Source organism: Foliimonas ilicis (genome assembly GCF_039939195.1).
In the GTDB taxonomy this organism is placed as follows: domain Bacteria; phylum Pseudomonadota; class Alphaproteobacteria; order Rhizobiales; family Rhizobiaceae; genus Foliimonas; species Foliimonas ilicis.
Genome location: NZ_JBDUUH010000006.1, coordinates 280,842 through 338,512, shown reverse-complemented (window position 1 = coordinate 338,512; position 57,671 = coordinate 280,842). Strand labels below are relative to the sequence as shown.

Genomic DNA, 57,671 nt, shown 5'->3' with positions numbered 1-57,671 from the left:
ACCAAGCAGGCCCTCATCAAGGCGGTTATCGAACGGCGCGTTCAGGAGGATTTGGACCGCATTGAGGCTGAGATAGAGCGCTTGGGACCGGTGGCGGATGCGCGCGTTCGAGGGCGCATTGCTGCCGCCGGAGCCGAGATTTCCGAAGAAACCAATGCGGTTGCGGTCAGTCTTTGCTCGGCTCTGGCGCAGGACGCAGAAATGCGCGCGCTTCTTCAACGATCGACAAGGGAAGAGCTTGAGGCAATCGAAAGCGCCTCGAGCGATCCGCGCCGGGCAATTGTTGCCTTTCTTGCTGTCGAAGGGCTGAGAAGTTTTGAATTTCTCGGCATTCATACCTGGCCGGAACCTAAGCGCACCCAAATTTTAAGCGACATTGAACGATTGCTCGATGTCGCATTCACCGATCCCCAGTCCACGTAAACCAGCAAGCTCACTCTACTCCCTGCCAATCAGAGCGTTCTCCCAAGCGCTGAACTGTCGGAAAAAAAACCATGAAGTCCCTGACCGTGCCATTCAAAATCGCCACGGCGATTGCTCTATTTTCGATGCTTGCTGCCTGCAGCGAATCCCAAAGCAGTAACGCGGAGGCACCTGCGATGCCACCTTCCGCAGTCAGTGTAATTGAAGCCAGCCCGGAACAGCTTCCCATAACGAATGAACTTCCCGGACGGATTGCGCCAACACGCACTGCCGAAGTGCGTCCGCGTGTTTCAGGTATTGTGATAGAGCGGGTATTCGAGCAGGGTACGGTCGTGGAAGAAGGCGACGTGCTCTATCGGATCGATCCGTCCGTTTTCGCCGTACAGGTTGCAAGCGCAGAAGCCACGGTGCAACGCGCAAAAGCATCGCAACTGCAGGCGAAGCAGGATGCGGATCGCCAGAGCCAACTTCGTGAACGCAACATTTCGAGCGTCCAACAACAGGACAATGCCGTTGCGGCGCTCGCTCAGGCCAATGCGGATGTTGCCGTTGCCGAAGCAGGCCTCGCCGCTGCCAGGCTCAATCTTGAATTTAGTGAAGTCAAAGCGCCTATCGCGGGCCGGATAGGCCGTGCGATGATCACGGAAGGCGCATTGGTTTCAAGCACGGAGAACCTGGCCCGCATACAGCAGCTCGACCCGGTCTATGTCGATTTTACCCAGCCATCAGCAGAACTTCTTCGCTTGCGCCGGGCACTCGAGGCCAACGAACTCGATAGCCCCGGGCCTGAGCAGGCAAGAGTGCGCATCCGCCTGGATGACGGAAGCGACTATGCTCACCCTGGACGACTTCTCTTTGCTGAATCGTCGGTCGATGAAACGACGGGGCAGGTTACGATGCGGGCCGAAATTCCCAATCCGAACGGCGATCTCCTGCCCGGCATGTATGCTAGAGTGCTGATCGAGCAGGCGATCGAGCGTGCAGCAATCGCAGTGCCGCAGCAGGCCATCCAGCGCAATTCCGGTGGTCAATCGCAAATCTATATTGTCAACGAAAAGGGCGAAGCCGAATTGCGCGTCGTGCGCGTCGGCCGTGTCGTTGCAGATCGTGTCGTCATCGAGGACGGTTTGAGCGATGGCGAGCAGGTCATTGTCGAAGGTTTCCAGAAAATTCAGACCGGAGCACCGGTAGACGCGCAGGCATGGAAGCCGGACGACAAGACCGGCGACCAGCAAGCCGCCAATCGCTGAGGACAACTAAATGGCTCAGTTTTTTATTGGTCGGCCCATTTTCGCTTGGGTAGTCGCCATTTTCATCATGCTGGCAGGGCTGATCGCCCTTCCTATGCTGCCCGTCGCACAATACCCGAACGTAGCGCCGCCGCAGATTTCCGTTAGCGCAACCTATATCGGGGCATCGCCCGAAGAGATCTATCAAAGCGTCACGCGGCCGATCGAGGAGGAGATGAACAGCGTCGATGGACTGATTTATTTCGAGTCGACCTCTGATTCTTCCGGCACGGTAACAATCAACGCTACTTTCGAGCCCGGCACTGATTCCGCACAGGCATCGGTCGATACGCAAAATGCCGTGCGTCGCGTTGAAGCGCGTTTGCCGCAATCGGTCGTGCAACGAGGCGTGCAGGTTGAGGAGGCCGGCAGCGGCTTCCTTATGCTGGTAGCGTTGGTTTCATCCGATGGAAATACAGATGCTGTCGGGCTGGGAGACTATGTGAACCGCAACGTCGTCGGCGAATTGCGGCGCATTGACGGGGTCGGCCGTGCCCAGGTTTTCGCTTCCGAACGCGCAATGCGTATCTGGATCGACCCGGACAAAATGGTCGGGCTCAATCTCACATCGGATGATATTGCGCAGGCAATACGTTCCCAAAATGCGCAAGTCGCGGCAGGCCGCATTGGGGCGCTGCCCAATCCTATCACTCAGCAGACATCGGCATCCGTGCTGGTGACGGGGCAGTTGTCGAGCCCGGAAGAATTCGGCCAGATTATCCTGCGCGCAAACCCTGATGGCTCGTCGGTCAGGCTTTCGGATGTGGCCAACATCGAAATCGGCGCGGATAACTATAATTTCGGTACGCTCATCAACGGCAATCCAGGCGCTGGCATTGGCATTCAGCTCTCGCCGACTGCAAATGCAATGCAGACATCGGATGACGTGCGCGCAAAGATGGCCGAACTGGAACAGTTTTTTCCGGCGGGCATCGAATACGCCATTCCCTATGACACCTCCCCCTTCGTGAAAGTCTCGATCGAAAAAGTCATCCATACGCTTATCGAAGCGATCATTCTTGTCTTCGTCGTGATGTTCCTGTTCCTGCAGAATTTTCGTTACACGGTTATTCCGACATTAATCGTCCCGGTCGCGCTTCTGGGAACATGTGCGATCATGTATCTGGGCGGCTTCTCGATCAACGTTCTGACAATGTTCGCCATGGTTCTGGCAATCGGTATCCTGGTGGATGACGCCATCGTGGTTGTCGAAAATGTCGAACGCATCATGGCCGAGGAAGGACTGTCACCTCGTGAGGCGACCCGCAAGGCGATGAAGCAGATCACGGGCGCGATCATCGGCATCACGATGGTGTTGTCGGCCGTCTTCATTCCAATGGCGTTTTTCCCGGGCGCGGTCGGTGTCATCTATCAGCAATTCAGCCTGACGATGGCGGTCTCTATCCTGTTCTCGGGGTTCCTTGCCCTGTCATTGACGCCAGCGCTTTGCGCGACATTCCTGAAGCCGATCAAGGCTGGTCACCATCACGAAAAGCGGGGCTTCTTTGGATGGTTCAACAGAGGGTTCGACAAGACTACGCGGGGGTATACGTCGAGTGTCGGCTGGATCGTCAAGCGAGCAGGCCGCGTCATGGTCATCTATTTGGCACTGCTGGCGGGCCTGGGCTGGGCATTCATGCAATTGCCGACTTCATTCCTTCCGAATGAAGATCAGGGTTTTGTGATCGTCGATATGCAAGCTCCGCCAGAAGCCAGTGCAAATCGCACCAATGATATCATCCAGGAAGTAAAAGGCATCTTCGGAAATGAAGATGCGGTAGACCAGACTGCTTTCATCCGCGGCTTCAGTTTCTCCGGCGCGGGCGACAATGCGGGCCTTGCTTTCGTCACTCTTAAAGACTGGGGCGAACGTGATGCCGGTAATTCAGCGCAGGCGATCTCAAACCGTGTGAACGGTTCATTGTTTGGCATAAAGGATGCGATTGCATTCGCCTTGTCGCCGCCGCCAATCCAGGGTTTGGGGACATCGAGCGGCTTTACCTTCCGTCTGCAGGACCGTGCTGGGCAGGGCCAGGCGGCGCTCGCTGCTGCTGGCGCCCAGTTGATGGCGGCTGCAAGCGACAGCAGCATCGTAACGGGATTGCGCATTGAGGGCATGCCAGATACAGCGCAGGTCCATCTGGTCGTGGATCGCGAGAAGGCAAATACGTTTGGCGTGTCCTTCGATGCGATCAATTCCACAATCTCTGCCAATCTCGGCTCGACCTATTTGAACGACTTTCCCAATGCCGGACGCATGCAACGCGTCACCGTTCAGGCCAATCAGGATCGGCGTATGCAGACCGAGGATTTGTTGAAGCTCAATGTCCGCAATACGCATGGCGGGATGGTGCCGTTGTCCGCATTTACGTCTGTCGAATGGCAAAAAGGTCCTGCACAAGTTGTCGGCTACAATGGCTATCCGGCAATTCGTATTGGCGGCGAGGCATCTCCCGGTTTCTCATCGGGGGCGGCGATTGCCGAAATGGAACGTCTGGCGAGTGAATTGCCCGTTGGCTTCGGTTATGAATGGACTGGGCAATCGTTGCAGGAGATCCAGTCTGGTTCTCAGGCGCCGTTCCTCATCGCGCTCGTCATTATTTTCGTGTTCCTGCTGCTGGCGGCGCTCTACGAAAGCTGGTCGATCCCGATTTCGGTAATACTTGTCGTCCCGCTTGGCGTTATCGGCGCCGTGCTTGCGGTGATGATCCGGGACATGCCCAACGACGTCTACTTCAAGGTCGGATTGATCACGATCATCGGACTGTCGGCAAAGAACGCGATCCTGATCATCGAGTTTGCCAAGGATTTGCGGGCGCAAGGCAAGCCATTGCTGGAAGCCACGATTGAAGCGGCGCAGCTCCGCTTCAGGCCAATCCTCATGACCTCGCTGGCCTTCACGCTCGGCGTCTTGCCGTTGGCAATCGCCAGCGGTGCCAGTGCCGCCAGCCAGAATGCCATCGGTACGGGCGTCATGGGTGGCATGATCTCGGCGACCGTTCTGGCGATCTTCTTCGTTCCCGTTTTCTATGTCTTCGTGATGAAGTTGTTCGGACACGGGAAGGAAAAGGCTCAAGCATCCGATCCCGCATCCGTGCCTGCAGAGTAAGCGGATGCCGGGCCATTCGAAGCAGCGGCTGACCGTCAAGGCGATGAAAAATCCAAAGCAGGATGATCATCGCCTTGCACTACAACGGCGTCTTTTGTCGGCGACAATGGAAGTCGCGCTTGAAAACGGTTTCGGCAACGTGACGATGGAGGCGGTTGCGGCAAAAGCAGATGTCAGCAAAGGCGGCCTGCTTTATCACTTCGCAACGAAGGACGACCTTATCCGCGCGCTGCTGGAATGTTCCATAAAATGTGCAAATTCTGCAGAGCAATCGGGGTCGATCGATCCCTTTGCCGTCGCGCTACTGATTGCCGCAGCCGAAAACCCGCGTTTGCTCGAGCCGGTCGCGACTTGTCTCGGTGTCGCTGACGGGGCCGAGGCTACTGAACTAATGATGCGTGTTGTATCGCGGATGCGAACTTTTACAGTCTAGGCTTAGACTGAATCGCCGGGGCCGGCCGTTGTTAGAACTGCTCGCTGAACCTAACGCGGATGGCGCGTGCTGGCGTTCACATGGCAGCGCGGGTAGAAGCACCTGATGACCTTCCGATTCATACATTCGAGTGACCTGCATCTCGGGAAACGCTTCGGGCAGTTCTCGGGCGACCTGCCCGCCAAGCTGCGCGAGGCGCGGCACGCAACTATCGGCAGGCTTGGCGAACTTGCCCGGACGCAGGGTGCATCGACGATCCTGCTTGCGGGCGACACATTCGATACCGAGACACCTGCGCCGGAGGTGCGGCGGCAGGCGCTTGCAGAGATGCGTCATCATGCGCCCATCCGCTGGGTGATCCTGCCGGGCAATCACGACTCTCTGCAGGCCGCACAGCTCTGGTCGACGCTGCACGTGGAAGCACCTGAGAACGTAACGTTAGCCGTCGAGGCATCGCCGCTCAACCTTGCGCCCGGCGTCATGCTGTTACCAGCGCCCTGCACGACGCGGCGGCCGGGTCGGGATCTCTCCGAATGGATGGACGGCGCGGTCACGGGCGAAGGGACGATTCGTATTGGACTCGCCCATGGCGCGGTTCAGAGCTTTTCGGAAGAAGGCAACGGTCTGGATATCATTGCCCCGGATCGCGCTCGCCACGCTGGTCTCTCCTATCTCGCGCTCGGCGACTGGCACGGCGGCGTCGAGATCGATCCGCACACGCGCTACAGCGGCACTCCGGAACCCGACCGCTTCAAGCATGATCGGCCGGGCGAGGCATTGCTGGTGTCAATCGAAGGCGCGTCGGCGCTTCCGGAAGTAACCCCGCAGGAGACCGGCAGCTTCTTCTGGCGCACCGTGGCGTTCGACCTCCTCGACAGCGACGATGCCGTTGCGCGCATGGAAGCGCTTTTTCCTGAAGCACGGGTAAGGCGGCGGGCATTGGTTAAGCTTGTTGTCGGCGGACGAGCGCGGCTCGAAGTGCGCACGGCGCTCGGCGCCGCATTCCAGAGTGCGCGTCCTGACTTCGCCTATCTCGACTTCGATGACCAGGCACTGGCCACCGAATGCGAGGCTGGAGACCTCGACGCCATCGACCGGGCGGGCGCGCTGCGCGAAGCAGCTGACGCCCTTTTCGCCGAGGCTGGCGATGCGGCCCTCTCGGCTGAGGAGCGTGAGATCGCACGGGCAGCACTCGCTCGGCTCTACACCTATGCGCAGACTGTCGCCCCATGAAGATATCGGCCCTGCGTTTGTTCAACGTGAAGCGCTTCGCCGGACGCGGTGTCGCCATCGAAGGCATCGGCGACGGTGTCAATGTGCTGTGCGCCGCCAACGAATTCGGCAAGTCGACCAGTTTCGAGGCCCTGCACGCGCTCTTTTTCCAGCCGCATTCGAGTACCGCAGGCGATGTCAGGAATCTGCGACCCTACAGTGGCGGAAATCCATTGGTCGAAACTGACCTTTCCACGAAGGAGGGCACGTTCCGCATTACCAAGCAGTTCTACGGCAGAGGCTCCGCACGCGTCGTCGATCTCGCGAATGGTAGACTGGTGGCGCAGGCCGACGAGGCCGAGAACTTCATCTCGGGGCTTGTGCGGGGAGGAATTGCCGGGCCTGCGGGCCTGCTCTGGGTGCGCCAGGGCGTGACCGGCATCGAGAAGCGCAACAGGTCCGAGGAAGAAGGCGAGACGAAGGTTCGTACCAGTCTGCTCCAATCTGTGCAGGGAGAGGTCGAGGCCATTACTGGTGGGCGCCGAATGTCCGAGATCATGGCTGCGGTTGACGAACAGATCGAGAATTTGGTCACGAGGCGGGGCGCCAGGGCGGGTGGCCGATATGCCCTTGCCGTCGACGAGCGCGATCGCCTGCAGACTGATGAGAGCAGGCTCGGCGCCGAGGTAGGATTGCTGCGCGCAGCGCTCGATAAACGCGCGGCGGCAACCAGGCGGCTCGCCGAACTCAATCTTGCCAAGGACCGCGATGCGCGCAGAAAAGACATCGAAGCGGCGCAGGCGGCATTCGATGCAGCGAAAAGCCGGGCCGAGACGCTCCGTACGGCAGAAGCGGAGCTTGGCCTACTGCGGGAACAGCGGGACAATGCGCATAGCGAGCTTAGAGATTTCCGGAATGCTTTCGAAAGGGCGGCGGGTCTCAAGATCAAGCTCGGCGAGGCCGGGCACCGACGCGTGAAAGCGCTTACGAACCGCGACGCGGTTGCTGCTGCGGCAGCGAAGGCGCATACCGACATCGAGGTGGCGGAAACCGAGGAACAGGAAGCGCGCGCTCTTCTGGCTCACGTGAATGCCGCGCTGAATGCGCGTGAAGCCGCAGAGCGGCTGGCCGAACTGGAGCAGAAGCTGGACGCGGTCGAGACCGTCCGCAAAGAGATCGAGGAGGAAGAGGCAGCGCTGACACTGTTGAGACTGCCTGAAAAACCAGTGATCGAACTTGAGGCGCTCGAGATCGAGATCGCCAAGCTCAGGGCCGTCGCCGAGGCCGATCGCCCTTCTATTGCGATCGCCTACGAGCCGTTGGCGCCCGTCGTCAGTCTGAATGGCGCACCGCTTAAGGGAAGCGAGCCGCACAGCTATTACGGGCAAGCAGAACTGGCGATCCCGGGTGTCGGTCTCGTCACGCTGCGATCCAGCCGACCGGCTGGCGATGGTGAGCAGTTGCGGCGGTCGGAGGAGCGCCGCAACGTGCTCCTTGCCTCTATGGGCGTCGACGATTTGGCCGCCGCTCGCAAGAAGCAGCTTGAAGCGCAACGCAAAGAGGGCGACCTGCGCGAGAAGAGGACGCGTTTGTCACTGCTTACGCCGGACGGGCTGCCGAAGCTCCGGGAGGATGTGGCGGCGCATCGGGCTGCGGTCGGCGACGTGCTCGAACTGAAGGAGGATCCGGCCCAGGTTCGAACCGCGTATGAGGCGGCCGAGGCAAGGCGTCTGGCTGCGATGCAGGCCTGGCGCGAGGCCGGGCCGATGCAGGCGGGCGCCACTGACGCGTTCGTTGCGGCGCAGGCCGCCTTTGCCGCGCTGGACGCCGAGTGGGCACAGGTGGAGGCGATGCTGGGATCGCAGGCAACGCGTGTTGAACGCGAAGAGCAGATGGCCGCGCGGCTGACTGGCCTCAACACCCGGCTAGCGGAGCAGCAGGTGGTCGTTGAGCGATTGCAGAAAGAAGCTATCGATTTCGCCGCGGCGGAAGCGACACTGCGTCGTCTCCGCTCCGTCGCTGAGGCAGTCGAGAAGGAGATCGGCAAATTGCGGGAGGAGATCGCCGGGCTCACCGCTGAAATACGAGCCCGCTCGGAGGATGCAATCGAAGAGAAATGGCGCGAGAGCGTTGACGCCCTCGCCGCGGCGCAGATACGCGTCGCGGGCTACGAGAAGGAGGTCGCGGTTCTGCAACGGCTTCGTGGCGCGCTCGAAACGGCACGCGGCCATGCCCGAGAGACCTACCTTCTGCCCGTCATGAATGAACTGAGGCCTCTGCTCGGTCTGCTCTTCGACGATGTTTCGATCACCTTCGATGAGAAAACTCTCTTACCACACAAGATACTGCGCAATGGCCAGGAGGAAGACGTCGAACGCCTCAGCGGCGGCATGCGCGAGCAGCTCTCGGTGCTGACGCGACTAGCCTTCGCCCGCCTGCTGGCCAAGGACGGACGCCCGGCGCCGGTGATTCTTGATGACGCTCTCGTCTATTCTGATGACGACCGCATCGAGAAGATGTTCGATGCGCTGCACCGCCAGGCAGGCGAGCAACAGATCATTGTCTTCTCATGTCGGCAACGCGCGTTCCAGAGACTTGGTGGGAATGTCTTGCAGATGTCAGACTGGACGCCGGACGAATAAGCTTGGCGAACCGCTAAATTTTCTGATTAAGGAAAAGCGGCTCTGGCAGTCGTCACTTTCTCGCATCATAGCACCTCAATGTCCGCTATTATTCCCAATTGCCGCCGGTCTTGCACGCGCCCCCATTTCAGTCGCTCAAAACTTACCTGAGAACTCCCAAAAGCGGACGCACTATTATACAGGTATCTCAGTAATTAGGAAAAGTTCGAATCCTGTCGGGTGCGCCGGAGAGGATGAAGCTGGGCACTCGTATGTGATTGTTTGTGCGATATAAATTTTCCCGCTTCGGCGAACGGTGGCGAACCGTACATTTTACTTGGCCAGCGTCGCGCGCTCCTTCTTGTCCCGTGTCTTGTTGGGATCTTCGATCGACTCAACCGACTGGACGTATTCGGCAAGATACTCCGGCGACAGGCCGTGTTCCGCGCATCCTGCAAGGACAAAGTCCTTATACCAGTCATAGGGTTTGAGGCTGTCGTTTATGTAGTCAGGGGTCGCAAGATAGGTAAGAACCTTCCGCCTGCGTCCTTTGTCGTTGATGACAGTGACCGTCGCGTGCACGTAGCCTCTGCCGACTCCTTCGGCCTTATCTAGCTTGGCACGCTCGGTGGGATCGAAGCTGAATAGAACGCCGATCACGCTGTTCTCGTCGCCAGTGGCAAATGCATTGCACTTCCCTGACTTGTCCACGCTACGCTTATGAAATCGAAGCGCATGACCCGGCAAGGTAGCGATGCCGATTGGCTTGCAGCTCGGCATGCGAGCCCGCAGGCGGGCGGTCGACATATTGGACCCATAGGCAAAATATACGTCGAGCTCTGGAGGCCCGGTCTCTGTGTTCTTCAGAGGCTCAATCGAGGGATCTCCCGGCTTTAGGATCGTTCGTAGCGGTACTGTCATGATGCTGCACTCGTCGGTTTCTTCGCCTTCGCGTGTGATGATGGACTGTCCATCCTCAAGGTCGAGGATTGGAACGGGCTTGCCTGTCCATCCGCAGTCCAAGCACTGCGGTCGTTCCCAGAGTACACCGGGTGCCTCAGTATGCTCGCCATGTCCGGGTTCGAGATGCGGTGAGCCGCAGTTGGGGCATTCCCAAGGCACCCCGCGCAACTCGCGAATGATCAAGGTTGTCGCCATACCGATGGCGTGTTGGATCAACGAGTGCGCCATCTCGGCATCAATCCAGGTGGCCGACTTTGAATGCGTCAGCCAGTTGGAGAACGTCCATGCGGACTCAAGGGCATTCTTGAGCGCCCCGCGACGCTCCTTGTTGGTGTCGCCCGAAAGAAGATCGTTGCAAATGATCTCGGTCCACGCCCGGAAGTTAGCACGCTGTGGTGGTGTGTCTGTCCACATTGCCGCATCCTGCGCGACTCCGATCAATTCGAGTAGCGCTTCGCGGCAGCGAACACCTACAGCCTGATAGTCCGATAGATTATGCGCCTGTGTCACGGCGGTTCTAGCTTCTTCCATCTTCTCGAAGACCGGCCCAAACGGAAGGATGCGTAGATCGTTTTCCTGTTGTTTTTCCGTACGCGGGATGCGGAGCATCAGGCCAATATGGAAGGTCAGAGCAAGGTCCATATTTGGGAATTGTTCCTGAGAGTAGAGGTTTGTGCCGCCCGTTATGACCCACCAGCGATCCTTGTTGGTGTGGATGTCCCACACGTCGTGGCGGGTGTTCAGGACCGCCTCCGAGTAGACCTTCTGCATGAAGGTCACTTCGAGGTCGGGCGCCTGCCATTCAAAGTATTCTCGGACTTCCTCGATCTCCTCTTCCGTAGCTTTCAACATGATCGGCTCCCGCGACGGCGCGTCGCACCGCGCTCCAAAGTGTTGGCGAAAACCTGAACAATAGACGATCTCGCTGAGCTAAGCCTCCAAAATCCAGCACGGCACCGCAGGATATCCACTTTGTGCCAATAGCTACCCAAGTGCCCAACTTTGTTTTGGAGTGGCAGAGATTCGCTACAGGTGCTTAGCAAGCGTCCGCTCGTTCGTTTTCCGTTGCTGCCGTTCACCTCCCTTGGTTCTAGGACCACGCGCCAGTGGGTGCCTGAAGTAGTGCTCATTGAGTGTTTTTCGTATTGCTGCATTGGCGGCCCCGTCGGTGTACTTCTTCAATGCCTCTCCGTCCTTCCAGCCCACATTGAAACCAGCCCGCGCGGGCTGCACCAAAAGCCATTTGAGCGCATCATGCGCGAACGGCCCGTTTGTCCACATCTCGAAGGTCAAATGCTTATCATGGAGACGACTGTCGGTTTGGAGAATGCTTTGCAGGAGAGGAACCCTGTCGTCATGCCATTTTTGGACTTCCTCCAAGCTGACTCTTCCTCCCGGAATTTTGGATTTACATTCGATTATCAGGACGCCTTTGTCCTCCGGGCGATCAAGCAGAACGTCTATCTCTGCGGCCCGCCCGGACTGGAAATTGGTCCACTTTTCACCTGCCCGAAGGTAACCACCTTCAACATCTTTCACCAATGAACCGACAACGATCTCGAACAAAGCACCTCGAAGGTTATTTGCCGCTCCTTCGATTTTTGTCAGATTGGACAAGACCCTCTCAATATGTTCAGGATTTACCGAAGCTGTCCGACCTGTGTCCGTCAGCAAGCTGATCAGGTCCCGAAGAGCCTTTGCAACGTCCTCTCCGAAAAGCTGTCCCGTTGTGGTCGCCAGGACACCTTTTGTCTTTGCCAGACTAAAACCCGACGCCGTGAAGCCATCAGCCACCAAGAACGGCATGATTGGCGCGACCTTAATAGGCGCTGATGCCTGATCGTGCTTGCGCACAAACAGGGCAATATCGTCGTCAGTCAATGCGCCTCGCAGATTGACATCGCAAACTACGAAGCCGGGCTTCATACCTGCTGCGGTCGCTTTTACCAGAGGCCGCGCATAACAAGGGGCGGACAGATCCCAGGCAACGGACGAAACCACCGGAGCGTCTTCATCATCACGAACGCGTACCCGATCAAAGCTTCCAAACCCGGTACGGCGACACCATTCTTTCATCCCGTGAAGAACCACGTTCTCCGCAACCAAGCGTGCCCTCACCGTATCAACCCCGTCGCTGCGGTAATGGCGGGGCTTGAACTTCACGAATGGCTCGCCTGTCGCCTCGTCCGTGAATTCCTCCAGCAGATTAATAGCGGAAAGCCGCTCCAGAATGCGCTCAGGTGACAGCTGGCGAAGGCGAGCCGCCGGACTTCCACAAACAGCGGCAAAGTATCTTTTTGGAAAGCAGCCGCCCCGGGCCTTCAGCCCCGTCACCGCGCTCCAATATGCTTTTCCATGTTCCCGGAAAACGCGCTCAAGCGCTTTCCAGTAGGTATCGTCTCCAAACTGGTCAGGCAGATAAAGGAAACGGGCGTTGTGAGGGAAGCGCAAGCCGGCAAGACGGACAACATCTGATCCGGCACGAGCGATACGCTGCCGTGCGGACGTATTGGAAACCCCGTGCTTCGCCATTTCTGCGATCAGCTCGGTCGATAGCGAAGGGCCAATCCGTCCCAACAATGCAGTAATTGATTCCACGGAAATTCCCCGTTTGTCACACTGCGCTATTTATAACAGTTTCTCTTTACGCGGGTCGAGTTTTTCGACTCTGCGACGATGCGATATTTTCTCGTTTATAAACAACTGGTTAACGGGGATCGAATTGCCTCCGAAAATAAGGCCTGTCACAGCGACTTTGTCACAACCGCCTCCTGGCGTCCTACCGGGACCTCGTGAATTTCCCATCCTTAGAAAATAGATGGCCCGTGTTCTGGCGCACTGTTGAGCGGGATTCCTGCAGCGAACTTAAAGAATGGTACAGTCACGTCCTTCGTTGACCTAGGCAAAAAGGAACCTTTGGGCTGATCATGCTCAATCGTCACTGTTCACCTCGTCTGGCATCTTATCTCGGGTGACCGGGTTGACGGCACGCAGTTCCCGAAGGCCTTTTCGCGCGTAGTTCTCAAGCAGGATCAATAGCTCACGGCATCCCTGAGCGGCCTTGATCTCAGCAGGTACTATAACACCGCCCTCTTCCATCTTTGTGAAATCAAAGGGAACGCGGAATCCTAAATATGGGGAGAAGGAATGGAGCGCGTGTCCGGCAAACAGGTACCTGTCCAGAACAGATTCGTATGCCGCCCTCTCTTCATCGGTTGCCAGCTTTGCCCATCCAGGCGGACCGAGGGGCTCGTAATAGGTGTTAAAATTGCTGATTGAGTTCTCGACTGCCCAAATCCTGCTCTTGAACCATTTATCGAAGTAACGCTCCTGAAACTCGGCGAACGTCAGAAGCTCGATATTCGTTGCTTGCGCGGCTTCATAGGCGCCCTTCTGGAATCCTGCGCGAGAAACGATGTAACCCCTGTTCGCCCCCGTCTCCTGCATAACCGTCCGGAACGCATGGACGATTTCTTTTGGGATGTTTGCTTTCCAGTATTTGCATTCGCAAATGATGCGGTGGACGATACCATCGACAGTCTCCTCGGCGAAAACGTCAACATCGACGCTGCCGCGGGGAAGGTTGATTGTCACCTGGCGTGTGGCCTGCATTCCGCATTCGCCAAGAATAGCGGCGACCAGATCCTCAAGCTGCTCCCAGGTCTCCGGGACGTGAGCGGTGATGAGCGGCATGAGCTAGCTTTCACCGAGAACAGTTTGAAGCTGACCGACCAAACGCGCGCGCGCCGTCTCGCTCAACCGATCAAGATTGATCTGCTTCCACTTAACAGCGGGAAGGTCGGCTGCGCCCTCGACACCCAGCAGGCCCCAGTCTGGCGCGCCGCGCTTGAATCCGAGAAGAAACGCCTTGTGCTCATCCGGCATGCCGCCCGCAATGGCCGCTATCAGTGCCTCGCGAGCTGCCAGCAATTCATCCAGTTCCACCGGCTCGGCGGTCATACCGTCAAAGCCCTGGGCGAATTCCTGGCTGATATCCTTACGGCGCGGCACGAGCACTTCCGATATCGGCCTGTCGTGGCTGATCAAATAGACAATGAAGGCTCGCCGCAGATCGTCGCTAATGCCTTCTGTAGCCAGCAGATCACGGACATCGAAAAGGTCGCGCGGATGCTGGCGATCGAGCGCGGCCATTATCTTTCCCGCATACAAATCGGGGAAAGAGACGACCTGGATTTCCGCGAATCCAAAGGCGTCTTCTACGCCTGGCGATACCGAACGTATCTCTGGCTCGAAAACACAGCCGCGCAGGACGGGAGTCACCTCAATCTTGATCTGAGCGTCGGGCCTTTGAACGGTCAGCTTGGTGACAATCTGCTCGCGTACATTCAGAACCTCGGTAACGCGCAGGCCGGGCATTCCCGCCCGAATGGCTGCCCCCATTCGCCTCATGGCAGCGTCGATCGCGGCCAACGATTCCGGTCGCGGTGCCACGGGCAAATAGGTGAGGTCAATATCGACTGATAAGCGCGGCATGTCCCGGACAAACAGGTTGATGGCGGTTCCACCCTTGAGGGCAAAATCCTTCTCCGCAGCGACGAACGGCATCACTTCGACAAGTAGCGCCACTTGGCACCGATAACTATCAGACAGGGGCACTGAGGTCCTCCGGAATGGTTATGAGGTATGCCGGGTCCAACTTGCCACCTTTGACGAGCATGCGTTTACCGGTGCCGAGACTGACGACCGCGCGGTCTATCTGTTTCAGCCATGGCGGCTGGTGGCGATCTGCAAACCAAAAGAAAAGCCGTTTAACCTTGACGCTCTGGCAATCGGCCAGAAGTGTCTGAAGTCGCCGCGGACTTAAGGTCCGCAATCCTTCGACCAGCATATCGACCTGATGAAAGCTCTCACGGCTTGGCAGCTCGTCGAGCATTTCAAGCAGAGCACGCTCAGGCGTCGAAGCGAAGAGCGGCCAGTCTGACGGTCCCGGCAGCTCCCGCAATGTGCCGCCCTTAAGGCCGTCTGCTGCCACGGTAAGAGTTTTGAACAGGACCTGCGATCTGTGGAATCGGAACTTTTCTTTCAGGGGAAGCTTTGCAAGCCAGCCGGGAGGCGGCTCAGTCCCGTATAGGTGGATCGTCGAAGGGCCTGAGGCCGACAGGTAGTGGCTGAAACCCTGCAGATCGAGAGCGGTGCGTCCGCCCACTACAAGATCGCGCCCCATGAGCTTCTGAAGCGAAACGACCGTCTTCTGCCAATCCAGTTCGCCAAGCGGACGCTTGTATGTGCCGCGCACCGGCTGGACCAGCCAACCGGCTGAAACGTACTGGCTGCGCAGGCTCGTTGAGTAGCCGTGCCGCTCCATCCACGCCGCGTCAGCCAGCAGGCCTTCTGGCAGTGTTCGTTCGAGTTGGTTTAGCTTTCCGCTGTTCCGCTCAGTCATACTTAGTAAAATAGCATAAATTCAAACTGCGATCAAGGTTTGACCAGGGGGCTGTTTACGTAGTTAGACTTAGTAATAAGTCCCTTCTTCAAACCGCCTAGAACTTCTCCAGTCACGCAGGCGCATAGAATTTGACATTGTCAGTATTTATAACATACATTTCTGACATGGAGAATCGCCATGAGTGACGGACCTCATAAAAGTTTGCCGATGCGGCGGCACTGGAGAGACCTCGCGGAGCGGGCAGCAAAAGCCGCTTATTCTGCGCATGAGGTCTGCGAGGCCCTGCCGCACGCCCTGCAAAAAGACTTGCGTGAGGCCCCGCTCACCGCAATTCGTGACATCCTCAGCGGCGGCCAAGGCTCCCTTTTTACCCATGATGAGGTCGAACGTCTGGAAGCAGTGCGGCAAGCGAGTACGCGCTCGGCGGCAAGCAACGTCGTCATCGACTGTGCCATCCAGGCCGTCAGCGACGGGCTGACCGGCGACGCCGCTTATCGTGCCGCGCTGGAGAGCGCCTGTGAAGAGCGCGTCCGAAGCGGCTTCCGAAGTGTCGAGGAACATTATCACCGCGAGGCCAACGTGCACAGCGCCCGATACGTGCGAGATCGGCTGGATGCCGCGTGCAAGCAATGCGACTTCAAGACTATCGCTTCTGGGTTCATGTCTGCCGGAAAGCCGCCGCACGGTGCTGTTCGCCTGCCCCGCCATACCGGCCTTGATGATGGGCCGAACCTATGAGCACTGAACCCTATTTCATGCCGATGCCTGCGAAGGACATCGACGTCGTCGAGCCGGGTCGCCACGCCCGAGACGGCCACGTCGCCTTTGACCTCGGCAGCGATGTCAGCTTCTCGACGGCGGCGCTCGAATCCTTCGCGTTCGCGCGGTGGGAAGCCGTGACCCACGACGCACTGGTGGTCGCTGCGGCGGTTGAGTATGCCGACAAGATCGTCAAACGGCCCCCGCACGGATGGGCACGTCGCCTGACGCTGCACATTCCCGTGCATGATCCGGCGCGCTGGAACGCGCCGGACGTTGCGGGTGCATTGCATGATGCCCTGGGATTCCTGACCGGTGATATATGGGCAGTCAGCTTTGTGAAGCGTATCCAGCCCGAACCTGCCTTGTCGCTGGGCATGCTCCCCCTGCCGGTACCGGCGCAGGCTATTCTTGCGTTTAGCGACGGCATGGACTCTCGTGCCGTCGCTGGCCTTGTCGGCGCAAAGCTGGGCGACAAGCTTGTGCGGGTTCGTGTCGGTACAAAGACTTCCGACCGACCGCGTGTGAAGGGCAAACCCGAACCTTTCGCGGCCGTACCTTATGATGTCCTATCCAATATGTCTAACCGGGAAACCAGCGCCCGCACGCGTGGATTCAAGTTCGCCATCATCAGCGGAATCGCTGCCTATCTGACCGATGCCACCGAAATCGTCATTCCGGAGAGCGGCCAGGGCGCTATCGGCCCCGCTCTGCTGACGGTGGGACACGCCTATCCCGACTTCCGGAACCATCCGCGCTTCACGCAGCGCATGGAGCGTTTCCTGAAAGCCCTGCTCGGCAAAGATGTCAGCTACGTCTTCCCCCGTATCTGGAACACCAAGGGCGAGACTCTGCGTGATTATGTGGCGATTGACAGCACTGATACCTGGCGCAACACGAAGTCCTGCTGGCGCAACAACCAGTGGAGTTCGGTCAACGGGAAGCAGCGGCAATGCGGCATCTGCGCCGCCTGCATGCTGCGGCGCGTCAGCGTCCATGCCGCCGGCTTGACCGAATCGCCGGATACTTACATCTGCACGGACATGACCGCGCCCACGCTAGAGGCTGCGGTCGAAGCAGGCTTCACGAAAACGAAAGGCGCGTTCCGTGAATACGCGGTAGCCGGAATCCTTCACATGGATCACCTCGCCGATATGGCGGCGGAGGGGCAGAACTCACAGGTGAAGCGACACGCCACTTCACTGGGACTGGCCCTCGGGCTAAGCCCGCAGGAAGCGAGCGACCGTCTCGCCGCCTTACTCAACAAGCATGCAGAAGAATGGACTAACTATATGGATTCCCTAGGAGCGCACTCATTCGTAAAGCAATGGGCGCGAACTGAACAATGACCGACAATGCTGAAAAACTATCTGATGTGGAGATCGGTGAGCGATTGCGGGTTGCCCGTGAGAACGTGAAATTCACGCAGTCGGCGGCTGCAGATGCCATTGCCGTTGCGCGCACGACCATCGTTGCTATCGAAAAAGGCCAGCGGCGCGTGCGGATGGATGAACTCCAGAAGCTAGCGACGATCTATGGCACGTCCGCGAATGCCATCCTGCGCCGGGAAGCCGTGCATCTCGACATGGTGCCGCGCTTTCGGAAGTTGCCGCAGAGCGGCGGCGATGCAATCGAGAATGCGGCCCGCCTTCTCAACGATCTTGTCCGCGCTGAGGTAGAACTTGAAAATGCCCTCGGCGTAAAGCGCACCCGTAACTACCCGCCGGAGCGGCCTATTCTGCCCGGCGATGTGCGGGCGCAAGCCGAACAGGATGCGCAGGAGTTGCGCGACTGGCTGGGCCTTGGTCCCGGCCCGGTCCTTGATATCGTGTCCATCCTCGATCAACTGGGCATTCGCGTCTATGTGCGACGGCTCGACGGGAAGGTTGCGGGGTTGTTTGCCTATGACGATGCGGTCGGTGCCTGCATTCTCCTAAATGCGAGCCATCCGCCTGAGCGTTTCCGGCAAACCGGTATTCACGAATTGGCTCACTTCATCTCGGCGCGCCGCCAGCCGGAGGTTTTGACTGAGAATGAGAAATTTTCGTCCCGCGAGGAACGATACGCCGGGTTCTTTGCCCCTTCATTTCTAGCGCCTGCGCGGGCTGTGCGGCAGCGTTTTGCAGAAATCACGGCGGGACAATCGCACCTCACGCGCCGCCACATCATTCTTCTCGCGCATGATTTTGGACTGGCACGAGAGGCTATAGTGCGCCGGTTAGAGGACTTGTCGCTCGCCAAGAGCGGGACGTGGGACTGGTTTCAGAAGAACGGCGGTATCACGAACGAGCAGGCACGACAGGTGCTTGGCGAACTGCCGGATCGCGGCCTGAACACTGCTGAGGCGCAGGGCGTTGTGCCGCCGCGCCTCGCCCTGCTAGCGCGCGAGGCTTGGAAACGCAGCTTCTACAGCGAAGGCCAGTTGGCTCGACTGCTGCAGCTTGATCGGCATGACATGAGAGAGGTTCTTGACGGCGCAGAGATGGAGGAAAGCGAAGCGAATGATTTCGTCAAACTTCCTCGCTGATCCCCGTACAGTTCTTGTGGCCGATGCCAGCGTCGTGATCAATCTCAACGCGACAGGATGCGCACGCGAAATCATCGCGGCCCTTCCGAACCGCTGGGCCGTAACAACGAACGCGCTGGCGGAGTTGGTCGGGGGGACGCGCAACGGACATGACGACGCCCGAGTCCTTCAGGCTTTGATCGACGACGGACTTATTGAACTTGTCCGCCTCGGAGACACGGGGAGCAGCGTTTACGAGACGCTTGTGGACGGCTCCGCCCTGCGCACCCTGGATGACGGCGAGGCAGCGACTATAGGCCATGCGCATGAGATCGGCGGGATAGCGTTGATTGATGAGCGCAAGGCCACGAATCTGTGCGCGGAGAAGTTCCCCGAACTACTCGTAGTTTCAACGGTTCAACTGCTCCTGCATAAGGCAGTTGTTGACGCCCTTGGTCAGCAAGGCCACGTGGATGCCGTTATCGGCGCTCTTCAGAAGGCGCGGATGCGTGTACCCCCTGGTCAGATCAGCAGGGTCGTGGCGGTCATCGGCGAGAAAAGCGCCTCATCGTGCATGAGTCTACCCAAGGCGGCGAGAGCCGCCTTGTAAGGCCACAGGTACAACAACGCCCACCGATGGCCGTCTTACCCGTCAAAATGCGACCTCCGCAAGCGAGGTCACAACATCATAGTCCACCCCCAACGTGTCAAAATGCTTCCGACCGCAGGCGATCTTCTGGTTTTCCTTCGTGCGACGCTCCTCATTGTCGAGGGTGCTCTTGGTCTCGCGCACGAAATAGAGCTTCTCATCGCGCTCCGTCACAAAAGCCCAGTCGGGATTGTAGGTGCCGATCGGCGTATCGATCTTGAACCATGATGGCAGCTTAACGAACAGCTTGACGTTCTCATTGTTGTCGAGATCGCGAGCGAACTGCTTCTCAACCTCGGATTCGTATTCAATCGCGTCGAACAGCGCCTTCGCGCGATGTTTCACCTCATAGAGATTGGTGAGATACCGTCCTCAGCATCCTGCTCAAGCCGGCTTTGCTCCCATTGCTGACCGGCTACCTTTTCGTATTTGATGCCCTCTAACATAAGGTCGTGCAGAGCACGGGATATCTCCTTCGCCACAGCCGCCATGAAGGCCTGCGGATTGATCTTGAACTCAGCGAGCCGTCCGGATCGTTTGAGGATTTCCGCCAACGTATGCCTAGTCAGCTCCGTCTCCTTCTGGAGGAAGGCAAGGATGTCAGGCAGAATAGTGACCTGCTCCATGTCGCGTACGCGCGTCGCGATCTGTTTATCGGCCGCGACTCCTGCGTCAGTGATTTCAACCTCGACGACTGTCGTCGAAACACGTGGGGCCTTGATCGTCTCGATCAGCTTGATGCGCGCCAAAGCCCGATCGACGAGATCGACCGTTTCAAACGTGACCCGGTAGCGGGTGCGGTGCTTGATTTTGTCCCACAAGGCTTGGAATTCGGGGCTCAATTGAACCTCTTTGCGGAATTTAAGCTCGCGCCTGTCTCGCGCGTTCACAATCCGGCTCTTGAACAGCTTGCGGTTAATCTCGTCGGTAATCTCCGGCCTCAGGTCCATGAAACCATCCGAAACCTTCAGTTCGAAATGAGGGTTTTTCGGATCGAACTTCTCCAGGATGTCGCCGGCAGCATTGAGATAGCCGTTCGTCACGAGGTCGGCCCAAAGCCGGACGGATTCATCCTGGCCGATAGCAGTATCCGTGCCGTCGGCTGCGCGGAGTAGAAGCTTCGCGAAAGCGATCTTTTCAACCCGCCCAAACTGGATACCGAAGTCCTCCTCGAACTCCGATTGCAGCGTGCGCGCGAATTCCTCGTATGACTCGTTAGCGATAACGGTCAGCCGGTTGACGGTTTCATCGTGAACCCGTTACGCGGTCTGTTCCCTTGTGGCGTTCGACCCAAGCGTTATAGATGGCCTTGGACTGGGGATCAGCGTTGGAGCCATTGAACAAGACGAGCTTGTCAGCGTAGCCATTATCTGACAGCAGCCGGACGAGATATTCCTGCGTGCGGAGGGACTCGGTGAAGATGATGGCCTTTTCGGCGCTTCCCAGCTCCCGCGCCTTGGCAAATCCTGCGCGAAGCGCACTGAGCAGGGCGAGACCTTTCGCATTTTCAGAGATCGAGACAGCGAGATCACGGAACGCCCGAAGGTCAGCGATTTCCTGACCGATCGTGGCGATATCGCTTTCTGTTAGAAGTTCCGGTTCGTCGGAATCCTCCGACCATTCGTCGGCGACCTCCTCGTACTCCTCATAGTCCTCGGTAATTTCCTCAACCAGCTTTTCCCGTACCGACGAGTCGTCCCGGAGCTGTCGCTCCAGCTTGCGCGCCAGCGAGTCCAGTGCCCCGGCGATGGCGAAAGTCGAAGACGCCAGCAGCTTGCGCATGATCAGCGTCATCAATGTCCGCTGGCCCGACGGCAGTGCCTGCAAGGAAGGCCGCCGGAGATACTCCGACACCATGTCGTAAAGCGCCTGCTCGGGATCGCTCGGCACGAACTCCTGCGTGATAGGAATCCGGTTGGTATAACGGATATATTCAAGCACCTGCCGTCGCAGAGTACGGTGACATACCGGTTTCAGGCGCTCTTTCAGCTCGTCGAACTGCGCGTCGCCTGTGATGCGCGCGTACTGAGAGCGGAAGCTCTTAGCATCGCCAAACGTATAAGCGAAGGCTTCGGGCTACGCTGCAGCTTGCACCGCAGGCTAGCCTTGGAGCCGGCCCGGCCGGTGAGGAATCGCGCCTCTTGAGGTTGTTGCATCTTGATTGATGATATCAATTTTATTATGTTGATGGCGTCGCTATCACCTAGCTGGAGACGCCATCAGATGCCCGCCGTCACCATTCGCAACCTGTCCGACGAGGCGCACCGCGCCCTCAAGGTGCGTGCGGCCCATCATGGCCGCAGCACCGAGGCCGAAATCCGGGGTATTCTGGAAGACGCGGTGCGTCCCGCCAACCGCCTGCGCATCGGTTCCGCCATGGCGGCGTTGAGCCGGGATGCAGGGCTGACCAGTGCCGATTTCGAGGCGCTTGAACAGGCCCGCGATCGGACGCCTGCCATGCCCATGAGCTTTGAATGATCGTCCTCGACACGAATGTCGTCTCCGAGGCGATGAAGCCGGAACCGGCTCCCGCCGTGCGCGATTGGCTGGACGAGCAGGCCGCCGAAACCCTCTATCTCTCCAGCGTCACCGTCGCGGAACTCCTGTTCGGCATCGGCGCGCTGCCGGACGGGCAGCGCAAGCAGAAGCTCGCGGCAACCCTCGACGGGCTTCTCGACCTGTTCGACGGCAGAATCCTTCCCTTCGATACGGATGCCGCCCGCCGCTATGCCGACCTCGCCGTTGCGGCGCGCAACGCAGGCAAGGGCTTTCCGACGCCGGACGGGTACATCGCGGCCATCGCGACCGCTCACGGTTTCGCTGTCGCCACGCGTGACGCCAGCGCCTTCAAGGCGGCGGGTGTCCCGATCATCGACCCATGGACGACCGGACGCTGAGCATCGAAGCAGCGCCCGACCGCGAAATGGAGAGTCGCTTTATGCTCAAGGTCATCGCCGAGGATTTCATCAAATCGGAAGCGGTTGAGATCGTGCTGCCGCTTTACCGCGAGTTGGTCGAGAAGACCCGGCAGGAAGACCTCTGCATCTCCTACGACCTCTTCATCGACCAGAAAGACCCCGGACATTTCATCTTCATCGAGGAATGGCCGGATCGGGCGGCGCTGGACGCCCATTGCAGGACCGAGCATTTCACGCGGCTGGTCCCGCTCATCAATGCGCACCAGCGACAGAAAGCGTCGTTCATCCTCATGGATGCGTTTCCGGCCTGACTCGATCGGAGAGGCGTTTCTTCCTAAACAGGTTTGGGCGTTGCCCTTCGGGCCGCGCTCTCGGCTGCACCGGAACCACGCCGAAGGCGCGTTTCCGCCATTCGGCTTCGATCGCTAACGCGAAAAAACGTCGGACGACACAAAGCTTCGCACGGGAGGGGCCCGCTTCGGCAATGTCCGTTTTCAAGCGCCATTGCGGCGGATTTGCCGCGAATCTTTCCCACGTCATCCGATCACGAAGCTGAAATCAGGATGGGCGCTCGGGTCGCCCAGCCCGACCGACTGAACTGCAAAGCCGGGGCGGCGAGCATTCAGCACACCGTATCGCGTGAACGGAGGATGCCGCGGCAGTCTGCACGTTCCCGCCAAAGCGTGGCCAGCCATCTGACGCCTGAAGGTCGGATCTCGATCTGCCCGTTCATGGCGCGCATCGCGTCGGACAACGGACCTCATCAAAGGCGCAGTTAAGAGCGCGAAGGGTCAACTTGTACAATCCCGATCCGAATTTCCCGAGGTCAAGCGATCGATCCTGATGGTCGTCAACAATGCCAACATGTCGCTTGATCATGACGAAATCGTTGAAATGGCGGGCCCGCAAAGACACCGATGATATCGATGGCGTTGTCGTTGCCGGCGCCTACCTTAACAGCGATGGTTTCGATACGATCGCTTTATGGCCGATCGACTACGTTCCGATCTCCCTTGGTCAAGCCTTCCAGGAGTACGAAGCACTGCGGAATGGGTTTCATGGTTATGCCGAGCGCGCAATGACGGATGCGATCATCAATGGCCTGTCAGCCGATATGACGAAGGGGCCAATCCTCGATACTGCCTTTGAGGTCGACGGTAAGACCTTCGTCAAACCCGCACCTCCGATGGGAAAGAACTCCGATTTCTACGTCAATGGTCGGCCACGTCTGAACAGCACTGTGAGTGAGAGAAGCCCGATCGTGGGGCTTACATTTTCCAGAACTCGACCGCAACGAATGGGCCAAATTTCGAGCATATATGCCTGAAGACGTCTCACTTGGGGAGCGCTTCGAAGATTGGGTTGCCGAGCGCGAGGAGGCGATTTCTCAAGGAACACAGCTCAAGCCCTTGGTTCCCATTCCGATCACGTTCGACGCATGGAATCCAAGTCTCAATGGTGGCGCAGCTCCGCGTCATTTCATGCCGGTGCGCGAGTACGCTAACAGGCTCTACCAGCAGGCGATAAGCAGCGTAATCGACGGCGCGGGCGATTTGGAAAAAACAAAGGTGATTCCCAACCGATATGTCCTCGCAATCACAGAATTGATCGGGCAAGACCAAGCCAACGACGTATCGCATATCTTCCTGGTTGAGCAGCATCTTGGCGCTGGGCCGCGGCAGACAGCACTTGTCAAGAATGCGCGGATCTCCACCTGCATGCCTGTACACTCGGTGCATCTTATGCGGTAAAGCATGGCGTCACGTCACTCCGCTGGAAAAAGGTGATGACTTACGCATGGTCGTAAAGCCACTCGACGACGATAGAACTTATCCACTTTGTCAGCTCGCAGCTTTAAAGCTGTCAGTCCGCTGTCGGCCCCATTTCAGACCTTCAAGCGTTACGCGCTTACTGAGAAGCGACGTCCCCCATCGAGCAATTGGCGGATCTAACAGACCATCGGGTGGGGGGACATTCAAAGGAGGGCTATGGAGTAGACATAGTTCTCTCATGATGGTCACGTCTGGATGAGCGCATGGCTATTGTGACACCGGCACGAAGTCCGATGCAAGATGGCGATTGAACGGCCTGGCGGGTGACCCACCGCACGAAACTCGCGCTCATTCTAGCCGTGGAGACCGCGCCTTTTCGGCATTTGGCTATTTCCCGCCATGCAAACCATCATCTGCAGCACAGCGATTGCTACGATCAGATCAATGATTTTACGAGACAACGAGCAAAAAAGGGCGCCCTAAACTCTAGATTTTAGACTTTCTAAACCGGCGAGTATAAGCCTCGATTGCCCCGATATCCGGTTGGAATCCCATGTGGACCAGCAAGTAATTATATAGATATTCGTCACGTTTCTCCAACGTGTCATGTACATCAAGCGCGAAATATCCAATCTGAGTAAAGTAAAGGACCCTCGCGCGAATAAAAGCTTCCTCTTCCTTGATCCCGCATCGACTGAACATGCGGGTTAGCGCTTCCACCCTTTGATGATCGGCCAGTTCAACAACCGACCTGACGTGAGGCTCCCGCCTGGCCCAGACCCGTACAGCCATGTCCAAGCTGGAATCGAATAACGCTGGATTTACCCAGCATTCGAAAACGTTACAAACAGACTCCGTCAGGTTCTTTGCGGGCTTCATCGCCCGTTCGATAACTGCTCCGGTGTTTCGGGTCAGCCAATATGAAAGCAAAGCATCATTAAGCTCGCTTATATCTTTGAAAAACCAATAAAAACTGGACCGCGATACGCCCAATCTCCGCGAGATAACCTGAACTTTTACATGATCAATTCCATCTTTTACCAGAATCTCTATCGCGACATTGATCCAATCTTCTTTCGTAGATTTCGAGCCAGCAATATTTCCTTTCTCCTGCTCCAATGCATCTACGTCATTCATATTCCATCTCCGAGGGCGTTACAGTCTGATCGAATCCGAGGTCTCGCTAACATGCGACCGCAATCAATGCAAAAAAAGCTTGCGGGGTGTCCTAACGTCTATATAGTCTGCACACATATGTACAGACAATGCGCTCCTGACAGGGCACACTCTACCTGAAAAGTGTTTCGCAACACCATCTGCAGCATCAGCCGGCCGGGGGGAGGTCGACAAAGGAGATACGCATCCAACAGAGCATGTAGTTGCGATTTTGATTGAAATAACGACGTCGTTCCCGGGATCCAAGGTGCCGCGCGCCTTACCCGACGAAGCCTTCGGACCCTGGAATTTCGCAACACAAACCACTTCGCCAAAAACAAAAATGGGGAACAGACAAGATCATGAGCAAGGATTATCGCGCGCTGGACCTTTTGCGGCGCAATCGCACACCACTTGAAAACCATCTCATCGACGGCCTTGTCGACGGTCGCGTCAGCCGCCGAGATTTCATCCGGCATGGCAGTCTTCTGGGCCTGTCGCTGCCTTTTCTTGGGCGTATCGGTGTAGCCGCAGGTTTCGGCACGGTGCCAACACTTGCCCGTGCCCAGAGCGCGCCGGGTGCCACCATCCGCGTCGCCTGCCCCGCCCCTTCGACGGTGCTCGATCCGGTTCTCGTTCCCGACGCCGGCCTCCTCATGCTTCAGCAGACGGCCGAGTTCCTTTGTCTGGATGGCCCGGATCTCGTTCTGCGACCCATGCTGGCGGAGAGCTGGACGCCCAACGACAAGGGCGACGTCTGGACATTCAAGCTACGCAAAGGCGTGAAGTTTCACAGCGGCGGCGAGATGAAGGCGGACGACGTGGTCGCCAGCATCGACCGGCTCGCCGATCCTGCGAACTCGTCGAATGCGTTGTCAGTCTTCAGAGGCTTGCTGCAGAAAGGCGCTATTAGGAAGGTCGACGACCACACTGTCGAATTTCACCTCGACGCACCGAACGGCAACTTTCCCTACATGGTCTCGTCAGACAATTACAACGCGATCATACTGCCCGCGAACTACAAAGGTGACTTCGAGACGACTTTCGACGGTACCGGGCCATTCAAGCTGGAACGATACACGCCCAAGGTCGGCGCGTCCTTCGTGCGCAATGAAGATTACTGGGGTGAAAAGGCGCTGCCGGAGCGCACCGAATTCATTTTCTACACGGACATCCAGCCGCAGATCCTCGCACTGCAGGGTGGTCAGGTCGACATCATCAGCCTGCTTCCGGTGCCTTCAAGCGTCGGTTTGGCCAATGACCCGAACATCGAGATTGTCAGCCTGAAATCGACTTCGCACCATCAGCTGCATATGCGCTGCGACAACAAAGCCTTCAGGGACCCGCGCGTGCGCCGCGCCATCGCGCTCAGCATTGACCGCAAGAAGCTGGTCGCGGGTCTTCTCAGAGGACAGGGCCTGGAGGGCAACGACAGCCCGTTCGCTTCCATCTACCCCTCTACGGATTCGGCTGTACCCCATCGTGAGCAAGACATCGGCCAGGCCAGGCAGTTGATGGAAGCAGCTGGCGTGGGCTCGGGCCTCAAGATCGCTCTGACCACCCACCGCTATCTGGAGATGGCCGAATACGCGCAGCTCGTCCAGGGCTGGGTCAGGGAGATCGGTATCGAGCTCGAACTCAACTTCCTCGACAAGGCTGCCTTCTATGGCGATGCGGTCTTCGGCAAGTCGCCCTGGCTGGATTCGCCGATGGGCCTGACGGAATACAGCCACCGTGGTGTGCCGAATGTTTTCCTCGCCGCCTCGCTGACAAGTGAGGGTAGCTGGAACGCCGCGCATTTCAAGAACAAGGACTACGACCAGCTGGCGTCCTCCTATATCGCGGCTCTGGACCTTGAGGCGCAGAAGGCCACCGCTGGCAAGATTCAGAAATTGCTGCTGGAAGAGACGCCGACCATCTTCGGATATTTCTACGATCACCTGATCGCCACAGCAAAAGGTGTAACCGGCGCTCAGCCTACCGCCATGTCTCAACTTTTCCTGGCAGGAGCATCGAAGACCTGAACGAAACAATAGCAGGCAGGGCGCAACAGACGGTGATACAGCCGCACGCCCTAGTCGCCTTACGTAGACTATGACCGGGAGTCGGGAGAACTCCTCGGAGCTGGACGGCGAAACATCGCCAACCGCAAAAACAGGGGAACTTTAAAAACATGAGCAAGAACTACCGCACACTCGATCTGCTTCGCCGCAACCGCACGCCGCTCGAAAATCATCTCATAGACGGCCTTGTCGATGGTCGCGTCAGCCGCCGAGATTTCATCCGGCATGGCAGCCTGCTTGGTCTGTCACTGCCCTTTATGAGCCGCGTCGGCGTGGCCGCAGGCTTCGGCGTGACGCCATCCTTGGCCCAAGCCCAGGGCACGCCCGGCGCCACCATCCGCGTCGCCTGCCAGGTTCCTATCGCAGCGATCGATCCGGTCACTGTCGTCGAGGCCGGCGGCCTCCTCATGCTTCAGCAGACAGCGGAGTTCCTCTGCCTGGACGGCCCGGATCTCGTTTTGAGGCCCATGCTGGCTGAAAGCTGGACGCCCAACGACAAGGGCGATGTCTGGACGTTCACGTTGCGCAAAGGCGTGAAGTTTCACAGCGGCGGCGAGATGAAGGCGGAAGACGTAGTCGCCAGCATCGACCGGTTGGCGGATCCTGCCAATTCATCCAGCGCCCTCTCGGTATTCAGGGGTATCCTGCAGAAGGGCGGAACGAAGAAGGTCGACGACTACACTGTCGAATTCCACCTCGACGCGCCGAACGGCAACTTCCCCTACATGGTTTCATCGGACAACTATACCGCCGTCATCCTGCCCGCGAACTACCAGGGCGATTTCGAGACGACCTTCGACGGAACCGGTCCGTTCAAGCTGGAACGATACACACCCAAGGTCGGCGCATCCTTCGTACGCAATGAAGACTATTGGGACGAGAAGGCGCTGCCGGAGCGCACGGAGTTCATCTTCTTCAGCGATATTCAACCGCAGATCCTCGCGCTGCAGGGCGGTCAGGTAGATATCATCAACATATTGCCGGTGCTCTCCAGCGTCGGTTTGGCCAACGACCCGAATGTCGAGATAGTCGGCCTGAAGGCGGTTTCGCATACTCAATTGCATATGCGCTGCGACACAGAGCCCTTCAAGGATCCGCGTGTGCGCCGCGCCGTCGCGCTCAGTATCGATCGACCGCAATTGGTTGCAGGCCTGATGAAAGGCTATGCCCAGGTCGGCAACGACAGTCCGTTCGCAGCGGTCTACCCCTCGACAGATTCGACCGTGCCGCAACGCGAGCGCGACATCGCTGAGGCCAAGCAGTTGATGGAGGCTGCCGGGGTGGGCCAGGGCTTCAATATGTCTTTGACCAGCCGGCATTACCTGGAGTTGCCTGAACACGCGCAGCTCGTCCAGAGTTGGGTAAAGGAGATCGGCATTAATCTCGATCTCAACATCCTCGACCCCAGCGCATTTTACGGCGACGCTGTTTTCGGCAGGTCGCCCTGGCTGGATGCGCCGATGGGCCTGACCGTCTACGCCCATCGCGGCGTGCCGAACGTCTTCCTAAAAGCACCACTGACGAGCGACGGCCCTTGGAACGCCGCACATTTCAAGAACAGCGAGTATGACCAGTTGGTGGACAGCTACACCGCCGCGCTCGACCTGGAAGCGCAAAGGGACGCCGCGGGCAGGATCCAGCGGCTACTGCTTGAGGAAACCCCTGTGATTGCGGCGTATTTCTTCGATTATCTGTCGGCGATGGCGAAAGGTGTCACGGGTGTCCAAAACACCGCCATGGGGCAGCTTTTCTTGGCAGGTACGTCGAAAGCCTAAACAAACCGGCCGCCCCGGGCTTCCAGCAGGAGGCCGGGCTTCAAACGGAGCATATCGCCATTTTCTCCTTCCTTACACGACGTCTGGTCTTGTCCCTCGTCACGCTGTTCCTGCTCAGCATCATGGTATTCCTTGGCGGTCAGGTGCTGCCTGGGAATGTCGGCCGGGCGATACTGGGGCCGCTAGCCGACCAGCGCGCCGTCGACGTACTCAACCAGTCGCTCGGCGTCGATCGTCCGCTGCTCGTCCAGTACGGCAGCTGGATCTGGAACTTCATCCAGGGGGACATGGGAACCTCCTACGTCTTCCGTGCCCCGGTGGCATCCTTCATCCTCGAAGCGCTCGGCAATTCAATGAAGCTGGCTCTGGTCGCCTTCATGCTGGTAGTGCCGATCGGCATTCTCGGTGGCGTTGTCGCCGCACTGTATCTCAACCGGCCGATCGACCGCATCATCAGCCTCGGCGGACTGTCGATGACCGTGCTGCCCGAGTTCGTCACAGGCATCGTTCTCATCCTGATCTTCGGGGTGTGGCTTCGCTGGCTGCCCATTTCCGCCGCATGGCCGCCCGGTGCGGGTTTCGCGACCCAATTATATTATCTGATACTCCCTGCGCTGCCGCTTTTCCTGTCGCTGTTCGGCTACATCGCCCGCATGGCACGATCCGGCATGATCGAGGCCCTCGATTCCGACTACACGCGAACCGCGGTTCTCAAAGGGTTGCCATGGCGCACGGTCATCTGGCGCCACGTATTAAGGAACGCCCTTCTTCCAACGATCACCGTCATCGCTACGCAGACCGGCTATCTCATCGGAGGACTCGTCGTCATCGAGACACTGTTCCGCTACCAAGGCATCGGATCGCTTATCTTCACAGCCGCGAAGGGCAAGGATTTCCCGATGCTTCAAGCCGGTGTGCTCACCATCGGCATCGTCTACACGGTGGCAACGCTTCTGGCCGATCTCCTCTACTCCGTACTCAATCCGCGGATCCGTCTGGGAGCCGAGCAATGACTGTAACCAAAAGTCCTCTCGATATACCGGCACCCGACGTCGCGGGGCGAGGCGGCTCCTGGGCCGAAATGCTGCGCGCACTGCTGAAGTCTCCCACATTTCTTACCGGTCTGTGCGTCGTGCTGTTCTGGATCGTCTGCGCGCTTTTCGGCGAGCATCTCGTACCTTACGATCCGCTCACCAGTGACATTCTCAACACTCTGGCGCCGCCGTCGGCAGAGCATTGGTTCGGCACTGACCAGCTTGGCCGCGACGTCTTCTCGCGCGTCATTGTCGGCTCGCGTGAGATTCTGACGGTGGCGCCGCTGGCGACGCTGATGGCGACCGTTGCGGGCACTACGCTCGGCCTTTGCGTGGGCTACTTTCGCGGCATTCTCGATGATGTCGTCAGCCGTATCATCGAAGCATTTATGGCGATGCCGGTTGTCATCGTCGCACTGCTGGTGATTGTCGCCCTCGGGACCTCCAAGCTGACCGTCATCATCGTCATCGGCCTTGCATTCGCGCCGATCATCGCCCGCACGGTACGTTCGGCAGTGCTGGCCGAGCGGGAACTCGACTATGTCGCGGCAGCGCAACTGCGCCGCGAAAGCGCGCTCCACACCATGTTTGTCGAGATACTCCCCAACGTCCTGCCGCCGATACTGGTCGAGACGACGGTGCGCCTCGGCTATGCGATCTTCGCCGTTGCCACGCTCAGCTTCTTGGGTTTCGGCATCCAGCCGCCCTCTCCCGACTGGGCTTTAAGCATTTCCACCAACTACGGCATGATTGGCGGCGGCTTCTGGTGGACGGTGCTGTTCGACGGCCTGGCCATCGCGTCGGTGGTGGTCAGCGTCAATCTGGTGGCAGATGGAATCCACGGAGCATTCAATGATTGATACGCCAGCAAACGCGCTCGTACTCGACGATCTCTCCGTCGCCTATCGCGTCGCCGGGCGCAACCGGGCAGTGCTGCGCAATCTGAACCTCTCGATCGGCCAGGGCGAAGCCTACGGGCTGGTTGGTGAATCCGGTTGCGGCAAATCCACGGTTGCGCTGTCGGTCGTGCGCTATCTGCCGCGCAACGGCTCGATCACCGGAGGTGCGATCTCGCTCGGAGGCCAAGACGTGATGCAGCTGAACGGCGGCGCTCTGAGACGGGCACGCGCCGAAAACGTGTCGATGGTGTACCAGGACCCCGGCAAGGCCCTCAACCCGTCGCTCTCTATCGCCCGCCAGCTTACCGAAATATTCGAGCTCCGCGGCATCTCGGGGCAGGCCGCGACTGATCGGGCATTTGCCATGCTGGACCGGGTCCGCATTTCCGATCCGGCAGGCGTCATGCAGCGCTACCCGCACCAACTTTCCGGTGGCATGCAGCAGCGCGTGGCGATTGCCATGGCGCTTGCGAACGATCCATCAATGCTGATCCTCGACGAGCCCACAACCGGCCTCGACGCGACCGTGGAAGCGGAAGTGCTCGACCTCATCTCACAACTCAGGCGGGAGCTCTCGGCCTCTATTTTATTTATCAGCCACAACCTGGCTGTCGTCTCCAACATGTGCGACCGCGTTGGCGTGCTCTATGCCGGCATGCTGGTCGAAGAGGGCTCCACGGAAGACGTGTTCAAGAATCCGCGTCATCCCTACACCGTGGCGCTGCTGCGTTGTCTGCCGCGTGGCGGACAGCGCAAAGACCAGGGTCGACTCGATACCATTCCCGGCTTTCTGCCCAACATAGGCATGACGATCACCGGCTGCGCCTTCGCTGACCGTTGCGCGCTGGCGACAGAGCGCTGCCGCACTGAACCACCGCCGCTCTACGATCTCGGTGGCCGACAGTCGCGCTGTCACTACCATGAAGAGGCGCAGTCACTGCCCCGCTCAACGGCTAGTCATGCAGCGGTCGCCCTGCCATCCAAGACCGCATCCAAGCCGGTCCTGCGTGTCGAGGGGCTGAACAAGACTTACGGTAGCCAAGGCTATGCGCTGAGAGCTGTCAAGGACGTTTCCGTGAGCCTGCAGCCCGGACAGACGCTCGGGCTGGTCGGCGAATCCGGCAGCGGGAAAACAACCTTCGCCAAGATGTTGCTTGGCCTGGTGTCACCGGACGAAGGCGGCGGCATCGAGCTTGAGGGCGAACCTCTGGCCCCGCGGCTGAGTGAACGCACGGACGACCAGATCAAGGCCATGCAGATTGTCTTCCAGAATCCCGACTCGGCGCTTAATCGTTCACATTCGATCCGCCATTTGATCAAGCGCGCGCTGAAGCGCTTGGCCGGGCTGAGCGGCGGGACACTTGAAACACGTCTTGAGGAACTGGTGCGCTCCGTACGGCTCACCGACCGGCACCTCGCAGTCAAGCCCCGCCAGCTTTCAGGCGGGCTCAAACAGCGCGTCGCCATCGCGCGCGCCTTTGCCGGCGACCCGCGCATCATCGTCTGCGACGAGCCGACCTCGGCGCTCGACGTGTCAGTGCAGGCTGCGATCCTCAACCTGCTTGCCGATCTGCAATCCAAGCAAGACGTGAGCTACATCTTCATCTCGCACGATCTCGCCGTGGTTCGCTATCTTTCGGACCAGATCGCCGTGCTCTATCTCGGCCGCATCATGGAGCTCGGCCCCTCGGAAGAGGTGTTTGCCGGGCCGCACCATCCATACACCGAGGCACTGCTGTCGGCGGTGCCCAATCTCGACCGGAGCGCAACCTCGCGTATTCGCCTCGAAGGTGAAATACCGAGCGCGGTCAATCCGCCGAGTGGCTGCGTGTTCCACACGCGCTGTCCGCGCAAGATCGGCGCGATCTGTGAGACGCAGGAGCCACCTCTCGCACAGGCCGATCCCGGCCACGTCATCCGCTGCCACTATTCCCACGAGGAACTGGCGCGGCTGCAGAAAACCAACGCACCGCAGTCAACACCAGACCGTACTGGAGTAACGGCCGACAGGTCGCGGTTGGGTATGGACGTCTGATGATTCGAGGAGCAACAGATATGACTTCAAACACGCGTCCGCACGATTTGCAGGCATTTCTCGATGCGATGAGAAACGGTGTCGAAAGCGGATCTCCCGATAGCGAGACGAAAGCATGTCTCGCGCGCGTCGTCGACGCGTTGCGCAACCCGGTACCCGTGGCGAAATCTGAACCCACTAAGGTCCCCACCAGCGCTTTGCTACAGGATGCGCTCAAACCGGCCCGCGCAAAAGACGAGCTCAAGAGCTTGGCCCAAAGCATTTCCAACCTCGCACCCCTTTTGACATGGAGGAGGCGCGCCGGTGCGGCACCCGAAGCGAGTGCCTCGTTTGCGGAAGGTCACGCCAATGCGATGATCGTCGGTCCTGGCGGGCTGGAAGATCGGGCGGATGTCTGGGTGGGCCTGTCGCTGCTGGCTCCGGACGTTCGCTATCCTGACCACAGGCACTCTCCTGAGGAGATCTATCTCTTTCTGACCGACGGCCGGTTTCGACAGGGCGAAGACGACTGGTTCACGCCCGGTGTCGGCGGCACATTGTACAACGAGCCGAACATATTTCACGCCATAGCGTCTGTCCCGAATGCACCTCTGCTCGCCCTCTGGTGCCTGTTCGATCCGAGGCACTCATGACGCAGCGGATTTCATCTCGCCGTACCCGGAACGCAGCTGTGCAAAAGTCTCTTGAAAGGAACAACGATCATGCCGTTGCATGACCCGGCCATTCGGCACATCCATGCGCGCAGAAACCACTGCTGCTACGGCATGGGCCTCGGCATCATCCTTCTCGACGACGTTTACCCCGGCTTTCCCGGCGATGTGCGCAATGCCAGCGCGTATCCTTACCCCATACAGTACGAGATCGCCGAAGGCGTGGACATCATGAAGCTGGTCCGCGGTGAAGATAAGGCCGAACTACTGGAGCCGATCCTGAACGCTGCGCGCAAGCTCGAACGCATGGGTTGTCGAGCCATCGCGGCTGAGTGCGGCTATTTCGCGTGGTTCCAGAAGGAAATTGCAGGCGCGGTAAAAGTTCCTGTCTTCGCCTCAAGCCTCCTTCAGGTGGCGTTCGCGCAAATGTTGATCGGACCGGGACAGGTCGTCGGCATCCTGATGTCGGGAAGCAATTACCTGCACGACCGGCACCTCACCTCGGTCGGGGTGCAACTCGGGACGAACTATGTCGTGCAAGGCGCAATGGACGACGGGAGGCTCCCGCAATTTGACCGCCTCTGGAACGAGGATCTGCGACCGGAGATCCCGACCGCCGATTATGAAATGGCCGAGCGCGATCTTGTGGGAGTTGCCCGGGAATTCGCGGTCGCGCATCCGAACATGGGTGCGATGGTTCTTGAATGCACCGGCTTCCAGCCTTTCGGTCGGGCAATCCAGCGGGAGATCGACATGCCCGTGTTCAGTTGGTCGACGCTGCTGGACTATGCCTATTCGGTTGCCGTGCACCGCGATTTCTATGGTCACGTGTGATGCGCAGAAAATTGCACGAATTGGTGCCCGTTAGCTTGCCGCAGAGTATCGCGAGCTACGCCGACGCAATTCCACAAACCACCCCTGAGACAGGAAGATAAAAGATGCCGCTCATACCGCCGGATCCGCACGACCGGATCAGGGAAACCGCCAACTATACCCCGCTGAATCTCCCGGCAGACCCGGACGAACCCAGTGACCTTTACGGAATGCTTATGCGAGCTACTGCCTGATATGACAAATCGACTGACCTTCCCCATGCTCACCGAAGACGACCTGCGCGAGCTCACCGCCTTCCGTCAGAATCTTCATCGCCACCCGGAACTGTCAGGCGAAGAGAAGGAGACCGCTCGCCGCGTCTGCGAGATGCTGGCGCCGACGCGACCGGACAACATCATGACCGGAATGGGCGGCCACGGTGTCGCGGCGATCTATGACAGCGGCGCGCCCGGTCCGACGATCCTGTTTCGCTCGGAGCTGGACGCTCTCCCTATCCAGGAACTCGGCACGATCAAACACCGTTCGACCGTGCCGGGAAAAGCCCATCTGTGCGGTCATGACGGTCACACGGCGATCCTGCTCGGTCTCGCGCGCATACTGTCACGATCGCGTCCGACTAGCGGGCGGGTAGTCCTGATGTTTCAGCCTGCGGAGGAGAACGGCGCAGGAGCCGCCGCCGTCATCGCGGATTCGCGCTATCCCGAAATCAAGCCCGATTGGGCATTTTCCCTGCACAACATATCCGGCATCGATTTCGGAATAGCCAAGCTCGGCCCCGGTCCAACCAACTGTGCATCGCGCGGAGCGTGGATACGGCTGACCGGCAGCACCGCTCATGCCTCGCGCCCGGCCGACGGCCGCTCGCCGATGAATGCGATTTCGGAACTCATGCCCGCACTTGAAGCTTGCGGCAGCGGCGAACTTCTGGGGCCGGGCTTCTCCATGGTGACAGTTACCCACGCGTCAATGGGTGCGGAATCCTATGGGGTAGCGCCCGGCGAGGCGAAGCTTCTCGTAACACTGCGCACATTCGCGGATGAGGAGATGGACACTTTGATGGCCCGCTTCGAAAGCCTGGTCCGCCAGACGGCGACGCTTCATGGGCTCGACTGCGCCCTTGGCTACGAGGACACCTTCCTAGCTTGTACCAACGATGCGCAAGCCACCGCCATGCTTTTGCAAGGCATCGAGCGCGCGGGTGTTCGACACGAGAGCCAGACCGAGCCCTCAGTCGCCTCCGAGGATTTTGGCCGGTTTGGGCTGAGCGGGGCAAAGTCGGCGATGCTGTATCTCGGCTCGGGCCGCGACTGGCCCGGCTTGCACACGCCGACATACGACTTTCGGGACGAGTTGATCCCGGTAGGGATCGGTATTTTCGCAGAAACACTGGCTGCCTGCCTGGAAAGCCACTGAACCTGTTACGGCGCAACAATTCAGAACAGCAAAGAGAATCAATATGAAGTCACATTATAAGGTCGTGGTCATCGGCGGTGGCGTGATCGGCGCCTCGGTTCTCTACCATCTCGCCAAACTGGGCTGGACGGACACACTCTTGATTGAGCGCAACGTGCTGACTTCGGGCTCCAGCTGGCATGCGGCCGGTGGCTTCCATGCCTTCAACGGCAATCCGAACCTCGCGACACTTCAGGCCTATACGATTGATCTTCTCTCTGAGATCGAGAAAGAATCGGGGGTCAATATCGGAATGCACAACACGGGCGGCATCGCCTATGCCTGCAACATGGATCGCTGGGATGCGCTGCAGGCCTCCTTCCGCATATTCCAGTCCACCGGCATCAACGACGTCCGCCTGATTACCGTGGATGAAATCCTGGATCGCTGCCCGATCGTCAATCCGGAAGGCATCATCGGGGGAATGTATTCGGAACGCTCGGGCCACGTCGATCCTTCCGCCGTGGTGCATGCCTACGCAAAGGCGGCCCGCATGCGCGGTGCCTCCGTGGTGGAGAAGAACCGCGTCGTGGAACTCAGGCATAAGCAAGATGGCTCCTGGGATGTCGTTACCGAGCATGGCACCGTGAGTGCCGAGCATGTGGTCAATGCCGGTGGCCTCTGGGCCAAGCAGCTCGGCAGGATGGCAGGTATCGAACTGCCGCTCTGCCCACTCGAGCACATGTATTTCGTGACCGAAGGCATCCCGGAAATCGCCGCGCTCGGGGGCGAGCTCCCGGATGTTGTCGATCTGGATGGCTTTTCTTACCTGCGCCAGGAACAAAAGGGCCTGTTGCTGGGCGTCTACGAGCTCGATCACCGCCACTGGAACATGGACGGCGCACCTTGGGACTACGGCTTCGACCTCATCCAGGAGGATCCGGATCGCCTGGAGCGTGAGTTGACGCTGAGCTACGAGCGCTATCCGGTGCTGGAGACAGCGGGCATCAAGCGCTGGATCAACGGCGCCTTCACCTTCACGCCCGATGGCAATCCTCTGGTGGGGCCAGTGCGGGGCGTCGAGAATTATTGGCTTGCCTGCGGTGTCATGGCCGGGTTCTCGCAGGGCGGCGGCGTCGGCAAGGTTCTCGCGGAATGGATGGTCATGGGAGAACCCGAAGACGACGTCTTCGGCATGGATATCGCCCGCTTCGGCAAGCATGCCTCCAACCGCCAGTACATCAAGGACACGACCGGTCAGTTCTATTCTCGGCGCTTTGTGATGACCTATCCGAACCAGCAATTGCCGGCCGGGCGTCCGCTCAAAGTATCGCCCTCCTACGACCAGATGACGAACGCCGGCGCCCGGTGGGGCGTGTCCTGGGGGCTCGAAGTACCGCTCTACTTCGCACCGAAGGATTATGTGGAGAACCATACACTACGGCGCTCGACCGCATTCGACATTATTGGCAACGAGGCGCTACACATTCGGGAAAAGGCCGGGCTTCTCGATATCTCGGGCTATTCTCGCTACGAGGTCAGCGGACCGAATACCGAACGCTGGCTCGACCGTGTCTTCGCCTGCAAACTCCCCGCACCCGGCCGCGCCGTCCTTGCGCCGCTGCTGGCGCCTAGCGGCAAGCTCAAGGGCGACCTCACAATATTCAACTGGGGCGACGGCACGTGGTGGATAATGGGCTCCTACTATCTGCGCGAGTGGCACATGCGCTGGTGGGAACAGTTCGCCGATGGCGGGGTAACGGTTCGAGACGTTTCGGACGACTGGGTCGGCTTCTCGCTTTGCGGGCCGCTTTCGCGCGAGGTGCTGCAGCGGGTGACAGCGGACGATTTGTCGAACCAGGCTCTCAGGTTCTTTAGTTGCAAGACGCTCGATGTTGGCCCTGTCCGGGCGAAGGTCGGCCGCATGTCGGTGACGGGCGAGATGGGCTTCGAGATCAACATCCCCGCTGCCTACCATCGCACCCTTCGCGAGACATTGCTTGAGGCAGGCAAAGACATCGGGTTGAGGGAGATCGGCTTTGGCGCGTTGAATTCCATGCGTCTGGAAAAGAGCTATGGCATCTGGAGCCGCGAATTCACCCAAGCCTATACACCGCAGGAAACGCTGCTGGACCGTTTCATCGATTTCTCCAAACCGGATTTCGTCGGCAGGGAGGCGGCGCTTTCCGAGAAGAAAAAACTTTCAGCTTCGAAGCGCCTCGTCACGCTGGAGGTCGACGCGGCTGATGCCGACGCATCCGGCTACGAGCCGCTATGGAAGGACGGCGGGCTCATCGGATACGTCACCTCGGGCGGCTATGGCTACACGGTCGGCAAATCGATCGCGCTCGCGCTGGTCGACAGCGCATTCGCCCTGCCCGGCACCGAGCTCAGGACACACATCGTTGGCAGTGAACGTGCATGCCGCGTCGTGGATGACTCTCCGTACGATCCGCAAGGCAAGGTTATGAGAGGCTGAGAATGAACCAGACCCCCTCGATCGCCTTCCCGTTCACCGAGGCCACACCGGCGCAGTTTAACGGGCCGCTGCCGGCCACATCGGAGGTCGTGATCATTGGCGGAGGCATCATCGGTGTAATGACGGCTCTGTTCCTCGCGCGCCAGAAAATTCCGGTTACTTTGATCGAGAAGGGACGCGTGGCTGCGGAACAATCCTCGCGCAACTGGGGCTGGATCCGTCAGCAGGGCCGCGACACGGACGAACTGCCAATCATGATCGAAGCGCGCCGCCTTTGGCAGCAACTGGCCGAGGAATGCGGCGAGGACATAGGACTGCGGCAGACCGGCGTGACCTACCTTGCTCGCACGGACAAGGAAATGCTCGAGTTCGCAGAGTTCGAACGCCTTGCGAGGCTTTATGACGTCGACACCCGCCTTTTTAACGCCGACGAGGCAGCACGGCTGATCCCCGGGATGTCGAGGCGCTACAAGGGCGGCATGACGACGCCCTCCGACATGCGTGCCGAGCCCTGGATTGCTGTGCCTGCGATCGCCCGGCTCGCCGCACGGGAAGGAGTTACCATCGTCGAGAACTGCGCCGCGCGTGCACTCGACCTTTCCACCGGGCGCATCAGCGGCGTGTTGACCGAGAAGGGACGCATCGCGACCTCAAGTGTCCTTGTAGCCTGCGGCGCATGGACGTCGCTTTTCCTACGCGGGCATGGCGTTTCGATTCCCCAACTCAGCGTCAGGGCGACCGTCGCCGCCACCGAACCGATGGCCGAAATTCATGCAGGCGCAGCCACCGACGAGCGCATAGCTTTCCGGCGCAGGCAGGATGGCGGATACACACTTGCGGCGGGGGGCGCCGCCCAGCTCTACCTCGGTCCGGATGCCTTTCGCCACGCGACAAAATATCTGCCCGCCTTGAAAGCAAACCCCTTCGGGACGCGCTATCTGCCAGCCGCGCCGCGAGGATATCCAGATGCCTGGTCCACGCCGCGCAAATTGGATGCTGACCGCGAAAGCCCGTTCGAGCGCATGCGCGTCCTCAATCCGGCACCTGAGGTGTCAGCGCTCCGCGCCATCGACCACGGCTTTAGGGCACTTTTTCCGCAATTCAGGGAAGTTCGATTCAAGGCAAGCTGGGCGGGGATGATCGACGCGATGCCGGACGTCGTCCCCATTGTCGACCACGTCGCGGCGATCCCCGGCCTTGTCGTTGCGACCGGCATGAGCGGCCACGGCTTCGGCATAGGGCCGGGCATGGGCCGCGTGCTGTCCCACCTGATCCAGGGAAACAACACCGGGCACGATCTCGGCAGATTCCGCCTGTCGCGATTCAGTGACGGCAGTCCGATCCGATTGGGACCGGCCCTTTAGAAAGGTCCTGGGCGCCTGTAGACCGCGCGTCCGGGACAGCTTCGTAGGAGTTGCAGAATGGATGCCCGTGCACGTTCCTTCATAGAAACCGCCACCCTGCTCTTCATCGCATCCCGAAACGCCGCGGGAGGCATGGACGTCTCACCCAGAGGCGGGCAGCCTTCCGTCGTAAGGCTGCGCGACGATGGAAACCTCCTGCTTCCCGATTATGTCGGCAATCGCAGGCTCGACACAATGGGCAATGTGCTGAGCAACCCCGCCGTTGCCCTTATCCTGCTCAACAAGCAAAAAGACGAATATCTGCGTATCAGGGCCAAGGCCGAGATATCGAGGTCGGAAGCCGACATCGCGATGTTTCCGGCCGATGAAAACCCTCCCATAAGTGTCATGGTGCTAACTCCGCTAGCATTGGAGTCCATTGAAAGCACTGCTTTCGCCCGAAGCGGACTGTGGGTCGACCCCAGCGACAGAAAACTGCCGCTCGACCTGATGGATATCCTTGTCAAAGACGCGCATTGGCAGGGTGGAAGGGGGCGCAAACCGGTCGCCCTCGACGCCGCGGGTGAAGGCAATCTCGCGAGGTCCGGCTTACGAGAGCTTTACGGAACGCCAAGCAGTCCCGTTCAGGCGAAGGTCTATAGCACCGCTGGGCCAGGCACTCAGGCGTTGCTTGATAAAGCGCGTTTCACGATTTTCGCGCGCGGCGACGGCAAGGACGGCATTGCGCTCGATCTCATCGGTGGCGTAACGCTGCAACCGGATTCGACCGCCAACAAGCCGTCTTTCCTGCTGGCGCTGCCGCATGACCAGTTCAAGGACTGTACTCTTCCGCAATCGGGGGAATGCGCGCTGTTGGCCGTGGAACCCGGCCAATGCGAAACAGTCCGCATGAACGGCGTCTATCGTGTACTTCCACCGGATAACGAAGCGGAGGACCGGCTCAACATCACGCCCGAAGAGACCTATTTCCACTGTTCTGCAGCGTTCGCGAGATCTCGCATCTGGACGGATGCGCGTGCCGCCGCCTGGACAGGGCAGCGCAGCTTTTCCTGCGTCGCCAAACTGAGCGAAAGTCCAGACGTAATGTCATTCGTCCTGGCACCGCGCGACAACGCGCCGCTCGGCGTGGTCACGCCCGGACAATATGTGACGGTCTCGCTGCCGCGGGACGAGTCACAGCCTCAGCGACGACGCTGCTATTCGGTTTCCAGCGTTCCTGACGGCCGGTCGTTACGCATAACAGTGCGCCGGATCGGCAAAGGCGGCGTTTCGGATTTGCTGCACGACAAGGTCGAACCTGGAGACGAAGTCCTCGTGGCTGCTCCCGCCGGAGGCTTCGTGCTCGACAGCGCGCCATCGCGCGCCGTCGTGCTGGTCAGCGCCGGCGTCGGCATCACACCGCTTCTTGCTATGCTGGAGGAACTCGGCCGTGAAGCCGCCGACCGCGACGTCTGGTTCATCCATGCCGCCCGCGACGCCGATCACCACCTCTTCAGGGAAGAGGCGCTGCAGATCGCCAAGCAATCGGAGGCGGCAATCCGGCTATTCACAGCCTACTCCCGGTCTCGGCATGACGAAGCCTGCGACCATTGCGGCCGTCTGGATGCGCCCACGATCGCGACCCTGGTACAGCTGTCCTCTGCCGATTTCTATATCTGCGGCCCCGACGACTTCATGTCGTCGCTCCGGCAAGGTCTGGTCGCCCTCGGTGCAAGTCCCGAAAGCATCAGGACGGAGGCGTTCAAACCGCTCGCGGGTGTCTTTCCGGGCACTATTTCCGGGGTGGGCCTTGCGACATGTCAGGTGAAGTTTGCCCGTTCGGGCAAGACAGCGACATGGAAGCCCGAAAGCAGGTCCTTGCTCGACCTCGCTCTGGCGAACGCGGTCGACGTCCAATATTCCTGCCGTAATGGGGACTGCCAATCCTGCGTGCAGCGCGTCGTCAGCGGCGTCGTCGACTATCCGGCCGGCGACGAGCCGTTTCTGACATACGGACAGGTTTTGCTATGCCAAGCAATTCCACGGGGCAACCTCGTTCTCGATTGCTGAAGGCCATCTATGACAGACATGCGGACGCATTAATCTTTTATTCGATTCGGAACCTGCGGGTCGACGCGTACTTGTAGGCCCAGTCGACTGGGTCAACTACATCATTTACCAGCGATCGAGAGTACGGAAGGCGCATTCAATTCGTCTTGAATTCCTTTTTATACATAGCCAGCGCCTGCCGGCAGAGGTCGAGCATGGCTGCCTGCGGTTGGGTTTCATCGAGTCCGCGGCAGGAACGCACGTGAGACAATGCGTCGTCGAAGATCGGGAATCGCTCGGGCCAATAGAGGTGGAGATAAAGCGCGATAACGCTGGCGGAGCGGCTGCGTCCGCCTCTGCAATGCACCAGAACATTGCCCGAACGGTGCGGTGGATAGTGCGCTTTTCCCGGGCTTTTCTGGCTCAGGATACCCTGCAGGACGAACACGGCACCCAGAAGATGCGGGGGAATATTTCCTGGCCCATCGATCAGACCGATATGCGTACGTCTGACCACTGTGCCATCACCAAGAGACAGTGGCTGCAGTTCTATGTTCACCGCGATATTCATCGTCGACGTGACGCCGTTGTCTAGCAAAAGCCGGGCATCGTTAGCCGCAACCGCATTGCCTATGAAAAGCGTCTTTCCGATGGCCCCGATTCCCGGAAGGACGGGTACCAGAACCGGAATCCGGTCCTCCTCTTCCTCGCTCGTCGGGAGATGCTCGCTCTGTCTCAGGTTCATCCGGTCCAGTCCTATTCGGCTGCTTTCAAAGGATCGTCCTCCATCGCGGACAAGGTAACTACTCTTTCGCTGCAAAGACACGCGCCAAGCCATTGTGCAAGCCGGGTCATGTCGTTTGGCCGCGCAAAAGCTGCCACCACCTTCCCGGCTCCTGTGCGCGTTACAAGATCTTTCGTGTCCTGCAGCCGCGGGTGAACATTCCAAGGCAGCCAGCGTGCTTCATTGCGCTGGAGCATGTCCCAGGCCGGCGTCCGTGCCGGCACGTGACCGGAAAAGAGAAAGCGGAAGCCTTCATGCCGCCGTTGCAGAAGTTGAGCCGCCAGCCCGCTTTCCGCATTGGCTTCGGTTGCCACGATGACCTCGGCGGGCAACCAGTTTTCCCCCCACCTCATCGTATCCAGCACGGTTTCGATCTCGGCGTGTTTGTCCGGCTTTATGATATCGCGGCCCGTCTTCGTCAAAAGCTCCATCTCCCGTCTCACGACCGGACAGACAGAGACTTTCAAACCGAGCCTGCTCAGGGACAACGCCATTTCAGGCCCCCGCCCACCGGCGGGCGTGCACAGAACCGCTCCCGTTGCAGCAAAGGACGCGATGGCATTCACCTGATGAGACAGCGCATCTTCCAAATCGCCATACGATGCGTCGGTGACAACGCAAGCGGCAAGGGGCGGCTGATCGAACGGCAGCAGCAAGGATTCCGCGCTCCAGTCGCCCATATAGAGAAATCCGCCGTGACCGGCGAAATGAAACCAGACCCCTCCTGGCGCGTGACCGTTTCGCCCGACCGTCACAGACAGGCCGGCGATCCGGCATTGTCCCCTGACCGGAAGCTCGACGCGCCTACCAGACGAGACAACGGTTTCGTCGATCTGGCGAAACGTTTGTGCTGTCGCATAGATCGGCGGATTGCCCAATTGCTCTGAAAGATCGAGAGAGCCCACATGGTCTATATGCGCGTGTGAAAGACAGATCGCATCGACTGCGCCGATGCCGGATACATCCGGCTTCACGCCGGGCTGCGGCCCCTCCCCTAGATCCAGAAAGATGCGCTTGCCATCCATCTCCAGCAGGAAGGCCGCAGGCAGCTTGCCGCCCGTCCCGCTGACGACGGTCAATTTTGCCACGGCAACACCCCTTTCGGCAGATATCGGGACAAGCCCGACGCGGCGATCATCAGCAGAAGCACCGCCACGATCATCAGGCAGCCGACGGCCGCGGCCAGCGTCGATGATCCACCTTCTTCCAGAAATACCACCATCGGGCCGATGGTGCGAACGCTGGAGGACACCAAGAGAATGGAGACCTGTATTTCGTTAAGAGCGCTCATAAAGACCATGACACCGCCAGCAACCGCCGCCGGCGCCACGAGAGGGATGATGATATCGCGCATGCGCGCCAGAAACCCGGCGCCGGCCACTTGCGCCGCTTCTTCCATGGCCCGGTCGATCTGAGCAAACCCACCCAAGACCGGGCGCAAGGCCAATGCAAGGAAACTGGAGAGATAGGCGGCAAGAATAATCCAGACAGTTCCATAGATGCTGAAACCGAGAACGGGCAGCGGCTTCAGGAAGAACAAGATCATGGCCACCGCAAGGATGATGCCTGGCAGCGCATAGGCAAGTTCGCTGAAGACATGCAGCAGGCGCACGAGGAGGCCACGCTTCCAAACAATGAAGTAGGCCATGAAGAGCGACACTACGATGAGAATGGCAACGCACACCGACGTGAGAAGCAGGCTCGTGAGAAACGCCCGGCGGATGGAAACCTGATGCACCAGCGCGTTGGCGTAATTGACGAATGTCAGGTTCTGCCAATTCAGTTCCTGGCCGAAGCCGTTGACGAGCGATGTCGCCACAAGGGCCGACAGAGGCAATGCCATGGTGACGAGGAGAAACAACCAGTTGCCGAGTTCGACGACAGGACGCCACCGCCCCAGCCGCATCTCGATCGGACGCCCGGTGCCGTCAACGCGCACATCCCCGCGCTGGCCGAGCCAGCCATTGATGCCGACGCCAAGAATAGTCAGCACGCAAAGGAGCAGCGCCAAGACGGCCATGTCGGTCAGAGCAGAAGGCCCGTAACTGTTCATCTGCTGGTAGATCAGCGTGATGAGTGTGGGAAATCGGGCCGGAATGCCCAGCATGGCCTGAATGCCGAAATTGCCGATCGACGATACGAAGGACAGGGCAGCGCCCGCAAAGAGGCCGGCGCGAGCCAGCGGCAGAACGATACTGAAGATCAGCGGCCAGCTTGCGGCACCGGCGGCGCGCGCCGCTTCCACGAGTTCCGCGGGCAGACGGCGCAATGCCGCCCTGACGGTGAGAAAGACAAGAGGCGCGTTGTAGAAGCCCAGCAAGAGCACGATGCCGCCCGGCGAATAAAGCGGATGGCGCCCGCCATCATGCAAGGACAGCCCCAGCACTCCGAGGATTGGACTTGACGGAGAAAACGCCTGAACCCAGGCCAGGGCCGTCACCTGCGGCGGGATCATAAGCGGCAGGACGAAAGCGAAGACCCATGCGGACTTGAAACGCATATCGGTCAAGACTGTCAGTGCTGCGGCGATGGTCCCGAGCACGATGGCAAGCAGGGTGGACAACCCCGCCACGAACAGCGTGTTGACCGAAGCAGTCAGTACTTTCTTTTTCCAGAGTAGTTCCGCGACATGGCCGAAATCCACCGTCCCGCCGGGCGCGATGGCGGTCGCGACAAGACGCATCAGCGGTGCAAACGACAGGCCGGTCACGAAGACGACCAGAAGCGCCAGCACCACCCATTCCAATTTGGGAAGGAGCGCCGGCAGACGCCGGCGCTCCTCAGCCATTTCCACGGCAATCAAGGCCATTCCGTTCAGCCGCCGAAGATTTCGGTGAACTTCTCGCGGATCTCCTTGTCGGTCTCGACGGCCTTGTCGGCGTCCATAAGCAAGAGTTTGATGTCCGACAGTTTCGGGAAGCCTTCTGGGGGCGTGATCGAAGGATCGATAGGCATATTGCCCTGCAGGACCACCAGTTCCTGCCCTTCCTTGGAAAGAAGGAAGTCGATGAATTTTTTCGCCCCGTCGGGGTTCTTGGCCGTCGACATAATCGCGGCAGGCTCGGTGATGAAGGAAACGCCGTCCTTCGGGAAAATATGGTCGACGGGCGATCCCTTCGCCTTGGCACGGATCACGTCCGCATCGGCGATGATGCCGTATTTGGCAAGCCCGCTGGCCACAGCCTTGAGCGCGGGGCCATTGCCGCCATCAGGCGCGATATCCAGACCGGCAAGGCCTTCGTAAAATTCCCAGCCAATGCCCGGAACATTGACGACGCTGTGCAGATGGTTCAACGCCGCGCCCGAATAAAGCGGACTCGGCACAGCGATCTGGCCCTTGTTTTCCGGCGTTAGCAGAGCGTTCCATGTCTCGATCGGTTCGGCGTTCGCAGTGTTATAGGCAATGCCAGTCGAGATGATCTTGGTGCCGAAGAACGTCATGTCCTTGTCGTAGGTGCTTTTGTCATAGGAACCGACCGGCGCCTGCGGATAGGCCATCAGGCGACCTTCCTTCTTCAGCTGTCCGAGATTGATGGTGTCGGCAACCAAAAGCACGTCTGGCTTGACGTCCCCTGCCTCGATTTCGGCACGCAACACATTCAACAGTTGGCTGGTGCCGTTACGCGTCCACTCCACCTTGATGTCGGGATATTTAGCCTGGAAAGCATCGACCGTTTGCTGGGCGATTTCCGGCGATTGCGAAGTGTAGAGTGTCAGCGACTCAGCGTTGACGGCGGTTCCGCTCATCAAAATGAGCATGAGGGCAGTTGTAATGCGCATGAGAAAGCTCCTGTCGGTGGATTGGAAGATGTCAGGCAGCGGCGCGAGGGATGACCCAGCCGTCGCCGATGCAAACCTGAATTGTGTTGTCGGGTGGAATGGACACGTCCACCGGCGCCTGCAGCGTCAGCCGTAGATCCGGATCGTCCGTGGTAAAGACGTCGATCTGATTGTGATTGCCGCGATAGACCACCCGCTCGACCTTGGCGGCGATACCCTCCTCGCCTGCCTGCGCCAGCCGCATGCCTGACGAGTGCACGCAAAGCTTGGCCGAAGGGCGCCCGGTCTCATTCTTACGCGCCCGGACGCAATGATCCTTGCCGAAGATGCTGACGACAGCGGACTGCTCATCGGCGCCCGGACGCACGTCTTCGACGGGAAGCACCTGTCCGTTGCCGATGAAACGGGCGACCATTTCGCTCTGCGGCTCGCGATAAAGATCGCGCGGCCGGTCGAACTGGACGAGACGCCCATGATCGATCACTGCTATGCGATCTGCCAGCGCCATCGCCTCTGATTGATCATGCGTGATGTAGACCATCGTAGCCCGGGTGTGTCGGTGAAAACGCGCGAATTCGTTTTCCATGGCGGCGCGCAGATGCACGTCCAGATTGGCCAGGGGCTCGTCCAACAACATTACTGAAGGGCTGGCGGCAAGACAGCGCGCCAAGGCGACGCGCTGGCGCTGACCGCCGGAAAGATCGGATGGCGCGCGCTCGGCCAATTCTTCCATGCCGACGATCGCCAAGGCATCGCGGCTTCGACGCAGACGTTCCGTTGAGCCGACGCCTGCGATCTTGAGCGCATAGCCGACATTGTTCGCCACGCTCATATGCGGCCACAGCGCATAATTCTGAAAGACGATGCCGACATTGCGCTTTTCCGGCGGCACGCTTGCCTCCCTGGAAGAAACCACGCGGTCGCCGAACTGGATCGTCCCCTCATCAGGCGTTTCAAAGCCTGCGACGAGCCGCAGCAAAGTGGTTTTTCCGCAGCCGGAAGGGCCTAGAACGGCAATGAATTCGCCATCGGCAATCGTCATTGAAACCCGGTCGAGAACACGCTTGCCGCCATACATCTTCGAGATGTCCCTGATGATGATGTCTACCAAGATCGCTCTCTCAACAATTTGAAACTATTGATGTTTTCTTCAAGTTCTACGCTGGACAATGATATTGGAACTGAATATCAACGTCATTGAACACGTGTGCAAAATATCGGACTTGTGCTTCAGTTTTATGACGGCGCAGACGAAACTTCGGACCATTCGCCTGTCGATCAAATCGCATAGTGAACGGAGCATCAGCCATGAAGAGCGGCTTTATCACCGCTGCCGACGTCGCCAGGGAAGCGGGCGTCTCGCGCTCCGCTGTTTCGCGAACCTTTACCCCGGGCGGCAGCGTCTCCAAGGACGTTCGCGAGCGAATTCTGCGCGCGGCCGACAAGCTCGGCTATCGGGTCAACAGGCTCGCCCAAGGGCTTCAGACAGCACAGTCGAATCTGGTTGGCGTGGTTACGGTCAATCTGACCTCGCCTTTCAACACAGCCCTGCTTGACGGCATCAGCGCGGCTCTATTCACACGCGGCCTGCAATGCATGTTGCTTAATGCGGAGGCTGCACGCGACGATATTGCTACTCTGGTCAATCGCGTTCTGGAATATCGCGTACGCGCGGTGATCATTCTTTCCGGTGCGCCACCGGAGGAGATCATCGAGGCCTGTCTCAGCAATGACGTGCGCCTCATCCTGATCAACCGCAGCACACCTCCGGGTAAGGCCGACAAGATCGATACGGACGACATCGCCGGCGGACGTCTGGCCGCGGATCAAATGCTTCGGGAAGGCCGTCGTCATATCGCGGTCATCCGCAACGGTGGCGGAAGTGTGAGCCAGCAGCGGCGCACTGAAAGCTTCACCGCGCACGTAATCGAGGCAGGAGCCAGGATAACTCACCGTGCAACCGGAACAAACAGTTTCGAGACCGGATGCGAGGCCGCCCGCACCCTTCTGGCTGACAGGTCGATAGATGGCGCTTTCTGCGCCACCGATCTCATCGCGCTGGGCTTTCTCGAGACGGCTCGCTTCGAGTTAGCGCTGGAAATCCCGAAACAGCTATCCGTGATCGGCTTTGACGACATCCCTGAATCAGCTTGGCCATCCCACCGACTCACAACAGTCAGCCAGCCCATCCAGGCCTTCTTGGAAGCCATTCAGGCCTGTCTCGACGATGAACGGTTAATGACCGACGGCGCATTGAATTTCACCGTCCCGGTCGAACTGGTTCAGCGCACGACCACCAAGTGAGTTAAGGTAAGTACTTTAAATAAGACCCCGCGACTGGGTGAATTTGTCGTCGCCGGTCAAGCGCAGCAGTCATCGGGGCCGGCATGACGCTGGGGCTTACCGCTATCGAGTGCAAATGCGTGCTTCTGGCGTCATGGCTCGGTTATCAACGCTTCATGAGCACCGCCCCGTGTGAAGGTGGGCGACACAGCGTTAACGTGGGTTTGGGGGGTGAGGTCGAGGACTTGCGACTTCCAGCGCATTGAGTCCCTTCGACGTGATGCAAACGCAGCACTCTCCAAGGTCATCTGGCTCAGAAAACCGCACGTATCCGTTTTCGGCAAGTTCCCTGGCAAGCTTGTGATAATGCGGAAGCTTAGCCTCACTTCTCACGATTATCTTCAAATAGAACAAATGCGTCCGTCGCAGCGGAGCCATGATTATCCCCCTGTATTCCTCCAAGCGAACGAAGTCTGACCGCTTTTTGCTTGCGTGGCATCATCCATTTGAATGATCTCGCACAGCCCTCAGCCGTGCCGCCAAGGAATACGGCGTGGTGCGCACGCGGAAATTCTTCAACACCCTCGCCGCGGATACGCATGCCAGCTGATTTCCTCCATAGGCACAAGGATTTTGCTTCCCTGCTGCGCATCGTCGCTGACCAGATGAAGGTGCAGCCGGTGCTGGTCGAAAAAGACTACTGGATCATGCACTGCCTGTACGGCCTGCAACAGTTGGAGATGGCGTTCGAGCTCAAGGGCGGTACCTCGCTCTCGAAAGGATACCGCATCATCAACCGCTTCTCGGAGGATATCGATATCCGTATCGAACCGCCGAAGGCGATGGAGGTAAAAACCGGCCCCAATCACGACAAGGCGGCGCATCGTGAAAGCCGGAAGGCCTTCTATGACTGGCTGGCCGAGACGATCACGATCGACGGTATCCAAAAGATCGAGCGCGATACCGAATTCGACAACGAGACGTATCGCAGCGGCGGCATCCGCCTCTACTACCCCGAGACGACCGGCACGAAATCGGATCTCAAGGACGGAGTTTTGCTCGAAGCCGGCTTCGACACGCATCGCGCGTCGAGCTGATCGATAATCGCGCACTGGCCGTTCCCTGCTACGAGCCCGGCTACACGCTGGTCGAGAAGCTCCAGACCATCTCCACCAAATATCGCAAGCAGCAGGAAACCGGCCAGTTCCCCGCCAATTTCCTCCGGCATTATTACGACGTCTACTGCCTACTGGACCAGCCGGAAGTGCAAGATTTCATCGGTACGGAAGCCTATCTCGCGCGCAAGGACCGACGTTTCCCGAAGGCTGACGATCAGAACATAAGCAGCAATCCCGCTTTCAGCCTTTCCGCCCCCGGGACGTTCGGGCTTTACGAGCGCGCATATGAGCGGACCACGGCGCTCTATTATCACGGCCGGCCCAGCCTGAAAGAGATCCTTGCCCGCATCACCACCTACGCGGAGCGTCGTGGATGCCTTCGCTATGCAGTATTTGGACGAGTTTACCGCAGATACGCCGTCGAACGCGGTTTACAAACCCGGATCGACCCCTGTGCCAATCGGCTATCTTGCCTCTGCTTTTGATGGGAATCGAACCGTCGACCACGATTTTTTCAAGTTCTTCACGCTGAATATCAATAATAAAATCCTTTACCTCTGCGATCGACGAGTTACCGAGCTGAACGAGGTCAGAGAAAATTCGTGCGCTTGCCTGTGCGAGTCGGTTCCGAGCGGATGTCGACAAGGCGCTCGAACTTCGCTGTCAGCATGTTTGCGACGGATGTCACAGAGGCGTTCGAGGAGGACATGAAACCACGCCCTCATCGAAGTTAATTGACGCAACTTTGCTTTAATCGGCGGACGTCGCTTACGAGCATTCGCGGTAAAGTTCGATTGACGGCGCATGCGCATCGATCATCTCGCGGACCTTGTCGGCCATCGGCAGGTTGGCTTTTTCTGCGTTCCACACTTCGCGGAAACGCTCGACTGTCTCACGGGCCGTGTCGAGCACTAACTTTTCGGAAAGCTCTGCCTTGGCTGCAAGATGCGTGAGTTCGTCCAATGACAACGCAGCCATTTTCTTCGTGCGCGAGAAATTCAGGGCTGCGGTATCTTCCCCTTCGATATACGGGATAGTCGATAGCAGGTCGTAAGCGGGCGAAAGCGCCGGCGTTCGCCTGTCGGGATAGATCAGCGACCAGTTCTTCAGATGCATGTCGTCATTGCCGATCAGCGTGCTGAACACGAGCCGCCGGATAAACTCGCCGACATCGGCAGAACCTGTTTCGATACCCAGCACGCGCGCGATGCTGCGGTAATTGCCCCTGCTGTACTTGTCGTCAGGTTTTACGCCGAATACCTGCGCGAAATCCTCGATATGGACTGGCCCCTCCGCCGTGCGATCGAAACGCCTAATGGCCAGTGACTGACCCTGCAGCTCACCAAGACCTTGCGGCAGGCCGCTGACGGCATCGAGATCGACCAGTTGAATCTCGGGTACGTTCATTCCCATCATGCCGGCGATCGTCATCATCGCGAACTCGTTCTCTGGCACGCCGCTATATTGCTGCGACGGCAGCTTTACAATCCATGAGCCGCCGGTGCCTTCCGTCGGAATGGTCAGGCCGCCGCCCTTTCCCGTGTCCTTGAATGCCGAGAATTTCAGCTGCACACCGGCCAACGAAAACCGCAAGGCATTGGGTCGCGCTACGTTATCGGCCCGATCGTCGTCGGGAGGCGCGTCGTCCCCTTCCGAAGGGTGCACGGTCACCGCACCCGGCAGGTCGCGACCCAACATCCAAAGCAGGAAGAATTCGCGTGTTTGTTTTACGCCGGCGCGGTCGGCAAGGTATCGGCGTAGCGGTCCTTCCGGCAGAAGGTTCGAGAAGAACGGCGGCACGACCATGTTATAGGGTCGGAATTTGGTCAGGAGCCCGCCGAACGGATCTTTATAGGAAAGACTGAGCGTCGGCCGCTTGTCGTCTTCAATATAATCCTCGTTGAACGCGAAGAGGGTGCGACCGTCCGGCAGGTTGGTCAGGGTGGCAGCCGGTTCTCCGTATAGTCTGACATCCAGTATCATGACCTTAGGCATCGTCGTCCTCCTCATCCAGCGCATAGGCCGAACGGGGAACGGCATCGTCGCGGTCACGATGCACCGCCGCATTGCGCAGCGACCTTATGGCGCGCGCGAACTCGCTCACCTGCTTGGCAGGCGGAGGCTCGCTCTGCCAGCGTTGAAGGATCAACCCCAAATCCCTGAATTTTTCCAGCTCGTCGGCCGATAGTGGCAGATGGCGCAGCAGCGCAAGACTGTCTTTCAGACTATCGGCATCCGAGGTGATGGCGAAGCGATCCCTCCCTTCAGCCAGCCAACGATCGATGCGTCCCACGAGAGAGCGCTGTTCCGACGTCAGCGTGTCGCTCATGGCCGACGCGCTGTCGAGAATGTTACCTATCGCCGGCATCAGTTTTTTGGGTGCAAGGACGATCTCGAGGTCGAGCGCGCGTGCGACATCGACAAGGCTTGCAAGGCCCGGCTCCATGGTGCCGCGCTCTATCTGGGATATGTGGCTCTGCGTCAGGCCCGAGCGCGCACTTAGCTCGCGCTGGGACATATGTCTAGCCTCGCGTGCTGCACGTATCTGCTGGGTGATGTGCTCAGTCTTATACGCCATTATCATTATCCTGTATCATACGATACCTTATATACAGGATAATATATAGGAGCTTCTGCAGGGCTTGGCAACGGCAATATATAATAACGCATCATACACGCTTTTGATGCGGAATACTATATCAATATCAGTGCTAGCTCTTGGTTTTCATTTCTGATCCGGAGCCTGAGGCTCAACATTATCCGTCTCCTGCGGCGGGACGGCCTGAAGGGCGCGAAAGCGCTCGTTCAAAATGGGGTCGGAACAAGATGGGATGGTTGCCGCCCTCCCCAGACGGCATCGCAATGTGCCAGGGTTGTGATCTTCAAAGGTCACGCAGCGGAGAGGACGGCACCATCCCATCTTGTTCCCGGTCGGGAAACTGCAGGGCCGATTCTCCCCGCCAGACCTCGAATTTTAGCAGCCGCGTTCCCCACGCACCGGCGCCTTGATCGCTTCGGCGATATCTCTGAATTCCTCGGCGCGCGCGGACTAGCTCGCTTGCCGCCCAACTTACGGTAGTTGAAGCTTTTATACATCGGAAAGCGATCAGAAAACAGATAACATTCGCAATACCCAAGGTTCTGATGCAAGCTGTCAATAGCGCCATTTTAGAGAGATGCACGGATGTCGATTTCCCGCAGCATAGGCATGTCGTGCAGTTCGATTACGGCGAGCGGAGAAATCCAGTTTGCCGGAGTTGTTTTCCAATACACGAGCGATCCTTGAGTCACCGTTCAGCATTCTGACGAAGAAACGACGCCATTGGCAATCAAACCAGAAATCTCCTTATCGCTGAGGTCAGTTAGTTCCCGGAGCAGCGCTCTGGTGTGTTCGCCCGCGAGTGGTGGTGCGTAGCGATAAGAGACGGGCGACCCGGATAATTTCAGGGGGCTGCCGACGAGACCCACCCTTCCCGATACGTCATGCTGATAAGGCATTTCGATACGCATTCCACGCGCCAGAACCTGCCGGTCCTTAAAAACCTCGTCGATGCCATTGACCGGCCCTGCCGGAACGCCTGCGTCTTCGAGAATACTAAGCCAGCCCACCGTCGTCCTCAGCTTCATAGCTGTAGCGACACGCCGATCCAGCTCGACCCGATTGAGCACGCGGTTTGCATTCGTGGAAAAGCGCTCGTCTAAGGCCAGATTTTCAAGCTCGGCCAATTCGCACCAGCGCTGGAACTGCATATCATTGCCAACCGCAAGTACGACGAAACCGTCCAGCGTCTCATAGGTCTTGTAGGGAACTATATTTGGATGCTCATTGCCGCGGCGGACCGGACGCACGCCTGAAATCAGATAATTTGTCGCCTCGTTGACGAGCCACGAAACCTGCGTGTCGAGGAGTGCAATATCGACATGCTGGCCCTTACCCGTCGTATCGCGATGGCGAAGCGCGGCGATGATGCCGATCGTGGCGTAAAGGCCCGTGGTCACGTCTGCGATGCCGACACCGACTTTCATGGGCGGGCCGTCCGGGCTGCCGGTGACGCTCATGATGCCACCCATTGCCTGGGCGATATAGTCGTATCCGGCGCGCTGCGCATAAGGACCGGTCTGCCCGAAGCCCGTGATCGAGCAATAAACCAGTGCTGGAAACCGGTCTTTCAGGCTGTCATGGTCCAACCCGTAGCGCTTCAGTGTACCGGTCTTGAAATTCTCGACCAGAACGTCGCAGTTTTCGAGCAAATGCAACAGTATTTCGCGACCTTCCGGCTTGGTGAAATCGAGCGCGAGCGACTGCTTGTTGCGATTTGCCGCGAGATAATATGCCGATTCCGTCGTGGCTTTCCCGTCTGGCCCCTCGACATAGGGTGGTCCCCATTTGCGCGTGTCGTCGCCCGCGCCCGGCTTTTCCAACTTGATGATGTCGGCCCCGAGATCACCCAGTATCTGCGTGCAGGTGGGTCCGGCAAGGATGCGCGACATGTCCAGCACACGGATACCGGATAAAGCACCCAAGGGCTTCGTCTCATCGGTCTGACATTCCATGGTCTAGACGCTCGCCTTTGCGTAGCCGTCTCGGCTCTGCGGCAATTTCCGGTCCAGTATTTTGGAGGCCACCAGCGTACGCAGCACCTGCGCAGTGCCACCTGCAATCGTGAACATCCGAACGTCGCGCGCCATGCGCTCAAGCGGCAATTCACGCGAATAGCCGCGCGCGCCAAAGAACTGGAGAGCATTGTTGACGATTGTGATCGCCGCCTCGGAGGCGAATATCTTGGCCTGTGCGGCCAGCGCCGGGTCGGGAAACACACTCCCGTTGGGACCGCGCGAACGCGCTGCCGCATGCAGCATCAAGCGGGATGCGGTCAACTGCGTCTGCATGTCGGCCAGCATCCACTGCAACCCCTGAAATTCTGCAATCGGACGGCCAAACTGTTCACGGGTCTTGGCCCACTCTACCGCATGTTCGAACGCCCCGGCGGCCACCCCCATGGCGACAGTGCCTGCACCGACACGCTGGCTATTATAGGCATTGATCAGATTGACAAAGCCACGCTTGAAGCCCGACGGCGGCATAACCACGCGGTCCAGCGGGATTTCCAGATCCTCAAAAACCAGTTCGCCCTCCGGAATCCCGCGTAAGCCCATCGTCGGCTCGCGTTTGGCCACGCGCAGGCCAGGGCGTTCGCCGCGGATTGCCAGAAAGCCGCCAATGCCAAGCTCCTCTCCGGCTTCATCGAACACGCGCGCGAAGATCAGATGCAGGTGCGAAACGCCCGCGCCGGTAATCCAATGCTTGCACCCATTGATGACATAGACATCGCCGCGCCGGTCGGCGCGTGTCGTCATGGCCAGCGCGTCGCTGCCTGCCTCCGGCTCGGTAATACAGATGGCTGGCTTATCGCCGGACAGGACGAGTTCGGCCGCGAGCTTCTTCTGCGCCTCGCTGCCATAGGCCATGACAGCAGAAATCGCGCCCATATTGGCCTCGACGACTATACGCGCCGTGACCGTGCACGCCTTCGCCATCTCCTCGATTACCAATACCGCATCGAAGAAAGAACGACCCCCACCGCCATAGGCTTCGGGAATGGTCATTCCCATGAAACCGGCTTCCGTAAGACCCTTAACCACATCCCAAGGGTATTGTTCGCTGCGATCCGTCTCAGCGGCGCTCGGAACGACGACCGAGCGGGCAAAAGACCTCGCGTCCCGCCGCAGTTTCTCTTCCTCTGGCATCAATTCAGTATGCATGTGCAATCCTGCATGGTTTCGGGCGCGGAACGCGCAGCCGGACAAACCCATCATCAAAAGAATGTCGAAGCAGATCAGCTTTCGTCGGAGAGATAGCGAACGAAATCGGCCGCGCTGATGACCGGCGCAAAGAAACTGTTGATGCGCTCGTACGCTGCCGCCTGCTGGTCGATACGCTGGGTTCCGGTTGCGTCGCCAATGACGATCGGCAAGAGGCCATTGTCACGGGCAGCACGTGCATTGCCCTCGATGCACCAGTCGAGATGGAAGCCGGTGAGCACGATGACTTCGACGCGCTTGCGCGACAGCTCGATCGGAAGCTGTGTGCCGATGAAGGCACTTTGCAGGGCCAATTCGTTGAATTCGAGATCGCCGGGCCGCACTTCGGCGCGCAACTGATCGACCAGTTCGTTGTCCTCAAGTCGCTTCTCGGGCGAAAAGTCCAGCCCCTCGACCCAGGATGCGAATTGAACCTTGTCAAAAGCGCTCTTGGGCTGGTTATCGCGAAAGATCGGCGCACCAACCCAGCTATAGGAAATGAAATTCGACTGCTTCCTGGCTGCTGCGACGACTTTCAGGGTTGCCTCAAGATTTCCGCGTTCCCACTGCCGCTCGCGCGCCTGTGCACCCCAAGGCTCGTAAAGGGATTTGGTCTGGCTGATCGACATGAAGGCGGCGGGACGACGCAGGATCGCCGCCAGATCGAGTTTCTTCCAATGTGCCGCCAATTCCGGGATGGCCGGAAGGTTGGTTGAATGATCGAATAGTGCCGACATATTGACTCCAGGCAGATTATTTTCCGACCGGTGCGGGCCGGTCGGCTGTTCGACGTTTTCTCGATCCTGATTGCGAAATCCAGCCATGTCCAATGCCGATAACGCATCCAATCATCTCTTTTTTGGACAGACGAACATGTCCGGCCGATCAGCAGGCAATCCTGCAACGGTCATGAAGCCATCAAGGACGATGCAGAATCGAACACTTCCTTGAAATGGAAATTCTGGCCCGGATAGGAGATGCGGGCATAATCATGAGCGAGGTTCACGAAGTCCATGGTCATAGGCCGAACATAGCGCCGACTATCCCATATAGCCGAAATCCAGAGGCCGAGCTGACGCCCTTCATGGTGCAGCGTAGCTGTGTGTTGATTGGGACGCAGACGCATCGTCGAGGGAATGATTGCAATGCCATGTCCCTCGTTGGCAAGGGAAACCAGCCCATGCGGGCTGCTGCTCTCGACAAGGATCTTCGGCATAATATGGGACAGCGCACAGGCCCCGTCGAAGAGCTTGCGGGTCATGAAACTTTGACGAAGAAGCAGGAGTTGCTCATGCGCCAGTTCGTCTATCTCGATGGTGCGGCGTGTAGCAAGCGGATGTGAAGGCGGCAAAACCGCCAATGCACCGAACGGGAAGAGCTCGCGCTTCTCAAATGTGGAATTCTGCGGGAGAGCTACGAAAGCAAGATCGACATCGCCCACCTCGATCCTGTTGACGAGGTTGGCTGAACCGTCCTCGACCAGCATCACGGCGATGTTAGGGTATTTGCGCCTGTACTCGCTGAGCACCCTGGCGACGAAGCTCTCCAGGGTCTGCGGCGTCGTGCCTATGCGCAGGACACCGCGGACACCGCTCGCCATTTCGCGCGCATGCTCGCGCAATGCCGAAACGCTGTTGAGGATCGCCTGGCTCTCCGAAAGAAGCTCTTCGCCAGTCGCCGTCAGTTGGATGCCACGGCCAAAGCGGTCGAATAGCTTTATGCCAAGCTCGTCTTCGAGAAGCTGAATCTGCCGGGAGATCGCCGACTGGCTGATATTCAATTGCTCAGCGGCGCGTGAGTAGCTCAGCCCGTCGGCAACGGCCACAAAATATCGAATGCTGCGCAAATTCATGGAAAGCTCACTTGAGATTGAGACCATTTAGCGTCTGCGTATCGAGAGTGGGAAGATCAGCTTGATTGCCGTGAAGGCGTTTAGAGGAATTTTTTATCCTTAAATCCGCTGTTTGACGAAACTCGCCACAGATAGCCCATATTTCGCGCACTCCATCCCTTAATTCGATAGGTTTTTGGCTAAAATAGCATTGGACGCCTTGGGTGCCCTGCATATCCTGATCCTAAATTGAGATGGAGAATATGCGGTGTCGAAAAATGTCATGCCCAAATTGCGAAATGCG

At 58.8% G+C, this 57,671-nt stretch carries 51 protein-coding genes (2 of these 51 cut by a window edge); 30 read left to right on the top strand and 21 right to left on the bottom strand.

From position 1 onward, the window contains the following. From ABFT80_RS15775 to ABFT80_RS15750, 6 genes are all read left to right on the top strand, one after another. Positions 1–423, top strand: partial view of a TetR/AcrR family transcriptional regulator gene (locus ABFT80_RS15775; protein WP_347972859.1) — the 3' portion only. 147 nt of this gene lie to the left of the window's left edge; the window shows 423 of its 570 coding nt (coding positions 148–570); the start codon falls outside the window, past its left edge; it ends in the stop codon at positions 421–423. A gap of 71 nt (positions 424–494) precedes the next feature. Continuing rightward, positions 495–1,673: an efflux RND transporter periplasmic adaptor subunit gene (locus tag ABFT80_RS15770; protein ID WP_347972858.1), complete on the top strand. Its 1,179-nt coding sequence runs from the start codon at positions 495–497 to the stop codon at positions 1,671–1,673. Positions 1,674–1,683: 10 nt separating this feature from the next. After that, positions 1,684–4,821 (top strand): efflux RND transporter permease subunit, encoded by a 3,138-nt coding sequence (locus ABFT80_RS15765; protein WP_347972857.1) that lies wholly within the window; start codon positions 1,684–1,686, stop codon positions 4,819–4,821. A gap of 4 nt (positions 4,822–4,825) precedes the next feature. After that, the gene (locus tag ABFT80_RS15760) at positions 4,826–5,254 is read left to right on the top strand and encodes a TetR/AcrR family transcriptional regulator (protein WP_347972856.1); all 429 of its coding nucleotides are present in this window, start codon (positions 4,826–4,828) and stop codon (positions 5,252–5,254) included. A 105-nt stretch (positions 5,255–5,359) separates the two neighbouring features. Further along, complete coding sequence (locus ABFT80_RS15755; RefSeq protein WP_347972855.1) at positions 5,360–6,487, top strand: metallophosphoesterase family protein; 1,128 nt, start codon at positions 5,360–5,362, stop codon at positions 6,485–6,487. Continuing rightward, entirely contained in the window at positions 6,484–9,108 is a 2,625-nt protein-coding gene (locus ABFT80_RS15750; RefSeq protein ID WP_347972854.1) for an AAA family ATPase, read from the top strand. Before ABFT80_RS15755 ends, ABFT80_RS15750 begins: the two co-directional genes overlap by 4 nt. Before the next feature lie 312 nt (positions 9,109–9,420). Here the strand turns inward: ABFT80_RS15750 and ABFT80_RS15745 are convergent, their stop codons facing one another. From ABFT80_RS15745 to ABFT80_RS15725, 5 genes are all read right to left on the bottom strand, one after another. Further along, entirely contained in the window at positions 9,421–10,902 is a 1,482-nt protein-coding gene (locus ABFT80_RS15745; RefSeq protein WP_347972853.1) for a gamma-glutamylcyclotransferase family protein, read from the bottom strand. Positions 10,903–11,076: 174 nt separating this feature from the next. Further along, the gene (locus tag ABFT80_RS15740; protein WP_347972852.1) at positions 11,077–12,648 is read right to left on the bottom strand and encodes a hypothetical protein; all 1,572 of its coding nucleotides are present in this window, start codon (positions 12,646–12,648) and stop codon (positions 11,077–11,079) included. A gap of 333 nt (positions 12,649–12,981) precedes the next feature. Next, complete coding sequence (locus ABFT80_RS15735; protein WP_347972851.1) at positions 12,982–13,743, bottom strand: restriction endonuclease; 762 nt, start codon at positions 13,741–13,743, stop codon at positions 12,982–12,984. Between the two features lie 3 nt (positions 13,744–13,746). After that, positions 13,747–14,667, bottom strand: a complete 921-nt coding sequence (locus ABFT80_RS15730; RefSeq protein ID WP_347972850.1) for a nucleotidyl transferase AbiEii/AbiGii toxin family protein — start codon at positions 14,665–14,667, stop codon at positions 13,747–13,749. Further along, the gene (locus ABFT80_RS15725; RefSeq protein ID WP_347972849.1) at positions 14,654–15,454 is read right to left on the bottom strand and encodes a type IV toxin-antitoxin system AbiEi family antitoxin domain-containing protein; all 801 of its coding nucleotides are present in this window, start codon (positions 15,452–15,454) and stop codon (positions 14,654–14,656) included. The genes ABFT80_RS15730 and ABFT80_RS15725 overlap by 14 nt, the downstream gene beginning before the upstream one ends. 180 nt (positions 15,455–15,634) lie before the next feature. Here ABFT80_RS15725 and ABFT80_RS15720 point away from each other — a divergent pair, with 180 nt between their 5' ends. From ABFT80_RS15720 to ABFT80_RS15705, 4 genes are read left to right on the top strand one after another with little or no spacing between them, the layout of a single operon-like run. Then, entirely contained in the window at positions 15,635–16,195 is a 561-nt protein-coding gene (locus ABFT80_RS15720; RefSeq protein WP_347972848.1) for a hypothetical protein, read from the top strand. Next, positions 16,192–17,565 carry a 7-cyano-7-deazaguanine synthase gene (locus tag ABFT80_RS15715; protein ID WP_347972847.1) on the top strand — a complete coding sequence of 458 codons (1,374 nt, stop codon included), beginning with the start codon at positions 16,192–16,194 and terminating at the stop codon, positions 17,563–17,565. Before ABFT80_RS15720 ends, ABFT80_RS15715 begins: the two co-directional genes overlap by 4 nt. Next, on the top strand, positions 17,562–18,743 hold the full coding sequence (locus ABFT80_RS15710) for an XRE family transcriptional regulator (protein WP_347972846.1): 1,182 nt from the start codon (positions 17,562–17,564) through the stop codon (positions 18,741–18,743). Before ABFT80_RS15715 ends, ABFT80_RS15710 begins: the two co-directional genes overlap by 4 nt. After that, on the top strand, positions 18,718–19,332 hold the full coding sequence (locus tag ABFT80_RS15705) for a hypothetical protein (protein WP_347972845.1): 615 nt from the start codon (positions 18,718–18,720) through the stop codon (positions 19,330–19,332). Before ABFT80_RS15710 ends, ABFT80_RS15705 begins: the two co-directional genes overlap by 26 nt. Before the next feature lie 42 nt (positions 19,333–19,374). On the opposite strand, the gene ABFT80_RS15700 is transcribed toward ABFT80_RS15705, so the two are convergent. The 3 genes from ABFT80_RS15700 to ABFT80_RS15690 all read right to left on the bottom strand — a co-directional run bounded on the left by ABFT80_RS15700 (position 19,375) and on the right by ABFT80_RS15690 (position 21,312). Beyond that, positions 19,375–19,716 carry a restriction endonuclease gene (locus ABFT80_RS15700; RefSeq protein WP_347972844.1) on the bottom strand — a complete coding sequence of 114 codons (342 nt, stop codon included), beginning with the start codon at positions 19,714–19,716 and terminating at the stop codon, positions 19,375–19,377. Then, positions 19,713–20,414, bottom strand: a complete 702-nt coding sequence (locus tag ABFT80_RS15695) for a hypothetical protein (RefSeq protein WP_347972843.1) — start codon at positions 20,412–20,414, stop codon at positions 19,713–19,715. Before ABFT80_RS15695 ends, ABFT80_RS15700 begins: the two co-directional genes overlap by 4 nt. Positions 20,415–20,616: 202 nt before the next feature. After that, the gene (locus tag ABFT80_RS15690) at positions 20,617–21,312 is read right to left on the bottom strand and encodes a hypothetical protein (RefSeq protein ID WP_347972842.1); all 696 of its coding nucleotides are present in this window, start codon (positions 21,310–21,312) and stop codon (positions 20,617–20,619) included. A gap of 282 nt (positions 21,313–21,594) precedes the next feature. On the opposite strand from ABFT80_RS15690, the gene ABFT80_RS15685 reads away from it, so the two are divergent. From ABFT80_RS15685 to ABFT80_RS15665, 5 genes are all read left to right on the top strand, one after another. Further along, a complete protein-coding gene (locus tag ABFT80_RS15685) occupies positions 21,595–21,849 on the top strand; it encodes a FitA-like ribbon-helix-helix domain-containing protein (RefSeq protein ID WP_347972841.1) in 255 nt (84 codons plus the stop codon). After that, positions 21,846–22,268 (top strand): type II toxin-antitoxin system VapC family toxin, encoded by a 423-nt coding sequence (locus ABFT80_RS15680; protein ID WP_347972840.1) that lies wholly within the window; start codon positions 21,846–21,848, stop codon positions 22,266–22,268. The genes ABFT80_RS15685 and ABFT80_RS15680 overlap by 4 nt, the downstream gene beginning before the upstream one ends. 41 nt (positions 22,269–22,309) lie before the next feature. Continuing rightward, positions 22,310–22,600: a putative quinol monooxygenase gene (locus tag ABFT80_RS15675; protein ID WP_347972839.1), complete on the top strand. Its 291-nt coding sequence runs from the start codon at positions 22,310–22,312 to the stop codon at positions 22,598–22,600. Positions 22,601–23,166: 566 nt separating this feature from the next. Continuing rightward, positions 23,167–23,616, top strand: coding sequence for a hypothetical protein (locus ABFT80_RS15670; RefSeq protein WP_347972838.1), 450 nt, complete (start codon positions 23,167–23,169; stop codon positions 23,614–23,616). After that, entirely contained in the window at positions 23,609–24,040 is a 432-nt protein-coding gene (locus tag ABFT80_RS15665) for a hypothetical protein (RefSeq protein WP_347972837.1), read from the top strand. Before ABFT80_RS15670 ends, ABFT80_RS15665 begins: the two co-directional genes overlap by 8 nt. A 507-nt stretch (positions 24,041–24,547) precedes the next feature. Here the strand turns inward: ABFT80_RS15665 and ABFT80_RS15660 are convergent. Further along, positions 24,548–25,198 (bottom strand): TetR/AcrR family transcriptional regulator, encoded by a 651-nt coding sequence (locus ABFT80_RS15660; RefSeq protein ID WP_347972836.1) that lies wholly within the window; start codon positions 25,196–25,198, stop codon positions 24,548–24,550. A gap of 380 nt (positions 25,199–25,578) precedes the next feature. Here ABFT80_RS15660 and ABFT80_RS15655 point away from each other — a divergent pair, with 380 nt between their 5' ends. From ABFT80_RS15655 to ABFT80_RS15605, 11 genes are all read left to right on the top strand, one after another. Further along, on the top strand, positions 25,579–27,240 hold the full coding sequence (locus ABFT80_RS15655) for an ABC transporter substrate-binding protein (RefSeq protein ID WP_347972835.1): 1,662 nt from the start codon (positions 25,579–25,581) through the stop codon (positions 27,238–27,240). A 149-nt stretch (positions 27,241–27,389) separates the two neighbouring features. Then, positions 27,390–29,054, top strand: coding sequence for an ABC transporter substrate-binding protein (locus ABFT80_RS15650; protein WP_347972834.1), 1,665 nt, complete (start codon positions 27,390–27,392; stop codon positions 29,052–29,054). Positions 29,055–29,113: 59 nt separating this feature from the next. Beyond that, the gene (locus ABFT80_RS15645) at positions 29,114–30,067 is read left to right on the top strand and encodes an ABC transporter permease (RefSeq protein WP_347972888.1); all 954 of its coding nucleotides are present in this window, start codon (positions 29,114–29,116) and stop codon (positions 30,065–30,067) included. Between the two features lie 68 nt (positions 30,068–30,135). After that, on the top strand, positions 30,136–30,948 hold the full coding sequence (locus ABFT80_RS15640) for an ABC transporter permease (protein ID WP_455189950.1): 813 nt from the start codon (positions 30,136–30,138) through the stop codon (positions 30,946–30,948). Continuing rightward, positions 30,941–33,022 carry an ABC transporter ATP-binding protein gene (locus ABFT80_RS15635; protein WP_347972832.1) on the top strand — a complete coding sequence of 694 codons (2,082 nt, stop codon included), beginning with the start codon at positions 30,941–30,943 and terminating at the stop codon, positions 33,020–33,022. The genes ABFT80_RS15640 and ABFT80_RS15635 overlap by 8 nt, the downstream gene beginning before the upstream one ends. A 20-nt stretch (positions 33,023–33,042) precedes the next feature. Next, on the top strand, positions 33,043–33,654 hold the full coding sequence (locus ABFT80_RS15630) for a dimethylsulfonioproprionate lyase family protein (RefSeq protein WP_347972831.1): 612 nt from the start codon (positions 33,043–33,045) through the stop codon (positions 33,652–33,654). A gap of 69 nt (positions 33,655–33,723) precedes the next feature. Further along, positions 33,724–34,506, top strand: coding sequence for an aspartate/glutamate racemase family protein (locus ABFT80_RS15625; RefSeq protein WP_347972830.1), 783 nt, complete (start codon positions 33,724–33,726; stop codon positions 34,504–34,506). 234 nt (positions 34,507–34,740) lie between these two features. Continuing rightward, positions 34,741–35,919 (top strand): amidohydrolase, encoded by a 1,179-nt coding sequence (locus ABFT80_RS15620; RefSeq protein ID WP_347972829.1) that lies wholly within the window; start codon positions 34,741–34,743, stop codon positions 35,917–35,919. Between the two features lie 43 nt (positions 35,920–35,962). Further along, entirely contained in the window at positions 35,963–38,377 is a 2,415-nt protein-coding gene (locus ABFT80_RS15615; RefSeq protein ID WP_347972828.1) for a GcvT family protein, read from the top strand. Between the two features lie 2 nt (positions 38,378–38,379). Then, positions 38,380–39,741: an NAD(P)/FAD-dependent oxidoreductase gene (locus tag ABFT80_RS15610; protein ID WP_347972827.1), complete on the top strand. Its 1,362-nt coding sequence runs from the start codon at positions 38,380–38,382 to the stop codon at positions 39,739–39,741. Between the two features lie 57 nt (positions 39,742–39,798). Beyond that, a complete protein-coding gene (locus ABFT80_RS15605; RefSeq protein ID WP_347972826.1) occupies positions 39,799–41,790 on the top strand; it encodes a pyridoxamine 5'-phosphate oxidase family protein in 1,992 nt (663 codons plus the stop codon). Positions 41,791–41,926: 136 nt separating this feature from the next. Here the strand turns inward: ABFT80_RS15605 and ABFT80_RS15600 are convergent, their stop codons facing one another. The 5 genes from ABFT80_RS15600 to ABFT80_RS15580 are packed head-to-tail and all read right to left on the bottom strand — an operon-like array spanning position 41,927 to position 47,444. Next, the gene (locus ABFT80_RS15600) at positions 41,927–42,514 is read right to left on the bottom strand and encodes a dual specificity protein phosphatase family protein (protein ID WP_347972825.1); all 588 of its coding nucleotides are present in this window, start codon (positions 42,512–42,514) and stop codon (positions 41,927–41,929) included. Positions 42,515–42,525: 11 nt separating this feature from the next. Then, entirely contained in the window at positions 42,526–43,641 is a 1,116-nt protein-coding gene (locus tag ABFT80_RS15595) for an MBL fold metallo-hydrolase (RefSeq protein ID WP_347972824.1), read from the bottom strand. Then, the gene (locus ABFT80_RS15590; protein ID WP_347972823.1) at positions 43,629–45,362 is read right to left on the bottom strand and encodes an ABC transporter permease; all 1,734 of its coding nucleotides are present in this window, start codon (positions 45,360–45,362) and stop codon (positions 43,629–43,631) included. The genes ABFT80_RS15595 and ABFT80_RS15590 overlap by 13 nt, the downstream gene beginning before the upstream one ends. Before the next feature lie 5 nt (positions 45,363–45,367). Further along, a complete protein-coding gene (locus tag ABFT80_RS15585; protein WP_347972822.1) occupies positions 45,368–46,333 on the bottom strand; it encodes an ABC transporter substrate-binding protein in 966 nt (321 codons plus the stop codon). Between the two features lie 31 nt (positions 46,334–46,364). Then, on the bottom strand, positions 46,365–47,444 hold the full coding sequence (locus tag ABFT80_RS15580) for an ABC transporter ATP-binding protein (protein WP_347972821.1): 1,080 nt from the start codon (positions 47,442–47,444) through the stop codon (positions 46,365–46,367). 197 nt (positions 47,445–47,641) lie between these two features. Here ABFT80_RS15580 and ABFT80_RS15575 point away from each other — a divergent pair, with 197 nt between their 5' ends. Further along, on the top strand, positions 47,642–48,637 hold the full coding sequence (locus tag ABFT80_RS15575) for a LacI family DNA-binding transcriptional regulator (protein WP_347972820.1): 996 nt from the start codon (positions 47,642–47,644) through the stop codon (positions 48,635–48,637). Positions 48,638–48,998: 361 nt separating this feature from the next. Here ABFT80_RS15575 and ABFT80_RS15570 read toward each other — a convergent pair whose 3' ends face one another. Beyond that, entirely contained in the window at positions 48,999–49,217 is a 219-nt protein-coding gene (locus tag ABFT80_RS15570) for a hypothetical protein (protein WP_347972819.1), read from the bottom strand. Here ABFT80_RS15570 and ABFT80_RS15565 point away from each other — a divergent pair. Both ABFT80_RS15565 and ABFT80_RS15560 read left to right on the top strand, forming a co-directional pair. Next, positions 49,216–49,713, top strand: coding sequence for a nucleotidyl transferase AbiEii/AbiGii toxin family protein (locus ABFT80_RS15565; protein ID WP_347972818.1), 498 nt, complete (start codon positions 49,216–49,218; stop codon positions 49,711–49,713). The two genes, ABFT80_RS15570 and ABFT80_RS15565, sit on opposite strands and share 2 nt — an antisense overlap. After that, on the top strand, positions 49,650–50,219 hold the full coding sequence (locus tag ABFT80_RS15560) for a nucleotidyl transferase AbiEii/AbiGii toxin family protein (protein WP_347972887.1): 570 nt from the start codon (positions 49,650–49,652) through the stop codon (positions 50,217–50,219). Before ABFT80_RS15565 ends, ABFT80_RS15560 begins: the two co-directional genes overlap by 64 nt. 283 nt (positions 50,220–50,502) lie before the next feature. On the opposite strand, the gene ABFT80_RS15555 is transcribed toward ABFT80_RS15560, so the two are convergent. The 6 genes from ABFT80_RS15555 to ABFT80_RS15530 form a co-directional block, all read right to left on the bottom strand. Beyond that, entirely contained in the window at positions 50,503–51,729 is a 1,227-nt protein-coding gene (locus tag ABFT80_RS15555) for a type II toxin-antitoxin system HipA family toxin (RefSeq protein WP_347972817.1), read from the bottom strand. Then, on the bottom strand, positions 51,722–52,312 hold the full coding sequence (locus tag ABFT80_RS15550; protein WP_347972816.1) for a helix-turn-helix domain-containing protein: 591 nt from the start codon (positions 52,310–52,312) through the stop codon (positions 51,722–51,724). The genes ABFT80_RS15555 and ABFT80_RS15550 overlap by 8 nt, the downstream gene beginning before the upstream one ends. 716 nt (positions 52,313–53,028) lie before the next feature. Then, on the bottom strand, positions 53,029–54,288 hold the full coding sequence (locus ABFT80_RS15545; RefSeq protein ID WP_347972815.1) for a CaiB/BaiF CoA transferase family protein: 1,260 nt from the start codon (positions 54,286–54,288) through the stop codon (positions 53,029–53,031). Positions 54,289–54,291: 3 nt separating this feature from the next. Continuing rightward, positions 54,292–55,497, bottom strand: coding sequence for a 3-sulfinopropanoyl-CoA desulfinase (gene acdA, locus ABFT80_RS15540; protein WP_347972814.1), 1,206 nt, complete (start codon positions 55,495–55,497; stop codon positions 54,292–54,294). Positions 55,498–55,571: 74 nt separating this feature from the next. Next, positions 55,572–56,360 (bottom strand): isochorismatase family protein, encoded by a 789-nt coding sequence (locus ABFT80_RS15535; RefSeq protein WP_347972813.1) that lies wholly within the window; start codon positions 56,358–56,360, stop codon positions 55,572–55,574. A gap of 83 nt (positions 56,361–56,443) precedes the next feature. Beyond that, on the bottom strand, positions 56,444–57,388 hold the full coding sequence (locus tag ABFT80_RS15530) for a LysR family transcriptional regulator (RefSeq protein ID WP_347972812.1): 945 nt from the start codon (positions 57,386–57,388) through the stop codon (positions 56,444–56,446). Positions 57,389–57,650: 262 nt separating this feature from the next. Here ABFT80_RS15530 and ABFT80_RS15525 point away from each other — a divergent pair, with 262 nt between their 5' ends. After that, positions 57,651–57,671, top strand: partial view of an urea ABC transporter substrate-binding protein gene (locus ABFT80_RS15525; RefSeq protein WP_455189948.1) — the 5' portion only. Its footprint extends 1,221 nt past the window's final position; only the first 21 of its 1,242 coding nucleotides appear in the window; it begins with the start codon at positions 57,651–57,653; its stop codon lies off the right edge, out of view.

Coding starts and splice junctions, on each gene's coding strand:
- ABFT80_RS15770 (WP_347972858.1), top strand. CDS start 495: ATGAAGTCCCTGACCGTGCCATTCAAAATCGCCACGGCGATTGCTCTA.
- ABFT80_RS15765 (WP_347972857.1), top strand. CDS start 1,684: ATGGCTCAGTTTTTTATTGGTCGGCCCATTTTCGCTTGGGTAGTCGCC.
- ABFT80_RS15760 (WP_347972856.1), top strand. CDS start 4,826: ATGCCGGGCCATTCGAAGCAGCGGCTGACCGTCAAGGCGATGAAAAAT.
- ABFT80_RS15755 (WP_347972855.1), top strand. CDS start 5,360: ATGACCTTCCGATTCATACATTCGAGTGACCTGCATCTCGGGAAACGC.
- ABFT80_RS15750 (WP_347972854.1), top strand. CDS start 6,484: ATGAAGATATCGGCCCTGCGTTTGTTCAACGTGAAGCGCTTCGCCGGA.
- ABFT80_RS15745 (WP_347972853.1), bottom strand. CDS start 10,902: ATGTTGAAAGCTACGGAAGAGGAGATCGAGGAAGTCCGAGAATACTTT.
- ABFT80_RS15735 (WP_347972851.1), bottom strand. CDS start 13,743: ATGCCGCTCATCACCGCTCACGTCCCGGAGACCTGGGAGCAGCTTGAG.
- ABFT80_RS15725 (WP_347972849.1), bottom strand. CDS start 15,454: ATGACTGAGCGGAACAGCGGAAAGCTAAACCAACTCGAACGAACACTG.
- ABFT80_RS15720 (WP_347972848.1), top strand. CDS start 15,635: ATGAGTGACGGACCTCATAAAAGTTTGCCGATGCGGCGGCACTGGAGA.
- ABFT80_RS15715 (WP_347972847.1), top strand. CDS start 16,192: ATGAGCACTGAACCCTATTTCATGCCGATGCCTGCGAAGGACATCGAC.
- ABFT80_RS15710 (WP_347972846.1), top strand. CDS start 17,562: ATGACCGACAATGCTGAAAAACTATCTGATGTGGAGATCGGTGAGCGA.
- ABFT80_RS15705 (WP_347972845.1), top strand. CDS start 18,718: ATGATTTCGTCAAACTTCCTCGCTGATCCCCGTACAGTTCTTGTGGCC.
- ABFT80_RS15685 (WP_347972841.1), top strand. CDS start 21,595: ATGCCCGCCGTCACCATTCGCAACCTGTCCGACGAGGCGCACCGCGCC.
- ABFT80_RS15680 (WP_347972840.1), top strand. CDS start 21,846: ATGATCGTCCTCGACACGAATGTCGTCTCCGAGGCGATGAAGCCGGAA.
- ABFT80_RS15675 (WP_347972839.1), top strand. CDS start 22,310: ATGCTCAAGGTCATCGCCGAGGATTTCATCAAATCGGAAGCGGTTGAG.
- ABFT80_RS15670 (WP_347972838.1), top strand. CDS start 23,167: ATGACGAAATCGTTGAAATGGCGGGCCCGCAAAGACACCGATGATATC.
- ABFT80_RS15665 (WP_347972837.1), top strand. CDS start 23,609: ATGCCTGAAGACGTCTCACTTGGGGAGCGCTTCGAAGATTGGGTTGCC.
- ABFT80_RS15660 (WP_347972836.1), bottom strand. CDS start 25,198: ATGAATGACGTAGATGCATTGGAGCAGGAGAAAGGAAATATTGCTGGC.
- ABFT80_RS15655 (WP_347972835.1), top strand. CDS start 25,579: ATGAGCAAGGATTATCGCGCGCTGGACCTTTTGCGGCGCAATCGCACA.
- ABFT80_RS15650 (WP_347972834.1), top strand. CDS start 27,390: ATGAGCAAGAACTACCGCACACTCGATCTGCTTCGCCGCAACCGCACG.
- ABFT80_RS15640 (WP_455189950.1), top strand. CDS start 30,136: ATGCTGCGCGCACTGCTGAAGTCTCCCACATTTCTTACCGGTCTGTGC.
- ABFT80_RS15635 (WP_347972832.1), top strand. CDS start 30,941: ATGATTGATACGCCAGCAAACGCGCTCGTACTCGACGATCTCTCCGTC.
- ABFT80_RS15630 (WP_347972831.1), top strand. CDS start 33,043: ATGACTTCAAACACGCGTCCGCACGATTTGCAGGCATTTCTCGATGCG.
- ABFT80_RS15625 (WP_347972830.1), top strand. CDS start 33,724: ATGCCGTTGCATGACCCGGCCATTCGGCACATCCATGCGCGCAGAAAC.
- ABFT80_RS15620 (WP_347972829.1), top strand. CDS start 34,741: ATGACAAATCGACTGACCTTCCCCATGCTCACCGAAGACGACCTGCGC.
- ABFT80_RS15615 (WP_347972828.1), top strand. CDS start 35,963: ATGAAGTCACATTATAAGGTCGTGGTCATCGGCGGTGGCGTGATCGGC.
- ABFT80_RS15610 (WP_347972827.1), top strand. CDS start 38,380: ATGAACCAGACCCCCTCGATCGCCTTCCCGTTCACCGAGGCCACACCG.
- ABFT80_RS15605 (WP_347972826.1), top strand. CDS start 39,799: ATGGATGCCCGTGCACGTTCCTTCATAGAAACCGCCACCCTGCTCTTC.
- ABFT80_RS15600 (WP_347972825.1), bottom strand. CDS start 42,514: ATGAACCTGAGACAGAGCGAGCATCTCCCGACGAGCGAGGAAGAGGAG.
- ABFT80_RS15590 (WP_347972823.1), bottom strand. CDS start 45,362: ATGGCCTTGATTGCCGTGGAAATGGCTGAGGAGCGCCGGCGTCTGCCG.
- ABFT80_RS15585 (WP_347972822.1), bottom strand. CDS start 46,333: ATGCGCATTACAACTGCCCTCATGCTCATTTTGATGAGCGGAACCGCC.
- ABFT80_RS15575 (WP_347972820.1), top strand. CDS start 47,642: ATGAAGAGCGGCTTTATCACCGCTGCCGACGTCGCCAGGGAAGCGGGC.
- ABFT80_RS15565 (WP_347972818.1), top strand. CDS start 49,216: ATGCCAGCTGATTTCCTCCATAGGCACAAGGATTTTGCTTCCCTGCTG.
- ABFT80_RS15570 (WP_347972819.1), bottom strand. CDS start 49,217: ATGCGTATCCGCGGCGAGGGTGTTGAAGAATTTCCGCGTGCGCACCAC.
- ABFT80_RS15555 (WP_347972817.1), bottom strand. CDS start 51,729: ATGCCTAAGGTCATGATACTGGATGTCAGACTATACGGAGAACCGGCT.
- ABFT80_RS15550 (WP_347972816.1), bottom strand. CDS start 52,312: ATGGCGTATAAGACTGAGCACATCACCCAGCAGATACGTGCAGCACGC.
- ABFT80_RS15545 (WP_347972815.1), bottom strand. CDS start 54,288: ATGGAATGTCAGACCGATGAGACGAAGCCCTTGGGTGCTTTATCCGGT.
- acdA (WP_347972814.1), bottom strand. CDS start 55,497: ATGCATACTGAATTGATGCCAGAGGAAGAGAAACTGCGGCGGGACGCG.
- ABFT80_RS15535 (WP_347972813.1), bottom strand. CDS start 56,360: ATGGCTGGATTTCGCAATCAGGATCGAGAAAACGTCGAACAGCCGACC.
- ABFT80_RS15530 (WP_347972812.1), bottom strand. CDS start 57,388: ATGAATTTGCGCAGCATTCGATATTTTGTGGCCGTTGCCGACGGGCTG.